This window comes from Streptomyces shenzhenensis, assembly GCF_003688995.1.
GTDB lineage: Bacteria > Actinomycetota > Actinomycetes > Streptomycetales > Streptomycetaceae > Streptomyces > Streptomyces shenzhenensis_A.
In genome coordinates, this window is record NZ_PENI01000006.1 from 57038 (window position 1) to 113764 (window position 56727).

Annotated in this window: 52 protein-coding genes and 2 pseudogenes (2 of these 54 only partly in view); 31 read left to right on the forward strand and 23 right to left on the reverse strand. The window is 71.0% G+C overall.

Annotated elements, in window-relative coordinates; translation table 11 throughout:
• Positions 1–325 carry the 5' portion of an NUDIX domain-containing protein gene (locus CTZ28_RS11915; RefSeq protein WP_121889303.1) on the reverse strand. Its footprint begins 197 nt before the window's first position, so only the first 325 of its 522 coding nucleotides appear in the window; it begins with the start codon at positions 323–325; its stop codon lies beyond the left edge, outside the window.
• Positions 322–1545: a helix-turn-helix domain-containing protein gene (locus CTZ28_RS11920; RefSeq protein WP_259471561.1), complete on the reverse strand. Its 1224-nt coding sequence runs from the start codon at positions 1543–1545 to the stop codon at positions 322–324. Before CTZ28_RS11920 ends, CTZ28_RS11915 begins: the two co-directional genes overlap by 4 nt.
• Before the next feature lie 278 nt (positions 1546–1823).
• Here CTZ28_RS11920 and CTZ28_RS11925 point away from each other — a divergent pair, with 278 nt between their 5' ends.
• The 5 genes from CTZ28_RS11925 to tgmC all read left to right on the forward strand — a co-directional run bounded on the left by CTZ28_RS11925 (position 1824) and on the right by tgmC (position 5119).
• The gene (locus CTZ28_RS11925) at positions 1824–2255 is read left to right on the forward strand and encodes an ATP-binding protein (protein ID WP_259471562.1); all 432 of its coding nucleotides are present in this window, start codon (positions 1824–1826) and stop codon (positions 2253–2255) included.
• A complete protein-coding gene (locus tag CTZ28_RS46945) occupies positions 2255–2419 on the forward strand; it encodes a hypothetical protein (RefSeq protein WP_183154361.1) in 165 nt (54 codons plus the stop codon). Before CTZ28_RS11925 ends, CTZ28_RS46945 begins: the two co-directional genes overlap by 1 nt.
• A gap of 290 nt (positions 2420–2709) precedes the next feature.
• Positions 2710–2979 carry a putative ATP-grasp-modified RiPP gene (gene tgmA, locus CTZ28_RS11930; protein WP_259471563.1) on the forward strand — a complete coding sequence of 90 codons (270 nt, stop codon included), beginning with the start codon at positions 2710–2712 and terminating at the stop codon, positions 2977–2979.
• A complete protein-coding gene (tgmB, locus tag CTZ28_RS11935; RefSeq protein ID WP_121889307.1) occupies positions 2979–3941 on the forward strand; it encodes an ATP-grasp ribosomal peptide maturase in 963 nt (320 codons plus the stop codon). Before tgmA ends, tgmB begins: the two co-directional genes overlap by 1 nt.
• A complete protein-coding gene (tgmC, locus tag CTZ28_RS11940) occupies positions 3938–5119 on the forward strand; it encodes an ATP-grasp peptide maturase system methyltransferase (protein ID WP_121889308.1) in 1182 nt (393 codons plus the stop codon). The genes tgmB and tgmC overlap by 4 nt, the downstream gene beginning before the upstream one ends.
• A gap of 117 nt (positions 5120–5236) precedes the next feature.
• Here the strand turns inward: tgmC and CTZ28_RS11945 are convergent, their stop codons facing one another.
• Both CTZ28_RS11945 and CTZ28_RS11950 read right to left on the reverse strand, forming a co-directional pair.
• The gene (locus CTZ28_RS11945) at positions 5237–6172 is read right to left on the reverse strand and encodes a hypothetical protein (protein WP_121889309.1); all 936 of its coding nucleotides are present in this window, start codon (positions 6170–6172) and stop codon (positions 5237–5239) included.
• On the reverse strand, positions 6169–6546 hold the full coding sequence (locus CTZ28_RS11950) for a PadR family transcriptional regulator (RefSeq protein ID WP_398655766.1): 378 nt from the start codon (positions 6544–6546) through the stop codon (positions 6169–6171). The genes CTZ28_RS11945 and CTZ28_RS11950 overlap by 4 nt, the downstream gene beginning before the upstream one ends.
• 224 nt (positions 6547–6770) lie before the next feature.
• On the opposite strand from CTZ28_RS11950, the gene CTZ28_RS11955 reads away from it, so the two are divergent.
• Positions 6771–7418: a TetR/AcrR family transcriptional regulator gene (locus CTZ28_RS11955; protein WP_121889311.1), complete on the forward strand. Its 648-nt coding sequence runs from the start codon at positions 6771–6773 to the stop codon at positions 7416–7418.
• A 50-nt stretch (positions 7419–7468) separates the two neighbouring features.
• Here the strand turns inward: CTZ28_RS11955 and CTZ28_RS11960 are convergent, their stop codons facing one another.
• Genes CTZ28_RS11960 through CTZ28_RS11975 form a run of 4 tightly spaced genes read right to left on the reverse strand, consistent with a single transcriptional unit; the run spans position 7469 to position 8917 of the window.
• Complete coding sequence (locus CTZ28_RS11960) at positions 7469–7660, reverse strand: DUF397 domain-containing protein (RefSeq protein WP_121889312.1); 192 nt, start codon at positions 7658–7660, stop codon at positions 7469–7471.
• Positions 7661–7693: 33 nt separating this feature from the next.
• Positions 7694–7885, reverse strand: a complete 192-nt coding sequence (locus tag CTZ28_RS11965) for a DUF397 domain-containing protein (protein WP_121889313.1) — start codon at positions 7883–7885, stop codon at positions 7694–7696.
• A gap of 32 nt (positions 7886–7917) precedes the next feature.
• A complete protein-coding gene (locus CTZ28_RS11970; RefSeq protein ID WP_310887604.1) occupies positions 7918–8082 on the reverse strand; it encodes a DUF397 domain-containing protein in 165 nt (54 codons plus the stop codon).
• Positions 8069–8917: a helix-turn-helix domain-containing protein gene (locus CTZ28_RS11975; RefSeq protein WP_121889315.1), complete on the reverse strand. Its 849-nt coding sequence runs from the start codon at positions 8915–8917 to the stop codon at positions 8069–8071. The genes CTZ28_RS11970 and CTZ28_RS11975 overlap by 14 nt, the downstream gene beginning before the upstream one ends.
• Before the next feature lie 282 nt (positions 8918–9199).
• On the opposite strand from CTZ28_RS11975, the gene CTZ28_RS46950 reads away from it, so the two are divergent.
• The 3 genes from CTZ28_RS46950 to CTZ28_RS11990 are packed head-to-tail and all read left to right on the forward strand — an operon-like array spanning position 9200 to position 11754.
• A complete protein-coding gene (locus CTZ28_RS46950; RefSeq protein WP_183154362.1) occupies positions 9200–9541 on the forward strand; it encodes a RidA family protein in 342 nt (113 codons plus the stop codon).
• A complete protein-coding gene (locus tag CTZ28_RS11985; protein ID WP_121889317.1) occupies positions 9534–10424 on the forward strand; it encodes an amidohydrolase family protein in 891 nt (296 codons plus the stop codon). Before CTZ28_RS46950 ends, CTZ28_RS11985 begins: the two co-directional genes overlap by 8 nt.
• Complete coding sequence (locus tag CTZ28_RS11990; protein ID WP_147481139.1) at positions 10414–11754, forward strand: MFS transporter; 1341 nt, start codon at positions 10414–10416, stop codon at positions 11752–11754. The genes CTZ28_RS11985 and CTZ28_RS11990 overlap by 11 nt, the downstream gene beginning before the upstream one ends.
• Here the strand turns inward: CTZ28_RS11990 and CTZ28_RS11995 are convergent.
• On the reverse strand, positions 11741–12658 hold the full coding sequence (locus tag CTZ28_RS11995; RefSeq protein ID WP_121889319.1) for a LysR family transcriptional regulator: 918 nt from the start codon (positions 12656–12658) through the stop codon (positions 11741–11743). The two genes, CTZ28_RS11990 and CTZ28_RS11995, sit on opposite strands and share 14 nt — an antisense overlap.
• Before the next feature lie 77 nt (positions 12659–12735).
• Between CTZ28_RS11995 and dapA the strand changes: the two genes are divergently transcribed.
• The 8 genes from dapA to CTZ28_RS12035 all read left to right on the forward strand — a co-directional run bounded on the left by dapA (position 12736) and on the right by CTZ28_RS12035 (position 20759).
• Positions 12736–13644 (forward strand): 4-hydroxy-tetrahydrodipicolinate synthase, encoded by a 909-nt coding sequence (gene dapA / locus CTZ28_RS12000; RefSeq protein WP_121889320.1) that lies wholly within the window; start codon positions 12736–12738, stop codon positions 13642–13644.
• Positions 13641–14357 carry an RraA family protein gene (locus CTZ28_RS12005; protein ID WP_121889321.1) on the forward strand — a complete coding sequence of 239 codons (717 nt, stop codon included), beginning with the start codon at positions 13641–13643 and terminating at the stop codon, positions 14355–14357. The genes dapA and CTZ28_RS12005 overlap by 4 nt, the downstream gene beginning before the upstream one ends.
• On the forward strand, positions 14354–15505 hold the full coding sequence (locus CTZ28_RS12010; RefSeq protein WP_121889322.1) for a CaiB/BaiF CoA transferase family protein: 1152 nt from the start codon (positions 14354–14356) through the stop codon (positions 15503–15505). Before CTZ28_RS12005 ends, CTZ28_RS12010 begins: the two co-directional genes overlap by 4 nt.
• The gene (locus CTZ28_RS12015) at positions 15502–16152 is read left to right on the forward strand and encodes a flavin reductase family protein (protein WP_121889323.1); all 651 of its coding nucleotides are present in this window, start codon (positions 15502–15504) and stop codon (positions 16150–16152) included. The genes CTZ28_RS12010 and CTZ28_RS12015 overlap by 4 nt, the downstream gene beginning before the upstream one ends.
• Positions 16152–17327 (forward strand): acyl-CoA dehydrogenase family protein, encoded by a 1176-nt coding sequence (locus tag CTZ28_RS12020; RefSeq protein ID WP_121889324.1) that lies wholly within the window; start codon positions 16152–16154, stop codon positions 17325–17327. The genes CTZ28_RS12015 and CTZ28_RS12020 overlap by 1 nt, the downstream gene beginning before the upstream one ends.
• A gap of 48 nt (positions 17328–17375) precedes the next feature.
• Complete coding sequence (locus tag CTZ28_RS12025) at positions 17376–17669, forward strand: aldehyde dehydrogenase family protein (RefSeq protein ID WP_121889325.1); 294 nt, start codon at positions 17376–17378, stop codon at positions 17667–17669.
• Complete coding sequence (locus CTZ28_RS12030; protein ID WP_220795324.1) at positions 17666–18565, forward strand: 3-hydroxybutyryl-CoA dehydrogenase; 900 nt, start codon at positions 17666–17668, stop codon at positions 18563–18565. Before CTZ28_RS12025 ends, CTZ28_RS12030 begins: the two co-directional genes overlap by 4 nt.
• Positions 18566–18791: 226 nt before the next feature.
• Positions 18792–20759: a YncE family protein gene (locus CTZ28_RS12035; RefSeq protein ID WP_121889326.1), complete on the forward strand. Its 1968-nt coding sequence runs from the start codon at positions 18792–18794 to the stop codon at positions 20757–20759.
• Between the two features lie 13 nt (positions 20760–20772).
• On the opposite strand, the gene CTZ28_RS12040 is transcribed toward CTZ28_RS12035, so the two are convergent.
• Both CTZ28_RS12040 and CTZ28_RS12045 read right to left on the reverse strand, forming a co-directional pair.
• Positions 20773–21831: a hypothetical protein gene (locus tag CTZ28_RS12040; protein WP_121889327.1), complete on the reverse strand. Its 1059-nt coding sequence runs from the start codon at positions 21829–21831 to the stop codon at positions 20773–20775.
• Positions 21832–21893: 62 nt separating this feature from the next.
• Positions 21894–23084, reverse strand: coding sequence for a PP2C family protein-serine/threonine phosphatase (locus CTZ28_RS12045; RefSeq protein ID WP_121889328.1), 1191 nt, complete (start codon positions 23082–23084; stop codon positions 21894–21896).
• A gap of 145 nt (positions 23085–23229) precedes the next feature.
• Here CTZ28_RS12045 and CTZ28_RS12050 point away from each other — a divergent pair, with 145 nt between their 5' ends.
• The 4 genes and pseudogenes from CTZ28_RS12050 to CTZ28_RS12065 all read left to right on the forward strand — a co-directional run bounded on the left by CTZ28_RS12050 (position 23230) and on the right by CTZ28_RS12065 (position 27761).
• On the forward strand, positions 23230–23670 hold the full coding sequence (locus CTZ28_RS12050; RefSeq protein ID WP_121889329.1) for a hypothetical protein: 441 nt from the start codon (positions 23230–23232) through the stop codon (positions 23668–23670).
• A 484-nt stretch (positions 23671–24154) separates the two neighbouring features.
• Positions 24155–25165, forward strand: coding sequence for a hypothetical protein (locus CTZ28_RS12055; RefSeq protein ID WP_259471565.1), 1011 nt, complete (start codon positions 24155–24157; stop codon positions 25163–25165).
• 96 nt (positions 25166–25261) lie between these two features.
• Positions 25262–25777 (forward strand): annotated as a pseudogene (locus CTZ28_RS12060) (endonuclease/exonuclease/phosphatase family protein); the annotation flags it as partial.
• A 40-nt stretch (positions 25778–25817) separates the two neighbouring features.
• Positions 25818–27761: an FUSC family protein gene (locus tag CTZ28_RS12065; RefSeq protein ID WP_121889330.1), complete on the forward strand. Its 1944-nt coding sequence runs from the start codon at positions 25818–25820 to the stop codon at positions 27759–27761.
• A 17-nt stretch (positions 27762–27778) separates the two neighbouring features.
• Here the strand turns inward: CTZ28_RS12065 and CTZ28_RS12070 are convergent, their stop codons facing one another.
• A complete protein-coding gene (locus CTZ28_RS12070; RefSeq protein WP_121889331.1) occupies positions 27779–29845 on the reverse strand; it encodes a PhoX family protein in 2067 nt (688 codons plus the stop codon).
• Between the two features lie 1571 nt (positions 29846–31416).
• Here CTZ28_RS12070 and CTZ28_RS48180 point away from each other — a divergent pair.
• Positions 31417–32937, forward strand: coding sequence for a VWA domain-containing protein (locus CTZ28_RS48180; protein ID WP_259471566.1), 1521 nt, complete (start codon positions 31417–31419; stop codon positions 32935–32937).
• A gap of 188 nt (positions 32938–33125) precedes the next feature.
• On the forward strand, positions 33126–34847 hold the full coding sequence (gene metG, locus CTZ28_RS12080) for a methionine--tRNA ligase (protein ID WP_121889333.1): 1722 nt from the start codon (positions 33126–33128) through the stop codon (positions 34845–34847).
• A gap of 76 nt (positions 34848–34923) precedes the next feature.
• Here metG and CTZ28_RS12085 read toward each other — a convergent pair whose 3' ends face one another.
• Together CTZ28_RS12085 and aspS are read right to left on the reverse strand one after the other, a co-directional pair.
• The gene (locus tag CTZ28_RS12085; RefSeq protein ID WP_121889334.1) at positions 34924–35865 is read right to left on the reverse strand and encodes an intradiol ring-cleavage dioxygenase; all 942 of its coding nucleotides are present in this window, start codon (positions 35863–35865) and stop codon (positions 34924–34926) included.
• A 127-nt stretch (positions 35866–35992) separates the two neighbouring features.
• Positions 35993–37756 (reverse strand): aspartate--tRNA ligase, encoded by a 1764-nt coding sequence (aspS, locus tag CTZ28_RS12090; protein ID WP_121889335.1) that lies wholly within the window; start codon positions 37754–37756, stop codon positions 35993–35995.
• Between the two features lie 158 nt (positions 37757–37914).
• Between aspS and CTZ28_RS12095 the strand changes: the two genes are divergently transcribed.
• Complete coding sequence (locus CTZ28_RS12095) at positions 37915–40062, forward strand: ATP-binding SpoIIE family protein phosphatase (protein ID WP_121889336.1); 2148 nt, start codon at positions 37915–37917, stop codon at positions 40060–40062.
• A 33-nt stretch (positions 40063–40095) separates the two neighbouring features.
• On the opposite strand, the gene CTZ28_RS12100 is transcribed toward CTZ28_RS12095, so the two are convergent.
• The 3 genes from CTZ28_RS12100 to CTZ28_RS12110 all read right to left on the reverse strand — a co-directional run bounded on the left by CTZ28_RS12100 (position 40096) and on the right by CTZ28_RS12110 (position 42821).
• Positions 40096–41142 (reverse strand): AI-2E family transporter, encoded by a 1047-nt coding sequence (locus CTZ28_RS12100; protein WP_121889337.1) that lies wholly within the window; start codon positions 41140–41142, stop codon positions 40096–40098.
• A gap of 112 nt (positions 41143–41254) precedes the next feature.
• The gene (locus CTZ28_RS12105; protein ID WP_121889338.1) at positions 41255–42232 is read right to left on the reverse strand and encodes a pirin family protein; all 978 of its coding nucleotides are present in this window, start codon (positions 42230–42232) and stop codon (positions 41255–41257) included.
• A gap of 121 nt (positions 42233–42353) precedes the next feature.
• Complete coding sequence (locus CTZ28_RS12110; protein WP_121889339.1) at positions 42354–42821, reverse strand: SseB family protein; 468 nt, start codon at positions 42819–42821, stop codon at positions 42354–42356.
• A gap of 117 nt (positions 42822–42938) precedes the next feature.
• Here CTZ28_RS12110 and CTZ28_RS48185 point away from each other — a divergent pair.
• From CTZ28_RS48185 to CTZ28_RS12130, 4 genes and pseudogenes are all read left to right on the forward strand, one after another.
• A pseudogene (locus CTZ28_RS48185) lies at positions 42939–43135 on the forward strand (NAD(+)/NADH kinase); the annotation flags it as partial.
• A 159-nt stretch (positions 43136–43294) separates the two neighbouring features.
• Positions 43295–45121 (forward strand): acyl-CoA dehydrogenase, encoded by a 1827-nt coding sequence (locus tag CTZ28_RS12120; protein WP_121889340.1) that lies wholly within the window; start codon positions 43295–43297, stop codon positions 45119–45121.
• A 97-nt stretch (positions 45122–45218) separates the two neighbouring features.
• Positions 45219–46517: a M18 family aminopeptidase gene (locus CTZ28_RS12125; RefSeq protein WP_121889341.1), complete on the forward strand. Its 1299-nt coding sequence runs from the start codon at positions 45219–45221 to the stop codon at positions 46515–46517.
• Between the two features lie 103 nt (positions 46518–46620).
• On the forward strand, positions 46621–47115 hold the full coding sequence (locus tag CTZ28_RS12130) for an LURP-one-related/scramblase family protein (RefSeq protein WP_121889342.1): 495 nt from the start codon (positions 46621–46623) through the stop codon (positions 47113–47115).
• Between the two features lie 134 nt (positions 47116–47249).
• On the opposite strand, the gene CTZ28_RS12135 is transcribed toward CTZ28_RS12130, so the two are convergent.
• Positions 47250–48086, reverse strand: coding sequence for a carbon-nitrogen family hydrolase (locus CTZ28_RS12135; protein WP_121889343.1), 837 nt, complete (start codon positions 48084–48086; stop codon positions 47250–47252).
• Between the two features lie 217 nt (positions 48087–48303).
• On the opposite strand from CTZ28_RS12135, the gene CTZ28_RS12140 reads away from it, so the two are divergent.
• Together CTZ28_RS12140 and CTZ28_RS12145 are read left to right on the forward strand one after the other, a co-directional pair.
• Positions 48304–49128 carry a maleylpyruvate isomerase family mycothiol-dependent enzyme gene (locus CTZ28_RS12140; protein ID WP_121889344.1) on the forward strand — a complete coding sequence of 275 codons (825 nt, stop codon included), beginning with the start codon at positions 48304–48306 and terminating at the stop codon, positions 49126–49128.
• A gap of 92 nt (positions 49129–49220) precedes the next feature.
• Positions 49221–50054 (forward strand): SAM-dependent methyltransferase, encoded by an 834-nt coding sequence (locus tag CTZ28_RS12145; RefSeq protein ID WP_121889345.1) that lies wholly within the window; start codon positions 49221–49223, stop codon positions 50052–50054.
• Between the two features lie 57 nt (positions 50055–50111).
• Here CTZ28_RS12145 and CTZ28_RS12150 read toward each other — a convergent pair whose 3' ends face one another.
• Positions 50112–51407: an MFS transporter gene (locus CTZ28_RS12150; RefSeq protein ID WP_121889346.1), complete on the reverse strand. Its 1296-nt coding sequence runs from the start codon at positions 51405–51407 to the stop codon at positions 50112–50114.
• Positions 51404–52075, reverse strand: a complete 672-nt coding sequence (locus CTZ28_RS12155; RefSeq protein WP_121889347.1) for a GntR family transcriptional regulator — start codon at positions 52073–52075, stop codon at positions 51404–51406. The genes CTZ28_RS12150 and CTZ28_RS12155 overlap by 4 nt, the downstream gene beginning before the upstream one ends.
• Positions 52076–52342: 267 nt before the next feature.
• Here CTZ28_RS12155 and CTZ28_RS12160 point away from each other — a divergent pair, with 267 nt between their 5' ends.
• Positions 52343–53218, forward strand: coding sequence for a D-alanyl-D-alanine carboxypeptidase family protein (locus tag CTZ28_RS12160; protein WP_398655782.1), 876 nt, complete (start codon positions 52343–52345; stop codon positions 53216–53218).
• A gap of 81 nt (positions 53219–53299) precedes the next feature.
• On the opposite strand, the gene CTZ28_RS12165 is transcribed toward CTZ28_RS12160, so the two are convergent.
• The 3 genes in view from CTZ28_RS12165 to pdhA are tightly spaced (at most 17 nt apart) and all read right to left on the reverse strand, a layout consistent with a single transcriptional unit that may run on beyond the window.
• Positions 53300–54724, reverse strand: a complete 1425-nt coding sequence (locus CTZ28_RS12165) for a dihydrolipoamide acetyltransferase family protein (protein WP_121889349.1) — start codon at positions 54722–54724, stop codon at positions 53300–53302.
• 10 nt (positions 54725–54734) lie between these two features.
• Entirely contained in the window at positions 54735–55715 is a 981-nt protein-coding gene (locus tag CTZ28_RS12170; protein WP_121889590.1) for an alpha-ketoacid dehydrogenase subunit beta, read from the reverse strand.
• A 17-nt stretch (positions 55716–55732) separates the two neighbouring features.
• A protein-coding gene (pdhA, locus tag CTZ28_RS12175) for a pyruvate dehydrogenase (acetyl-transferring) E1 component subunit alpha (RefSeq protein WP_121889350.1) crosses the window boundary here: on the reverse strand, positions 55733–56727 show its 3' portion. The gene runs 220 nt beyond the window's last position; only the last 995 of its 1215 coding nucleotides appear in the window; its start codon lies beyond the right edge, outside the window; the stop codon is at positions 55733–55735.

Below are 56727 nucleotides of genomic sequence, written 5' to 3' on the forward strand. Positions count from 1 at the left end.
CGAAAACGAACGCGATCTGGTCATCCCATGGACCGTGCGGCGCGACCCAGTCCACCACGAGCAGCCCGCGCACCGTGATCTTCAGCCCCAGCTCTTCGAGGAGCTCGCGGCCTACGGTCTCCTCGGGCGGCTCGTTCGCCTCCGCCATGCCTCCCGGCAAGTCCCAGTCCGGTTTGTAGGTGGGGTTCACGAGGAGTACGCGCCCGGCCGGATCACGCAGTAGGACGTCAGCCGCAACGCGCTTGCGGGCCTGCTTGGCGTTGCCTTCGGCAAGGTAGGCGTTCCAGGCGTCTGTGTCGCCGGGGTCAGGTGCGGTGGGCCTCATGCGGGGGTGCCTCCCGGTGATGGCGGGATCAGATCGGCCAGGAGGAGCATTCTGGCCCTGCGCGCATCGTCGAAGCGCACCAGGTACTCAGGCACCGGCCGATACGCCTTGTGCTGCTCCAGCAGGTGGCGCAACTCGTCGAGCTGCTGGACGACCCGGATGGACCCCAGGGTTGGGCTCGTGCTCAGCAGCGCGTGTGCGGCGTGCACGGCGGCGTCCAGCTCCCTGCGGCGCACTTGGATCTCCACAAGGCTGATCTGGCTCAGTGCCAGCGACCGCGCCCGCCCGGTCTCCCGCAGGGCGACGGCCTGTTCGGCATGTTGTAGGGCGTCGTCGAGCCGTTCCAGGTCGCGGAGGATCAGCGCGGACTCGCTCGCCAGGGCGGCGGCGTCGAACGGGCTCAGCCATGGATGCTCAGCGTCTGCGCCGCCTTCAAGGTCCCGCTGTGCCGCTTCGAGCGCCCGGGCGGCCGGGGCGTGCTGCTCGGCGGCGGCCAGGGCGCGGGCCTGCATCGTGTGCAGCCGCGCGGTCAGCGCCGGAATCCGCGGCCCTTGCGTGGCGAGTTCAAGCCCGGTGCGCGCCCACTCGACGGCCGCCACCGGATCACCGGTCTGAAGCGCGAGATGGCTGCTGCTCGCGGCGACATGGGCGGCCAGGGGGAGGTCACCGGAGGTGCGGGCCAGGGGCAGAGCGCGCGCCAAGTGCCGCCCGGCGAGGTCATCCTGTCCGGAGTCGTGGGCCATCCAGCCGGCCATCTCCGTCAAGGCCGCCGCCGCTGCGAACACCTGCGGACTGCTCGCCGTGTCGACGAGCCGGGGCGCCACCCGGTCCGATAGATGCCGCACCACGGCCCCGTACAGACGGCCGCCGCCGGTCTGCCGGTCCGCGTTGCGGAAGTGGTCCATGGCCGCGAGATCGTCACCGTCCGGTGGCGGATGGCCCGTTCGCTGGTGCTCCGTCACGACGGCGGCAGGTTCCCATGACCGGCGGGCCAGCCCCAGTAAGTGCCCCGGGATGTGGAAGGCGTCAGCAATCTGCTCGAACAGGGTCAGTTTCTCCACCCGGCTCTTGCCATTCATGTAGTCGTAGAGCCGCCCCTGTGTGATGTCGACTGCGGCGGCGAGCCGCCGTGTACTCACACCCCGGCTGTTGAGCATGCGGAACACGGTGCCCATGTCCCGGTCGGCCAGAGCGCGCAGCAGACGTTCATCCCCGAGCATGCCGGAAACGATCACTCGCGGGTCCGGTGGCTGATGGCTCATCTACAGCTCCCCCGAGTAGCGGTGACTTGATGCTATGTCCAATGTGTGCGGTGACTCCGTCTTGGAGTCACCTTCTGGAGTCCCCCCACCCGTCCCGGGCGTCGTTGACTGACTGCCAGCCACGAGGGATGCACCCGTGAACGTCTCCCCGTCGGCTGTCCCGCCCGCAGGTTTCTTTCCCGAGGCACGCGGGCGGGGCTTCCCCCTCCGCCCCGACCAAGGCATTGACAATGACCATGGCGACCGCAACGCGATCCAGACCGACAGGACCTCCCGGCTACAGCAAGGCCCTTCCCCGCGCGGAGGAGACCGTTCAGACGGCCCGCAGCCTGGCACGCGCTGCCGTAGCCACCTGGGGCATGGACCATCTCGCCACAGCGGCCGAGTTGGTGATGTCGGAACTCGTCACCAATGCCGTGCTCCATGCGTGGGGCCCCTCGCTCCGGGTCTTCGTGGAGCGCCCGGCCGACGACAGGGTGTGTCTCACTGTCGTCGACCGCGCACCCCAGCGGACACCCAAACTCCGTACTCCTGGCCCGGACGATGCCACCGGCCGCGGTCTGCTCCTGGTCGACGACGCCGCGGACCGGTGGGGCTATGACATGCTCGGACCGCGCTTGAGGCCCTGGGGCAAGCGCGTATGGGCAGAGCTCAAGGCAGCCCCCTGATGCGCCTCGATGGGTTGAACGAGGCGCTGAAGAACGCTGCCCGTCTGCCGGGCCGGGGCAGGCGCCGGTTCGGGTGGTGGCAGGTTCTCACCCAGGGGCTCTGCATCGCCGCCGTCACCGCCTTCGTGGCCGCTCTGCTCCTGTACGCGGACGGCGACCTTTGAGCCCCGGCGGCGGGGTGCTCCGCCGTAGACCCCGCCGCCGGAGGAGTTCCGTCCCGGGCCGGGCCGCTCCCCCTCCGGACCACCCGTCAGGGACGGACCACGACTCCCGCGCGCGGGTGGCCTCGGCAAGACGGCCGCGCACGGGACACCGGGCGCCTCGCCCCGAAAGGTGCCCACGGCCACCCGCCCCTTCTGCTCCCCAGGGCGGGCATGCCCCCTGCCGGGGCCGAGAAGTTGACGCCATGCTGGCCCCGGCAGGGTCCACGAGAAGGATCGACGAAGGAGAACCCGTGACATCGTGCACCGCTCCTGATCAGCTCACGGCCGTACGCCCGTGGGGCATCAGCCGGATGCGCCCGTACCCGAGCACCTACCAGCCCGGCTACACCACCGCCGCGGTTGACCCCGCCACCCAGACCACTGTCTTCCGCGACGAACACGGCGGCATCGTCGAGATGGGCAAGCACGGCACCAGCAAGGGAACCGAGACCAACCCGCAGTCCACCAACCAGGACAGCCGCAACGACACCGACCACGACCAGGACAGCGAGCAGGACTGATGACCGAGCCCGGACCGGTTGCAGTCGTCACCGAAGTCGACGACATCACCGCCGACATGGTGATCACCGAACTCAATGAGCGGGGCGTGCCCGTCGTACGGTTCGACCCCTCCGACGTTGGAGATCACCTGTTGTTCTCGGCCCGGTTCGGCGCCGACACCGCCTCACCGGCGGGACACCTCCGCACTCCTTCCAGGGCCACCAGCCTGGAAGGAGTGCGGGCTGTGTACTGGCGTCGCCCAACCTGGCCCCACTTCGATCACCTGGACGACGCCGACGCCCGGTATGCCGCAGCCCAGGTCCGTCACGGCCTCGGCGGCACCCTGTACGCACTGCCGAACTGCCGCTACGTAAACCATCCGCTTCGCAACCACACGGCCGAACACAAGCCGCTGCAACTCGCCGCCGCCGAACGGTTCGGGCTGACGGTGCCGCCCACGCTGATCTCCAACGACTTGGGCGACGTCCGCGCGTTCATCGCCGCCCACGATCAAGTGATCTACAAAGCGCTTCGGTGGACCCCCTACCGGCGGGCGGACGGCGTGGGACTGACGACATGGGCCGAGCCCGTCACCGCGGACGAGGTCGACGAGAGCGTGAGCGTCGTCCCGCACCTGTTCCAGGCCCGCGTGGACAAGGTCGCCGATCTGCGCGTCGTGGTGGCCGGCGACCAGGTGTTCCCGGTCCGTATTGACTCGGGCCTGTTGGACTGGCGCGCCGACTACGACGCGCTCACCTACCAAGTCGCCGCGCTACCCGACGGCATGGACAAGGCACTGATCGCCTATCTGGAACACTTCGGTCTCGCCTCCGGCAGCTTCGACCTGGCCATAGACCGTGACGGGCGCCTCCACTGGCTTGAGCTGAACCCGAACGGCCAATGGGGGTGGCTCGAAGACAAGACCGGATTGCCGATCACCGCCGCGTTCGCTGACCTCCTGGAGCAAGGAGCCGCACCGTGAACCTTCCCGACACCACACCAGAGCGGAAGGCCCTCGCCGACCGCCTCACCGAGCAGGAGCACCTGAGCAGCCCGGCATGGAGGGCAGCCGTCGAAGCCGTTCCCCGGGAACTCTTCCTCTCCTTTGGGGTGTTCCTCCCCGACGACGACACCGGCCTGTGGCGGCCGGTCACCCCCGACAGCGTCAGCCCGCACGAGTGGGTGGAGATCGCCTACAGAGACGAGTCCCTGGTCACCCAACTCGACGGCCACCTGACCCCCGACCAGGCCACCGAGCCCGTACCAGGCTTCCCCACCTCCTCATCCACCGTGCCCGCAACCGTCGTCGGGATGCTCGAAGCCCTCGACGTCGGGGACGGCCACAACACGGCAGAGATCGGCACCGGCACCGGCTACTCAACCGCCCTCATGTGTCACCGGCTCGGCGAGGACAATGTCACCACCGTTGAGGTAGATCCCGAGGTCGCCGCCACGGCGGATGCCGCCCTGGAGAAGGCTGGGTTCTCCACCTGGACCGTGACCGGTGACGGTCTCCTCGGCAACCCGCGCCGCGCGCCCTATGACAGGCTCATCGCCACCTGTGCGGTACGCCGCATCCCGTACACGTGGGTGAGGCAGACCAAGCCCGGCGGAATCATCCTGGCCACCATCGGCCCCGGCGCGTGGTCGTACGGAACTGGCCTGGCAAAACTCACGGTCAAGGAGGACGGCACGGCCGAGGGCCGCATCATCGACCGGTCATCGTTCATGCCGGCCCGCGCCGAAGCCTCCGTTCCCCTCTCCGGAGACCTCGCGGCCCGTGCCGCCTATGCCGACACCGAGCGGAACACGGCCCTGTCACCCGCGGTCCTGGAACAGTGGATGCCCGCGTTCCTCGCCCAGCTCGCCACCCCCGGCGCCCAGTTCGTACGCGCGCACAGCAGCGACGGCCGAGAGACGGTGTACCTGTTCGACACCGGCCGGGAATCCTTCGCAGCCCTCACGCAGGACGGCGGGGAGTGGACGGTACGCCAGGGCGGCCCCGTCGCAATCTGGGACACGATCGAAGGCGCCGTGACAGCCTGGCAGGAAGCCGGAGAGCCCGACATCAGCGCGGTTCGCCTGGAAGTCACCCCCAAGGCACATGCCTACTGGATCGGCGACAAGCCGGCCTTGCGCTGGGAACACCGGCTGGCCTGAGACCCCGGCCGCGATCCGCAGCCGGAGGCTCCTGAGACGACGGTTCCCCGCCCACCCGCGTGTGCCAGCACCGGCGCCGATACGCAGAGGGTCAGGCCCGCACCCCGTGACGGCCCGTCAGGGACGCGCGCGGCGAGTGGCGCGGCGTCGGGCCTGAAGCAGCCGCGTGCCGTGCAGGGGCAGGGCTAGTAGGCCGGCGGTGGAGGACGACAGGGCCCACCAGGGGAAGGCGCCTCGCTGGAGTTCCGTCAGCTGGGCGCTGAGTGCGAGCGCGAGGGGGAGGGCCGCCATGAGGGAGAGGGCCGACGCGACAGCGCGGCGGGAGCGGGCCACGGCGATCGCGGTGGGCAGAATCAGGATCTGGGGCACGATCGAGAGGTAGGAGTCGCGCGGATCGAACTGGACCAGGTACTCCTCCTGCGGCCCGCCGAAGGTCATGACGGCCGTGGCGGTCAGCGGAACCGCCAGGGCCAGTCCGACCAGGGCCACGGTCCAGCGGGCACCGTTGCCCACCGGGGGAAGGTCAGGAGGAGCGAGCAGGACGAGGAGGGCGGCCACCGCCAGGCCGACGAGCGTCTTCCACTCCTGCGCGAACCCTTCGGCGCCGTGCAGCCAGCGCACCAGCGGCAGGGACGCGAGGGCGCCGAGCAGCGCGAGGCCGGCGCCGATGCGCGCGGCGGACCAGCGGGCGATCAGGGTGAAGAACAGGACGGCGCACCAGGGCGCGTAGGCGGCAGGCGCGTACAGGAGCCGGTCCGCGTGGGGCCGTGAGGGAACGCACCAGGCGATGAGGAGCGACAGGCTCAAGGGCGCGGTGACGGCAACCAGGACGGGCACGGCGCGTGCCAGCAGGTGGCCGGCCGGGCGGGCCGAATCGAGGCGCGTCCGCAGGCGCAGCGCGTGGCCGATGACCGCGGACTTCTCAAGCGCTCCCGCCCACCGGCCCCGCTCCGCCTCGACATCGGCGATGACGGCGCTGACCTCCTGGGCGAACGCACGCCGGTAGGCCCCCGGATAGAGGCGGGTCGTCCAGTGCGTGGTCATGTCGCTCATCCGGTCGCTCCGTGCAGTCGGGGGAAGGTGACGGCGAGCCGACGGGTGGCCTCGTCGGCCGTGGACCGCAGCCGCTCGGCCTCCGCGGCGAGCACCTGGGACCCGGCCTCGGTCAGGGCGTAGGTGCGGCGCAGTCGTCCCTCGACGACCACCTCCTCCTCGACCCGGATGAGCTCCTCCTTGAGGAGGCGGTCCAGAGCGCCGTAGAGCGTGCCGGCGCGAAGGCGTACGCGGCCCTGCGAGATGGCGTCGACATCCTGCATGAGGCTGTAGCCGTGCTGCGGGCGGCCGGCAAGTGCCGTCAGGATCAGGAGAGTTGGCTCCCGAAGGGGTTGATGAGTCACACGCGCAGCATATACCGGCAGCCGATACATACGGGTAGCCGATACGTCAGAGAGGTCAGCCGGGGCTGAAGCGCGTGCGAACGCCCTGGGCACCGGCTGGACATCGGGCTCGTCGGTGGCGTAGGCGTGGCCGTTGACCCGCAGCGTGGCTGCCGGTAGCGGCCAACGATCGCTCCGCCGCAGCTCATGGCACTATTGTGAGCAATGATTCAGGTCCTGGAAACCCGCTTTCGCGGGGCCGCCGAGGAGGCGTCATGGCATCGGGAAACCACGGACTTCAACCACGTAAACAGCCACGACAGGCCCGCGCGGAGCTCACCCGGCAGCGCATCCTCACCGCCGCTGCTCACGTTTTCGCCGAGTACGGCTATGCGGCGGGGACCACCAACCGGATCGCCGAGCAGGCCAGGATCTCGATCGGCTCGCTGTACCAGTACTACCCGAACAAGGACGCGATCCTGATCGAGATGCTGACCCGCCACCTCGACGCCGGGACGGCCGCCGCCATGGCTGCCGCCGGCTATGACGAGGAGGGGGTTCCCGGTCCCCTCGAAGAGATCCTCCGCGGTCAAGTGCATACCGCGATCGCCAACCATCGCGACGATCCGCAGCTGCTGCGCGTCATGGCCGAGGCGCCCCGCTCCCCGGAACTGTTCGAAAAGATCGAGCAGATCCAGACGGAAAGAGTCGCCCACGCCCGCGAGTTGCTCGAACACCACCCGGAGGTCCGGGTCGACGACAAGCAGACGGCGGCCCAGTTGCTCGTCTCCACGATCGAGCACGTCGTCCACATGCTCATCGCCGCGCCCATGGCCGTGGATGCCGGTCGGCTGGAGAACGAACTCGTGGCGATGCTCACCCGTTACCTCACGGCGGCACAGCCGTTGCGCACGGGGCGTTGACCGACGCGGAAAGGGGCACGACCAGTTGGCCGTGCCCCTCCGTGGTTACGTCACTTGAGGTCGTGCAGGAAGGCACCCCATGCCTGCGGCGCGACGGCAACGCGTCCCGCCTCGGGGTACTTGGAGTCACGGACGGCGACGAGCGCGGTGAGGTTGGCGACCTCGACGCATTGACCGCCGTTGCTGCCGCTGTACGACGCCTTGTGCCACGTCACGGTACTCAGTTGCTGACCGTTCTCCATAGCGTTCCTCCATCGCGTGGGGTCGCTGAAGGTCTACTTGAGATGGTGCAGAAACGCGGTCCAGGTGCCCGCGGCGACGGCGAGCCGCCCGGCCTCGGGGTTCTTCGAGTCACGGACAGCGACGAACGCGGTGAGGTTGGCGACCTCAACGCATTCACCGCCGGTGTTTCCGGTGTACGACGACTTGCGCCACCGCACAGTCCTCGGCGGCTGACCGTTCTCCATAGCGTCCCTCCATCACATGGGGTCGCTCAAGGTCACTTGAGTTCGCGCAGAAACGCGGCCCAGGTCCCCGGAGCGACGGCGAACTGCCCCGCCCCCGGGTCCTTGGAGTCACGGACGGCGACCTCGTGGTCAAGGTCAGCGACCTCGACGCACTCACCGCCATCGGGGCCGCTGTAACTGGACTTACGCCACGTCACAGCCTTCGTCTGCCGACTGGTCTCCATAACGGTCCTCCATCACGCCAGCGATCAGGTCGGCCGAGTCCTCCGGAGAGAGGGCAGTGGCCTGCAAACGAGCGTAACCGACCGAACGCTCCCTGATTACTTGCGGATTGGCCGTCATGTGCCCCTGGTCGTAACCCTCGAAGTAGTGCAAATCGGGGTCACTGTCGAAACGCAGCAGTGTGAACGCGCCCCTCATGCCCGTATGTGCCCCGACCTCGAACGGCAGCACCTGGAGGTGCACCCACGGCTTGTCCCGGAGGGTCAACAGATGCGCGAGTTGTTCGCGCATCACCGCACGGCCACCGACCGCTTGAAGCAGCACGGACTCGTCCATGACCACCCATAGCACAGGCGACTGCTCACGCTTCAGGATGCGCTGCCGCTCCATCCTGGCCGCGACCCTCTCCTCAAGCCGGTCCTGATTGTCGATGCCCAACATGGCTGCCGCGTACCGCGGGGTCTGGAGCAGCCCGTATACCAACTGGCACTGATAGGTGGAGATGTAGCCGGCCTTCGCCTCCATCTCCGCGTACGGCTGGAACCAATGCGGGAGTTGGCTACGAAGGACCAGGCCCACCAGCCGCGAAAAGCAACCGTCGGTCATGAGGGCCGCGTCCACCCGTTCGGCGAACTCCCGCGTCGGTACCTTCAGCGTGGTCTCGATCTGGCCGATCAGTGAGCCCGTGCAGAAGACGATGCCGCCGAGTTCCTTCTGCGTCAGCCCCGCTTCCTCGCGTTTTCGGCGCAGCTCGTAGCCGAAGTAGTCCAACGGCGATGCACTCGGGTCGAGTTCACGGATCTGGGCCATGTAGCTGAGCGTAACCGAACGACTCCGCCGACGTGGGGGAAATCACAAAACCGACCTACACGGGAGCAGTCCGTGCCCGAGGAGGCCCAGCCAGAGGCTGCCGCCCTCCGATTGATGCATCTGATGCATCAATCGGCTCCGACATTCACTTGGTCCGCCCGGGGTGGCTACATACCGTCGAGGAACGCCAACTGCCCCTTGGACAAAGGAGTCCGTGTGAAAAGGCGCAGCGTTCATCTAGAGGGTTTCTCGCACGAGAACCCGGTCCCGGCAGCGTGCCGCGTGGGCGATCTGCTCGTCACCGGCGCGATCCACGGTGGCGGCCGAGGCTCCGCTCCAGCGGACTTTCCGCCCGGCATGGCGGAGCAGGCGCGCGTGATGTTCGACCGCGTGGCCGCCCTCCTGGAGGCGGAGGGCGGCTCGCTCGACGACGTCGCCAAGTTCTCGATCCGCATCGCCGAGCCCGCCCACCGCAAGGAACTCAACGAGCAGTGGTGCTCCCTGTTCCCTGATCCGTCGAGCCGGCCCGCCCGTCAGGTGACGGTCGGCACGACCCAGCCGCACATTCTGGTGCAGTGCGAGGTGCTCGCAGTGCTCACCGTCGACGGAGATCGTGATGCCTGACTACGCCCACTTCGATGCCGCCACGCGGGAACCCGCCCAGCCGACTCCCGCTCTCGCATGTGACAGCCAGACCCATATATTCGGTGCCCCCGATCGCTTCCCGACCAGGCCGGACGCCGCCTACGTGGTGCACGACGCCACGGTGGAGGCGATGCTCGACATGCACAAGATGCTCGGGATCGAGCGCGGAGTCATCGTCCAGTCCACGGTCTACGGCACCGACCACGACGCGCTGATCGAAGCACTGCACATCGCGGGCCCGGGCTACCGGGGCTGCGGCGTCGTCAACGACAGCGTCGACGACGACCACCTGGCCCGCATGCACGAGGCCGGAGTACGTGGCGCGCGCTTCAACTTCCACCCCAAGCTGAAGAACGCCCTGCCGACACCGGACGAGGTGCGCCGGACGGCCGAGCGGGTGGTGCCGCTGGGATGGCACCTCAAGCTGCACATGAACGGCATCGACCCCTGGGAGGTGACGCCGCTGCTCGAGGACCTGGAGGCGGACGTCGTCATCGACCACATGGGGCCGCTGCAGTACGGGCTCGGGCTCGACGACCCGCACTTCCGGCACATCACGGATCTGCTCCGGCGGGGCAACTGGTGGGTCATGCTGTCGAACGGGGACCGCCGTTCCGTGGCCGGCTATCCGTGGGACGACGCCACGGTCTACGCCCGCGAGTACATCGACCGGGCCCCGGACCGGGTGCTGTGGGCCACCGACTGGCCGCACCCGCTGCACGCAGGCCCGGTCCCCAACGACGGTGACCTGATGGATCTGCTGTCCCGCTACGCGCCCGACCCGGCGGTGCGCGAGCAGATCCTCGTCACCAACCCCCACCACCTCTTCTGTTTCGAGGACGGGGGCATACGTGGCGAGTGAACTCAAGTCCGGCCCAGCAGTGCAGGAGGACCGGCTGTCGTCGAGCGACTGGAAGGCGCTGGGCGTGGCCGTCGTCGGCTGGTCGGTCGACATGTACGACCTGCTGGTCATCCTGCACGTCGCGTCCTACGTCTCCGAGTCGTTCTTCCCCTCCGACAGCCCGTTGCTGAGCCTCACGGCCACCTACGCGGCCTTCGCGGTGAGCCTGGTCGTCCGGCCCGTCGGGGCGCTGGTCTTCGGCTCGCTCGCGGATCGGGCCGGCCGACGCCGGGCGATGACGATCTCGGTCCTCGGCGCGGGTGTCTTCACCGCCGCGATGGGCTTCCTGCCCGGCATCGGCGTGATCGGTGTCGTGGCACCGGTGCTGCTGCTGGTGCTGCGCGTCGTGCAGGGACTGTTCGTCGGTGGGATCACCGCCTCGACCCACACCCTGGCCACCGAGTCGTTGCCCGAACGGTGGCGTGGCATGGCCGCGGGCCTGATCAAAGGCGGTGGCGGAAGTCTCGCCGTAGTGGTGATCAACCTTCTGGTCATCGTCCTGATCGCGGTGCTGGGACAGGAGGAGTTCGCCGCCTGGGGATGGCGGGCCCTGTTCGTCTTCGCGCTGGTGGGTTCCCTGGGGAACTACCTGGTGCTCCGGCACGTGGAGGAGTCGCCGGCGTGGCTCGCGAGGCAGGCGGGGAGCGGCGCCTCCGGCGGCCGGGAGCCGACTGCCACCCCCGTCCGGGCCCTGTTCTCGGCCCGGTGGCGCAAGCTGGTGATGGTGACGGCGGCCATCGTCTTCACCGCCTCCGCCCCCTACTACCTGACGACCGGAATCCTGCCGACGGTGTACAAGCAGGTCCTCGGCCTGTCCCAGGACGCCGCGAGCACCTTCCTGATCATCAATGTGTCGCTGTCGGCTGCCATCGCCGCGGTCTGCGGCCATGCGAGCCAGCGCGTCGGCCGGCGCCGCGTCTTCCTGGCCTCCGGGGTCGCCTGCCTGGTCCTGATCCCCGGGCTGTACCTGGTGATGCAGGCACGGCCCGCGGAGTGGGTCCTGCTGGTGTGCGGCGCCGTGATGGTGATGGCGTCCGGGGCGATCAGCGCACCCTTGATCATCTTCGTGAACGAGCTGTTCCCCACGGAGATCCGGTCGACCGCGACCGCGTTCTCCTGGAGCGTCGGATACGGCCTGAGCGGGCTGCTGCCAACGGTGATCACCGGCGTCAGCGGCGGCCTGGACGCCGTCATCCCGGTGCTGGCGGTGAGCGCCGCGGTCATCACGCTCGGGTTCCTCGTTCTCGTGCTGCGCGCCGAGGAGACACGTGGTGCGCTCAGCGCGGCGTGACCGGCCCGAGCCAGCCCTGTCGCCGCGCTTCCCGCTGGAGGACGTCAGCGAGCAGACAGACCACCTCAGGAGCGTCCGCACGATGGACCAGACGCACCGGAAGCATCGCGAAGTCATCGGCCACCGGCACGAACGCGATATCCGGAAGCCGGCTGAGCTGCGCGGATGCCGCAAGGAGCGCGACGGACGCCGTCTGCCGCTGCACGGCCATCAGTCGGCTGCCGGGCACGGTGTTCCGCACGGCCTCGGGCACATAGCCCGCCTCGGCGAAGATGCCGTCGACCATGGCCTGGTATCCCGGCGCCAGCGAGGACGGGGTGGTCACGAACCGCTCACCGCGCAACTCCGCCAGGTGAACGCTGTCGCGGCCGGCCAGCGGATGCGTCTCGGGCATGGCGATGACGAGGCGTTCACACCGCAGCAGCAGCGAGACGAGTTCGTCGTCGACCGGGTCGTACCGGACCAGTCCGACATCGCACTGACGTCGTCGCAGGGACTCCAGGACGTCCGACTCCCATGCCTCCACGGCCTGGAACGTGAGATGGGGCAGCGCCTGCTCCATGTGGCCGACCAGGACCGGCAGCGTCTCGTAACCCACGCTGAGCGTGTAGGTGATGCGCACGGTGCCGCGTTCCCCCGCGGCGGTCTCCTGGGCACGTGCGACGGCCTCGTCGAAGAGCTGCAGCACCTTGGCGACGTCGGCGGTGAAATCCCGGCCGGCGGGCGACAGGCGCACATTGCGCGTGTCACGCACCAGCAGTTGGACCCCCATCCGCCGTTCCAGTCGCTTGATCCGCTGGCTGAGTGCCGGCTGCTCGATGTGCAGCCGCTCCGCCGCCCTGGCGAAGTGCAGTTCCTCGGCCAGCACGGCGAACGACCGCAGAACAGCCAGATCCACATCCACACACCGACCGTATCAACAGCGCTGTCGGCACCCCGTCCCCTTGGCGGGCCGACGCTGTCCGACCGAAGGAGGCCGACATGTCCGACGTCACGTCCCGGCTGCGAGGCTCGATCGTCCCGCTGGTCACCCCGTTCCACGACGACGGGTCGATCGACACACCCACCGTGCGCAGGCTGATCGAGCACCACGTCACGCAGGGCAGCCACGGGATCTCGGTGACCGGTACGACGGGTGAGCCGGGAGCGCTCACCCTCGACGAGCGCCTGCACCTGCTCGATGTCGCGGCCGAGACGCTCGACGGCAGACTGCCGTTCGTCCCGGGCACCGGGACCCACCAGCTGCCCGAGACCATCGCCATCACCCGGCGCGCCGCCGAGTTGGGCGCGGACGCCGCTCTCGTCATCGTGCCCTACTACGCCCGCCCGACGCAGCAGGGCCTGTACGCCTGGTACAGCGCGGTCGCGGAGGCCGTCGACATCCCGATCCTCATCTACAACATCCCGTCGCGGACAGGTGTCGAGATGGCCCCCGAGACGGTGGGCCGGCTGCACCGCGACGTCCCGAACATCATCGGCATGAAGGAGGCCAGCCCGGACTTCGCGCACGCCAACTTCGTACTGCGCGAGACGGGCCCGGACTTCCTGCTGTTCTCCGGCCTCGAAGCCCTATGTTTCCCGCTCCTCGCCATCGGCGGCGCGGGCTTCATCAGCGTCACCGCCAACCTGGTGCCGCGCGAGATCGCCCGCATGTACGAGGCGGTGGCCGAGGGCGACTGGGACGAGGCACGCGCCCTGCACTTCCGGCTTCTCGACCTCAACGACGTCGTCCTGACCGAGACCAACCCGACCGCCGTCAAGTGGCTCATGTCGCAGGCCGGTTCCATCGGACCGGCGCTGCGTGCCCCGCTGGCGCCGCTCTCGGCGGCCGGACAGGAGCGAGTGCGCAAGGCCGCCGCGTCCTGGGGCCTGCTGGGGGACGCGCGATGAGCGAGTGGAAGCCGGTCACGGACGCGGTCACGGAACTCCTCGGCTCGGTGAGCACGGCGACCGTCGCCAGCCAGCTGCTGGCCCGCGGGCTGCGCGACCAGTTCGTCGCCGGCGTCGGACCGGTCGCCCCCGGCCGCCGGATGGTCGGGGCGGCGTGGACGGCCCGCACGATCCCGTCACGCGAGGACCTCGACGGTCTGTGGCCCGGCTCGCGCCCGGTCCCGGGTCTGTCGCTGTTCGACGTGATCGAGTCGACCCCGGCCGGCGCGGTGCTGGTGATCGACGGCCGCGGCGAGAACCGGACCGCCACCGGCGGTGACATCCTCGTCGAGCGCCTGCGTGTGCGGGGGGCCCGCGGCCTGGTCACCGACGCCGGCATCCGGGACGGCGCGGCGGTGTCGGCCGTGGCGCTGCCGTGCTACTCCGCCGGCACGACGGCCAACGTCAGCCGGGCGTTCCTCCGCATCATCGAGCAGGACGTGCCCGTCGGCTGCGGTTCGGTGGCCGTCTTCCCGGGCGATGTCCTCGTGGGAGACGACGACGGCGTCATCGTCATCCCGCGTGCGATGGCCGACGAGGTGGCCCGGGACGCCGCAGAACAGGAGCAGTTGGAGGAGTTCATCGGCGAGAAGGTCCGCGCCGGGGCGCCCTTGCACGGGGTGTATCCGCCGTCGGCCGAGGTGCGCGCCGAGTATCGGGCGGCCCGGCGATGAGCGACGGTCCACTCGACGGGCTGCTGGTCGCCGACTTCAGCAGGGTCCTCGCGGCCCCCTACCTGACCATGCTGCTCGGAGACCTCGGTGCCGACATCGTCAAGGTCGAGCGGCCCGGCACCGGGGACGACACCCGAGCCTGGGGGCCGCCCCACCATCACGGGGCGGCCACCTACAACTTGTCGGTCAACCGCAACAAGCGCTCGGTGGTCCTCGACCTGGCAACCGAGGAGGGACGCTCCGCGGCACGGGAACTCGCCGGCCGGGCGGACGTACTGATCGAGAACTTCCGGCCCGGGACCATGGCACGCCTGGGCCTGGACGAGGCGGCCCTGCGGCCGGGCAATCCGGGCCTCGTCTACTGTTCGCTGTCGGGGTTCGGCTCCGGGCCCGGAGCCGCGATGCCCGGTTACGACCTGCTGGTCCAGGCGGCGGGCGGGCTGATGAGCGTGACGGGGCCCGGTCCTGGACAGCCGACGAAGGTCGGTGTGGCCCTGGTCGACGTCCTGTGCGGGCTGCACGCGGGCATCGGTGTGCTGGCCGCGCTGCGATACCGCGACAGCACCGGCCGCGGGCAGCTGGTGGAGGTCGACCTCCTGTCGACCCTGCTGTCCAGCATGGTCAACCAGGCCGGCGCCCACACCATGACCGGCGTGGTCCCGGGCATCCTGGGCAACCGGCATCCCTCCATCGCGCCCTACGAGGTCTTCGCGGCCGCGGACCGGCCGATCGTCCTGGCGGTCGGCACGGACCGCCAGTTCCGCAGTCTGGTCACGGTGCTGGGCTCGCCCGAGCTGGCGGACGACGACCGGTTCGTCACCAACACGGCACGGGTCGCCCACGTCGACGACCTGGCCGACCTCCTGGGCACCCGCTTGTCGGCCCGTTCCGCCGACGAGTGGTGCGAGCTGCTCACTCCGCACGGGGTGCCGTGCGGGCCGGTGAACGACCTCGCGGAGGCCTTCGGGCTCGCCGAGCGGCTGGGCCTCGCCCCGCGGGTGCACCTCGACGGCCAGGACCTGGTCGCCAACCCGATCCGCCTGGACAGGACTCCGCCGTCCTACCGCCTGCCACCGCCCGGGCTCGGCGAGCACACCGAGGAGGTCACCCGCTGGCTGGCCACCGGACGAGAGGAGTCGGACCGATGACCACCGTCCTGCCCGAGTCGATGACGCCGGAGCAGACCTACCGGCTGCTCACCGGTGTGGTCGTCCCACGGCCCATCGCCTGGGTCACCACCCGGTCGGCCGACGGCGTCATGAACCTCGCCCCGTTCAGCTGCTTCACCTTCGTGTCCAGCGCCCCGCCCATGATCGGCATCAACGTCGGGCGGAAGGACGGAGCACTCAAGGACACCGGCCGCAACATCCACGGGACCGGCGAGTTCGTGGTCCACCTCCCCGACGAGTCGATGATCGAGGACGTACATCTCAGCGCGGTCGAGCACCCGCCCGAGGTGGACGAGGCGGGGCTGCTCGGCCTGCCCACCGTCGCGTCCGAACGCGTCGGTGTGCCTCGGCTCGCCGACCCGCCGATCGCACTCGAATGCCGGCTGCACTCGGCCACCGCGTACGGACGGACCGGCAGCGAATTCATCGTCGGCACCGTACTCGCCTTCCACATCCGCGGCGGGCTGCTGACCGACGGGAAGGTCGACACGGCACAGCTCGCCCCGATCGCCCGCCTGGCCGGACCGGCCTACGCCGGCCTCGGCCGCATCACCCGGATGACGCCCGTCGGACAGACCCCCAAATCCACGCTCCCCCATCCCACGCGCACCACGAAGGCGGACTGATGACCACGCCCCTCACCGACCCGCTCGACCTGCTCGACCTGCGTTCCTCCCTGTCCGACACCGAACGCGACATCCAGTCCACCGTCGCCGGCTTCCTCGCCGACCGGGTACGGCCGTCCGTGCCGGAGTGGTTCGACTCCGGCACGTTCCCCCGCGAACTCGTCCCCGAACTCGGCAAGCTGGGCCTGCTCGGCATGCACCTGCAAGGCTACGGATGCGCCGGCACCAGCGCCGTCGAATACGGCCTGGCCTGCATGGAGCTGGAGGCCGTCGACAGCGGCCTGCGCAGCTTCGTCTCCGTACAGGGCTCCCTGTCGATGTTCTCCGTCTGGCGGTTCGGCTCCGAGGAGCAGAAGCAGGAGTGGCTGCCCCGGCTGGCCGCCGGACAGGCGATCGGCTGCTTCGGCCTCACCGAGCCCGACCACGGCAGCGACCCCGCGCACATGCGCACCCGTGCGGTACGCGACGGCGGCGACTGGATCCTCAACGGCACCAAGATGTGGATCACCAACGGGGGAATCGCCGACGTGGCGACGGTATGGGCGCAGACCGACAGCGGCATCCGCGGATTCCTGGTGCCGCGCGGCACTCCCGGATTCACGACCCGCGACATCAAGAACAAGCTCTCCCTGAGGGCCTCGGTCACCTCCGAGCTCATCCTCGACGACGTCCGTCTCCCGGACTCCGCGCGCCTTCCCCTGGCGGAGGGCCTGCGCGGTCCGCTGTCCTGTCTCAACGAAGCCCGCTACGGCATCCTCTTCGGTGCCGTCGGTGCGGCCAGGGACTCGCTGCAGGCCGCGCTCGAGTACGCCACCACCCGCATCCAGTTCGGCCGTCCCATCGGTGCGTTCCAGTTGACGCAGCAGAAGCTGACCGACCGGGCCCTGTCGGTGAACACCAGCGCCCTCCTGGCCCTGCACCTGGGCCGGCTCAAGGACGCCGGGACGCTGCGGCCGGAGCAGATCAGCGTCGGCAAACTGAACAACGTCCGCGAGGCGATCGCCACCGCCCGGGAGTGCCGGACGATCCTCGGCGGAAGCGGCATCACCACCGAGTACTCGCCGCTGCGTCACTCCGCCAACCTGGAGTCGGTCCTCACCTATGAGGGGACGTCCGAGATCCACCTGCTCACGGTCGGCAGGAAGCTGACCGGGCTTTCCGCGTTCACGGGCTGAGCCAGGAAGCCCGCCCAGCCCGTCCGCCGGCCCCGAAGGACCTCCACAGTGATCACGAGCTTCTCTCCCCAACGCCCGGACCAGCGGGTCGCCGCCGCCGCGGCGGCACCCGAGGACGTGGCCGACGCGGCACACCGCGCGCGCCGGGCCCAGGTGGACTGGGCCGCGGCTCCGGCCGCGGACCGGGCGGCCGTCCTGACCGCGATCGCCGATACGACAGCGGCGGAGCCGGCGGAACTCCGCTCAGCACTTCTTCACCTCGGTGCACACGGTGGCTGTCGGCTGCGCGTAGCCACGAGGTGCGGAGAGACACGGAGTCGGAAGGGAAGCAGGCGCAGGTGAGAGATGTCGAGACGAGCAGTCTCCGGATCGGTGTGGTCGGCAGCGGACAGATGGGGGCCGGGATCGCCGAGGTGTTCGCACGGTCCGGACTGGACACCCGGGTCGCCGAAGCGTCTCCGGAGGCGCTGGCCGCGGGCCGTGACCGGCTGGAGAATTCGCTGGCCCGCGCGACCGCGCGAGGGAAACTGACGAAGGCCGAGCACGATGCCGCCCTCGCGCAGCTGAGCTGGACCACCGAGTTGCACGACCTCGGCGACCGCGACCTGGTGATCGAGGCCGTCGTCGAGAACGAGCAGGTCAAGGCGGAGATATTCCGGACACTGGACGCGGTCGTGGGCCCGGACACGATCCTGGCCTCCAATACGTCCTCGATCCCCCTTGTAGATCTCGCGGTTGTCACCGGCCGACCCGAGAACGTCATCGGCCTGCACTTCTTCAATCCCGCCCCGGTACAGAAGCTGGTCGAGATCATCCCGGCGCTGACCACGTCACCGCGGACGATCGAGCGGACACAGACGCTCGTCTCCCACACCCTGGGCAAACACCCGATCCGAGCACAGGACAGGGCCGGGTTCGTGGTCAACGCCCTGCTCATTCCCTATCTGCTGGCGGCGATCCGCATGGTCGAGAACGGCACGGCGAGCCGCGACGACATCGACAACGGCATGGTGTTCGGCTGCGCGCACCCCATGGGCCCCCTCGCCCTGTGCGACTTGATCGGACTGGACACCGTCCAGGCCATCGCGGACTCCCTGTACGAGGAGTACAAGGAGGTGTCGTACGCCCCACCGCCCCTGCTACGGCGGATGGTCGCCGGGGGCAGACTCGGCCGCAAGAGCAATATCGGCTTCTACCTCCATGAGGCGCCAACAGGCCGACCGTCCGAGCACGCTTGAAGCACCGTGAGCGGCCGAGATCGAGAGCCGGCCGAGGAGCACAGGGGACCCGTGGCCGGGATCCGCCGGACCGAGCGCGGTGGCCAGGTGGACCCTGGATTGTCGGTGGCATGAGCTGGGCGTCGCGTCCTAGTCTTCACTCACGCGCCACATCAGGCTCACAGGGGGACCACAGGAGCCGGCACATGGCGTCCACATCTCTTCGTTCCGGGGGGTTCGAACCAGCGTGCGTATCCGCACTCTTCCCGCCGCCACCGCCCTGGCGGTCCTGTTCAGTTCCGCGGCACTCGCCGCCACCACTCCGGCGTACGCCGATTCCAGCAAGATCCTGCCGGTCAGGTCGGCCGGCGACATCGTGGTCGACTCCGCCCATCAGCGGGTCTTCGTCAGCGATCCGACCGGCGGAAAGATCGTCGTCACCGACTACCGCGGGACCGTCGTACAGCAGCTCACCGCCCTGCCGGGCGTCGCGGGCCTGGAGCTGTCGGCCGACTCGGCGACGCTGTACGCGGCGGTCGGCGGCGACGACGCGATCGTGGCCGTCGACACCGCGACCGGCACCGAGTCCGCCCGCTACGCCGTGGGCGACCAGCCGCAAAGCGTCGCCGTGGCCGGCGACCGGATCTGGTTCGGCTACGGCGCCTCGGGCTACGGCGACCTCGGCTCGGTGGACCTGAGGGGCGAGCAGCCCGTGATCACGCTGGGGCAGGCCACGCGCTCCTGGTACGGGGCGCCGCTCCTGGACGCGGCCCCGGACTCGGGCATGCTGCTGGCCGGCGAGACCGCCAGCAGCCCGTCCTCCCTGGTGTCGTACGACGTCACCACGGGCGCCCCCGTGCGGCTCGCCGCCACCACCGCGGGCTCGTTCATCCGGGACGTCGCGGTCACCCCGGACGGCCAGAACGTCATCACGGCCAGCGGATCCCCGTACCACCACCCGGTGTTCAAGACGGCCGACCTCACGGCGAACGGCAGCTACGCCAGCGACGCGTACCCGAACGCCGTGGCCATCGCCCCCGACGGCACCGTCGCGGCGGGCATCGACGGCTGGTACGACCCGGACGTCTACATCTACCGGCCCGGCGCCACCACGACGGTGCGCGAGTACGACTTCCCGAACACGGGCAGCACGTCCGGCTCCGACGTGCTCGCCGCCTCCGGCCTCGCCTGGACCACGGACGCCTCCCGCCTGTTCGCGGTGACGTCCAACAGCAACGACGTCTTCTCCCTGCGCGTGCTGACCAGCCCCACCAAGGCGGCCACAGCCGTCACGGTCGACGCCCCCGCCACCGCGCCCCGCGCCAAGAAGCTCACCGTCAAGGGCAAGGTCACGTCGAAGGTGCCGCTCCCGGCCGGATCCCCGCTCACGGTGACCCGCACCGACCTGGAGTCGAAGAGCGGCAAGCAGCTGCCCACGGCGACGGTGAAGAGCGACGGCACGTACTCCTTCACCGACACCCTGACGGTCGGCGGCAAGGTCACCTACAAGGTGGCGTACGCCGGTGACGCCGGGCACGCGGCGGGCTCGGGCAGCGACTCCGTCGACGTCTCCCGCGCCAAGCCCGCGCTCACCCTCACCAACAACGGCAAGGTGTACTCGTACGGGGCCGACGTGAAGTTCACGGCGCACCTGGGGACGACGTACAAGAACCGCAAGGTGGAGATCTGGGCCGACCCGTTCGGCGGTGACAAGCCGAACAAGCTGGTGAAGTCCGGCACGGTCAACTCCGGCGGGAACCTGTCCGTCACCCTGGACCTCAAGCGGGACACCAAGGTCACGGCGAAGTTCACGGGCGACGCCCGCTACCAGCCGCGGTCCGCGTCCAGCACGGTCGGCGCCCGGGTGAAGGTGTCCACGGCGGTCAGCGGCCAGTACAAGAAGAAGAGCACGTGGGGTCACACGTACCACTTCTTCCGCAAGTCCAAGGACCCGCTCTTCACCACCACGATGTCGGCCTACCCGGGCCGCAAGCAGCGTCTCGCGCTCCAGGTGTACTACGACGGCCACTGGTACGGCGCCGGCTCGGACTACTTCGCGCTCAGCTCCACGGGCGTGTCCAAGGTGTGGCTGGGCGGCACCCACGACACCGGCTGGCGGTTCAGGGTGCGTTCCTCCTACGTCAACGGCAGCTCCGGTGACACCGTGAACTCGGCCACGCACAGCGCCTGGAAGTACTTCACCTTCACCAGCTGACGGGCCGGACCGCTCAGCCCTGGATCTGCAACTCCCGCAGATGCTGCTGGACATGGTCCAGGGCGCCCTGCCGGCGGCCCGGGACCCGTTGGCGCAACTCCGCGAGGGCGGCGCCCAGTTCCCGGGCCGGGGCCGCGTCGCCGATGCGGCCCCACTGGTGGTGGGCCCGGTCCACCGCCGCCTCCACCGCGGGCGCGTCCGCGGGCTGCCCCGCGGCCAGCCGGGCCCCGGCCACGGTCAGCCAGGTGCGGCAGCTGCGCACCGCGTCCCCCGCGAACATCGCGAGGTCCGCACGGACCTCGGCCCAGTGCAGCGCGTCCTCGGAGCCCGGCCCGTACGCCCGCACCGCGGCCTGCTCCCACCGCGCGGCCAGCGCATCCGCCTCGGCGTGCCGGCCTGCCTGTACGGCGGCGGCGATCGCGGCATGGGGATCGCCGCTCGCCGGGGCGGGCGCGGCCAGCAGGACGTCGCCCGCCGCCTCCTCGCCGAGCCGGGCCAGCACCTGCTGGTGCAGCTGCTCCAGCGGCGGCCGGTGCCCGCTGCGCAGCACCGTCGCCACCGCCTTCATGTACGACGGCACGGCGACCGTGCGGCGGGCCGGGGGCGGTGCTATCCGGCCGTAGACGGGGTTGTTGCGGCCGGAGTCGAGCGGCGTGCTGCGCAGGTGCTGCCAGGTCTCGGCGTCCGCGTGCAGATCGACGACGAGGGTGGTCGCGCCGGACGGACGCAGCCGCAGCTCCTCGCGGAACCAGTGCCAGGGGAAGGCGGTGTAGCGGACGGTCGCCGCGGTGGTGCGGGCCAGCGCCAGATGCGGCAGGTGCTGGCGCCGGTCCAGCTGGAGCTGGCCGGTGACGAACACGGTCAGCGGGCCGGGGGCCGCCGCGGCGGCGCGCAGCCGGGTCAGCACGGCCTGCGGCTCCAGCGGATCGGCGAGTTCGACCACGTTGGCGGTGTCCGTGCCGGCGAGCACGTCGGGTGCGACGGCCGCGAGGACGGGGAGCACGGAGGCCGCGTCGACCAGGCGCCCCCGGCCCATCGGCGAGGCCGCGAGCAGCAGCACGGTTCCGGGCATCGTCCCTCCCCTGTCGATCACCTAGGGCAGCACGGTAACCGCTGTTGCCGCACAGCAGGGGCTCAGGACCGCAATCGTCCCCGTACGGGAAGCTGGGCGGGAGTCCAGCCCATCACCCGCCGTACCGCGAAAACCGTGGTGTCGTCGGCGAGATGACCGTCGGTGTGGCGGAGCGTGCCGTCCCGCACCACGGCCACCAGCCGCGCCGGCTCGGCCGTGCCCGGGTCCGCGGCCACCGCCCGGGTCACCTCCTGCGCCAGCGGATAGAACCTCCCGGTCCCGTCCCTGGCCTCCGTGACGCCGTCGGTGACCAGCAGCAGAGTCTCCCCGGCGCCCAGCGCCACGCGGTGCACCCGTGGCGGTCCGTCCGCGAACTCGCCCATGCCGAGCGGCAGACCGTCACCGGGCGGCAGCAGACGCACCCCGCCGGGGGTGACCGCCATCGGGGGCTCGTGGCCGAAGTTGACGACCTCCACGAAGCCCGACTCCCGGACGGGGAAACCGACCAGCAGGGCGGTGGCGAACCGGTCCCCGTCCTTCCGGCCCAGGGCGGCGGTGTGCCGGCGGTGGCGCAGCATCCGGGTCTCCAGACGGGCGGCCACGGCCGCGAGGTCCGGCTCGTGGTAGGCGGCCTCCCGGAAGGTGCCGAGCAGTGCGACGGCCGTGTCCACCGCGGCCAGGCCCTTGCCCTGCACATCGCCGACGAACACGCGGGTGCCGTGGGGGCCGGGCTGGATGTCGTAGAAGTCGCCGCCGACCCGGGCGTGGGTGTCCGCGGACAGGTAGACGGCCGCGTTCTCCAGGCCGGCCCAGCCCGGCGGCAGCTGACGCAGCACGGTACGGCGGGTGGTCTCGACGATGTCCCGCATGTGCAGCATGAGGCGCTCGGTACGCAGCCGGACCGCGCACGCGAGGGTGGCGAGGAAGCCGCCGAGGGCGACCAGTACGAAGTCGGGCAGGCCCGCCTGGTACTGGCTCGGCCAGGCGGCGTCCACGACGATGTACACCAGCAGCGAGAGCACCGCGAACCAGCCCGTGGTCCACACCCCGCAGATCGCGGCGGCCGTGCCGGGCACGAGCACGATCCAGGAGATGACGCGGAACTTCTCGGTGGTGTTGACGTCGATCACGACGATCAGCGCGAGCAGCAGGAGCGGCGGCAGCCACGCGACGCTGAGCCCGTGGATCCGCAGCAGCTGCCGCGGCGGGGCGTCGTCGTCGTAGCTGGTCACGGCGTGCGGCCCGCCTTTCATGGACCTCAGCGAAGCATGGGTGCGCACCGGCCGCATCCGGGGGTCGGGGCCGCACGACTTGCCGGGCCCTCGCCCCAGGTGTGCGCTGGAAGCCGGGGGCGGATTCGGGGGCGGTCTTTCGGGGGCGAGAGAGAGAAGGGCTCTCATGACTCAAGCGGCACCCACGTCCGAGGTCGTGCCCCGCACCCGCCGGACGCCCGACATCTTCGGCGAGCACACCCACGCGAGGGCCCGGCTGGCGTTCCCCGTCCTGCTCGGGCTCGTCTACGGCTACTGGGCCGCGGCCAACCGGCGCGGCGGCGGGCCCATCACCGGCTGGAACATCCTGTTCGGCTTCGTGACCGCGCTCGTGTTCGTCCTGGTGTACCTGGGCGTGCAGGCGCTGGCCCCGCGTCTGCGGCGGGAGCTGCACGCACTGCTGTGGACCGCCTTCGGCGGCATCGCGTTCGGCTTCCTCTACAACCAGTCCGGAGAATCCGTGCTCCGCACCACCGGCATGTCACTGGCCATCGCCGCGGTCTTCTTCGTCGTGCTCTTCTACCGCTACTACACCCACGAGGACGCAACGGGCCACCGAATCCGCTGACACCCGCTCCGCGGCGGTGAGCGGGGCTGCGACCCGGACCGGGGCCGAGATCGTCGCCGAGTACGCGTCAGTGCGCTGCACGGCTCCGCCCTCGGGCGGTTGACGGCGGCCGACACCGCCGACGGGGACCGGCATGGCCGTCGGCGTCGAGGCCGGAGCACCGCCGAGCGCCGGACGGCGCCGCTGCCGAAGCCGCAGCGGCGGATTCAGGTCCGCACCGAGCGCGGCACGGCACGGCACCGTGGCCGGAACCGCCGCCCGGGCCGCCGCCGGAGCCGGGTCGGGGCCGCCGCCGCGCGCCCCCGGGCCGGAACCACCGCCGGGCGCGGCACCGCTGCCCGAGGTGAGGGCTCCGCCGGGAGCGGGCCCGCCCGGAAGCCACGGCGGGCCGCGGTGCGGTGTGGTGGGGCCAGTACGGGCTGTGTTCCACCCGAATGCAGTCTTACCGGTCGCGTGCCGGGCCGGTAGGCCGTTGCCTGGAAGGGTGCCCCCTCGTCTCAGGCGCGCCCTGTCGGCGGCGCTGATCACGCTGTCCTGCCTCCTCGTGCCGCTCGGCGCACTGGCGGCCTGGGCGGCGTACGGGCTCGCCGACACCGGCCGGTACGTCACGACGATGGCGCCGCTCGCCAGCGACCCGGACGTACGCAACGCGGTCGCGGACACCGTCGGGGCGGGCATCATGCGCGAGGTCGACCAGAAGCTCGACGTCCGCCCGGTGCGGGGCGCCGTCGGGCCCTTCGTGCACGACGCGGTGCACTCCTTCACCCAGACCCGCGCCTTCCGGCTCGCCTGGGACGAGGGCAACCGCGCCACCCATGACGCCGTACTGCGCGCGCTGCGTGGCGAGGGCGGGGAGGACGGCCTGCTCGAACAGCCGGTCACCGTCGACCTCGCCCCCGTCACCGCCCAGGTCAAGCGCCAGCTCGCCGAGGACCACATGCCGCTCGCCGACCGGATCCCGGTCGAGCACACCGCGTTCGCCGTACTGCCCGCACAGGAACTGGCACCTCTCCGGAAGGGATTCCACGTGCTCGAAGTCGCCGGGTTCTGGCTCCCCGTGGCGGCCGTCGTCTTCGCCGTCGCCGGAATCGCCCTCGCTGTCCACCGCCGCCGCGCGATCACCGCGACCGCGCTCGGCACGGCCCTGGGCGGCGCCCTGCTCGGCGTCGCCCTCGCCGTGGGCCGCCGGCTCACCCTCGCCGACCTGCCCACCGACGTCCCCCAGCCGGCCGCCGGCGCCGTCTACGACGCCCTCACGGCCACCCTGCGCATGGTCTCCTGGCTGCTGCTGGGCCTCGGCCTCGCGGTGGCCCTGATCACCTGGCTGACCCGGAACGTACGCGTTCCGCACCCTCGGGCGCGTGACCTGCCGGCCCGCCGGAACGCCCCCCGGCGGGAGCGCCCCGCCGCATTCGAGGACGAGACCGTCCAGGCCGAAGCGGGCGTGGGAGCGGGCTGGCCCCCGGGAGGCCCCACAGCCACCCCGGGAGCGTGACGGCGGCGGACGCTCCCGTATCGGATGCGTCGCGCTGCCGCTCGCCGCGGTCAGCGCCGTCGTCGACTGCCGGGCCGCCGACACCGGGCTGCGGGGCTGACCTCGAACGTGGAGTTCGGCCGCGGCACCGGCTCCCTGGTCCCCGGGATCCGGCACTGGAAACCCGACGTGGCGTTCGTGGCGGAGCGCGAACGCGGCTGCCGGGCCGCCCTGGAACGGGACCTCGGCGCCGCCTACCCCGCCCGGCAGGCGGTCGCGGCGGACGGCTCGGCGGGCTCGGTCATCCTCGGCCGGCACCCGCTGCGCGGCACCGCCGGCGTCCCCGGCACGCTGGGCATGCCCGGCGCCGTCGCCGACGTCCGCGGACACGCCGTACGCCTCCAGCTCGCCCACCCCCTGCCACCGCCGCCCCGCCAGGTCGGCGTCCGGCGCCGCGAGCCGGGCCGGCTGCGTCAGTCCACCGCCGCCGACCCGGCCGCCCCGACCGTCCTGGCCGGTGACTTCAACGCCTCCCAGGACCACGCCGCCTTCCGCCGCCTCCTCGACACCGGGCTGCAGGACGCCGCCCGGCCCGCCGGGCACGACCGCGCCCCGAGCCGGCCCGCCAGGACCGCCCGGGGTGACCCGGACATGACGTGGACATAATGGGGCCATGTCCCGCGAGTTCCCCATCAGCCTCACCCCTCCCGACTGGCTGGTCCGGAACCTCCGGCCGCAGCAGGCGCCCGTCAACCGCCCCGCCATGGTCCGCGCCGCCGTCGCCATGGCCCTGCCGCTGGCCCTGGGCCTCGCCATGGACCGGCCCGCCTACGGCGCGCTCGCCGCCATGGGCGCCCTGTCCGGCGTCATCGGCGACACCGCCGACGCCTACCATCTGCGGATCCTCAACATCGCCGTCCCGCAGCTCTTCGGCGCCGTCGGCGTCACCCTCGGCTCGGCCGTGCAGGGCCACGGCTGGCTCGCGGTCGGCGTCCTCACCCTCGTCGCGCTGGTCTCCGGGATGATCTCGACGATCGGCGCGGTGGCCTCCGTGTCGGGACTGCTGCTGCTCCTGAACGCCGTCGTGGGCGCGGGACTTCCGCTGCCCCCGCCCTGGTGGCTGGCCCCGGCCCTGATGACCGGCGGCGGACTGCTCGTCCTGCTGCTCGCCCTGCTCTCCTGGCCGCTGCGCGCCAAAGTGCCCGAGCGGACGGCCGTCGCGGACGCGTACCGGTCGGTCGCCGCACTGCTCGCCGCGTCCGGCACCGACCGCACCGAGGAGTACGACGACGCCCGCCGCGCGGTCACCCAGTCCCTGAACCAGTCGTACGACCTGATCCTCGCCCGGCGCGCCCGGCACCACGGCCGCAGCCCCGAACTGACCAGGCTGCTCGCCCAGTTGAACGCGATCACCCCGGTCGTCGAGGCGGCACCCGCCGCCCATCTGGCCGGCGGGCCACTGCCCCCGGAGATCCCCGCGGCCGTCCGCCGCCTCGCCGACGCCGTGGCGAACGGCGGGCCCGCACCGGCGGGCCCGGCCCTGCCGAAACCGGCCACCGAGACCGCGCGGGCCGTCGACCACGCCCTGCGGCACGCCGCCGCCGTCGTGACCGCACCCGACGTGGACCCCCGCGGCATCGACGACCGCCTCGGCGGCCCCGCCGCCCTGCGCATCCGCACCGCGCGAGCCGCCCGCAGCGTCACCCTGTCCGCCAACTCCTGGCGCTACGGCCTCCGGCTGGCCCTGTGCATCGGCCTCGCCCAGGTCCTGGTCTCGATCCTGCCGGTGCCCCGCTCCTACTGGGTCGCCCTCACCATCACCTTCGTCCTCAAGCCCGACTTCGGCTCGGTGTTCTCCCGCGCGCTGCTGCGGGCGCTGGGCACGGTGGCGGGCCTGCTGATCGCGGCGGCGGTCCTCGCGGAGGTGCCCTGGGGCTGGTGGGACGTGGCGGTGATGGTGGCGCTCGCGCCGCTGATCCCCGCGTTCACGCCCCGCGGCTACGGCTACCAGACCGCGGCGATCACCCCGGTGATCCTGCTGCTCTCGGACATCCTGAACCACCAGGGGACGGCGCTGCTGCTGCCGCGGCTGCTGGACTCACTCCTTGGCTGCGCCATCGCCCTGGTCGCCGGCTATCTGCTGTGGCCGGAGAGCTGGCACACCCGGGTCGGCGACCGGCTCGCCGACGCGGTGGCGGACACGGCCCGCTACGTCGACTCGGCCTTCCGGCCCGACACCGACCCGGCGGCCCGTGCCCGGATGCGCCGCCGCCTCTACCGCGACCTGTCGGTCATCCGCACCGAGTTCCAGCGCGCCCTGACCGAACCCCCGCCCACCGGCCGCCGCGCCGCCGCGTGGTGGCCGCTGGTGGTCGCCGTGGAACGCATCGTCGACGCCACGACGGCGGCACGGGTGCGGGTGCGGCACGGCGCCCCGCCCCCGTCCGCCGCCGAGATCGACCAGGTGGTCCGGCAGCTGAGGGAGCTGTCGGAGGGCGTGCGCCGGGCGGAGACGCTGATCGCGGTCCCTGCGGACCTCACCGGGCCGGCGGACGGCGTCCTGGAGCCCTTGCGCCAGGAAGTCGCCGCGGCCCGGGCGATCGCGTCCCCGCACTGACGCCGCCCCGCGGTGCGTCAGACGCCGATGTCGCAGCCGTCCGCACGCCACACGGCGACCACGGCCGGCCGCACGATCTTCCCGGGTCCGTCCGGCCAGGCGCTCGCCGGCTGCTCCACCGACGCCCCGTCCACCTCGCCCGGGTGCTGCACGGCGACCAGGACACGGCGTTCCTGCACGATCGGGCCGCAGGTCTCGGCGCCGTTCGGCATGGTCAGGAACTGCTTCAGCTCACCGCGCCGGTCGCCCTTGGTGGCGACGCCGAACAGGCCGTCGTGCGTGCCGAGCGCGTTGCCGTCGGTGGAGATCCACAGGTTGCCGTGCACGTCGAAGGCGACGTTGTCCGGGCAGGAGATCGGGCTCACGCGGTCCTTCGGGAAGCCCGCGAAGTAGGTGGCCGGGTCGGCGGGGTCACCGGCGACCAGGAACACCGACCAGCCGAAGGAGGTGGCGTCGGCGTGGTTGCGCCGCTCGGTGAGTTCGAGGATGTGCCCGTGCTTGTTGTTGGTGCGCGGGTTGGCCTCGTCGGCGACGGGCGAACCCGTCTTGCCGCGGTTGGTGTTGTTGGTGAGCGCGACGTACACCTTGCCGCTCTGCGGCGACGGCTCGATGTCCTCGGGGCGGTCCATCTTCGTGGCGCCCACCTTGTCACCGGCGAGCCGCGTGAAGACGAAGACCTCCTCCGCGGTCATGCCCTCGACGTGCGAGACGGCACCGCGCGCGGTGGCGGTGGCGAGCGGGATCCAGGTGCCGCTGCCGTCGAACTCGCCGTCGGCGGGGAGCGTGCCGCTGCCGTCGATCTCGCTCGCCGGGGAGTCACCGGTGAGCTTGGCGACGTACAGGGTGCCCTCGTCGAGCAGCGTCAGGTTGTGCTCGCGCGCGGCGCGGCTGTTGCCGTGCCGCATCCGCTTGCTGCCGACGAACTTGTAGAAGTAGTCGAACCGCTCGTCGTCACCGGTGTAGACGACGGGACGCCCGTCCGACGTCATCCGCACGGTGGCCGCCTCGTGCTTGAACCGGCCGAGGGCGGTGCGCTTGCGGGGCGTGGACGTCGGGTCGTACGGGTCGAACTCGACGACGTACCCGAACCGGTGGGACTCGTTGGGCTCCTGGGCGACGTCGAACCGCTTGTCGAACCGCTCCCACTTGCGCTCGGACGCGCCGGTGCCGATGCCGTACCGCTTGTCGGTGTCCCGGCCGGCGTTGGCGAAGTACTGGTTGAAGTTCTCCTCGCCGTGCAGCGTGGTGCCCCACGGGGTGGTGCCGCCGGAGCAGTTGTTGAGGGTGCCGAGCACCTTGCGGCCGGTCCGGTCCGCGGAGGTCTTCAGCAGGCTCGAACCGGCGGCGGGCCCGGTGAGCAGGAACTCGCTGGTGGCGGTGATACGCCGGTTGAGGTGGTGCCGGCTGACGACGGTCAGCTTGCCGCTCCTGCGGTCCTCCTCCACGACGACGGCCCCGAGCCCGTGCGCGGCCCAGGCCACCTCGACCTGCTCGCGGGTGGGGTTGGCGGCGTCGTACCCGCGGAACATCAGGACCTCGTCCGTGTACTCGTGGTTGGCCACGAGCAGCTGGCGGTTGCGCTCACCGGGAATCGGCAGCAGGGCGAGGAAGTCGTTGTTGTAGCCGAACTGCCCGGCCTGCGCGGCGGCAGTCTGGTGCTCCGGGTCGAAGGCGGGGGCACCGCGCAGGATGGGGTCGCCCCAGCGGATGACGACGTTCTGCTGGTAGCCGCCGGGCACGGTGACCTGGTCGGCGGTGTTCGGGGCGACCGCGTCGAACCGCAGGCCGCGCGCGGCCTTGGCGGGTTTGACGGGCTTGCCCGGCTTGCCGTGTTTCGCCTCGACGGCGGCGGCCTGCGGGGCACCGGCCACGACGGCGGAGCCCGCGGCGGCGGCCACCGTGACCACGGCGGCGGCGCGCAGCGCGCCACGGCGGCTCAGGGCGTCGGCGATGACGTCGCCGACGTACTCGTTGGAGCTGGTGTTGGGCACCTCGTGGAAGCAGGCGTCACCACACCGGAAGCGACAGGTCATGGCGGAACGTCCGCCCGAATGCGAGCTGATGATCGGCAGCAGATTGCGCACTTTGCTCTCCCCTTGCGAACCCTTGGTGTGGGCGTGACGGTATGGGCAGGCTTGTGCTGACGGGCGGCCTCCAGATGAACGAGGCGTGAACTGCGGTGACCTTCAAGGACGTTACGGGTCGGGCCGCCGAGGCATGCGTCCCTGGGGCCGCGGACCCCTCGCCCCTGCCCAAGATCACCATCCAGGGCCGCTAACCTTACGTGTCCGTCCTGGCCAGAGATTGACGGCATCAACTCACGCGAAGGGTTGCGCACATGGGCATTCTCACTCTCCTGCGGAACGCATTCGGCCGATCACGCAAGGGGCCCACGGCCGCGGCAGAGGGTGCGGAGCAGCCCCCTTCGCAGCCGGAGCCTGCGGCGCGAGAGGCAGACCCGAAACAACAGGCCTCCTCAGAACACGACCTGGTCACAGCAGCCTTCGACAAGGTCACAGCCCCAACCGACACGCCTACGTCGCCTGACGGGTCTGCGGTGGTTGACGGGGTTGGGTCGGCTGACGCCGCTGAGGTGGCTGACGCAGCCGGGTCGGCGGACCGAGCTGGGGCAGCTGACGCCGCTGCGGTGGCGGACGCTGCCGAGGCGGCGAACGCGGCCGGATCGACAGACGAAGCTGCATCGGCCGACACGACCGAGGCGCCCGACAAGGCCGGATCGGCTGACGCCGTCGGAGTGCCCACGCAAGCCGCATCGGCGGACCGGGCTGGGTCGGCCGACGGGATTGAGTCGGCTGACGCCGCTGAGGTGGCTGACGCGACCAAGGCGACGGACGCGACCGGGGCGCTCGCGGAAACCGGGTCGGCTGACGCAGCCGGGTCGGCGGACCGAGGTGGGGCGGCTGACGAGGCCGGGGTGCCCGACAAGACCGGATCGGCTGACGCAACTGGATCGGCGGACGCCGTCGGAGTGCCCACGCAACCCGGATCGGCGGACCGGGCTGGGTCGGCCGACGGGATTGGGTCGGCTGACGTCGCTGAGGTGGCTGACGCGACTGGGGCGCTCGCGGAAACCACGTCGGCTGACACCGCCGGATCACCGGACGCAACCGGATCGGCGGACCCGGCTGGGTCGGCCGACGCAGTTGCGGTGGCGGACGCTGCCGAGGCGGCGAATGCAGCCGGATCGACAGACGAAGCTGCATCGGCCGACACAACCAAGGTGCCCGACAAGACCGGATCGACGGACCGAGCTGGGGCAGCTGACGCCGCTGAGGCGGCGAACGCGGCCGGATCGACGGACGGGGCCGCATCGGCCGACGCGACCAAGGCGCCCGACAAGACCGTGTCGGCCGACGCGGCCGGGGTGCTCGACGAGGCCGGATCGGCTGACGCGACTGGATCGGCGAACGCCGTCGGAGCGCCCACGCAAGCCGGATCGGTTGACGTCGCCGGATCGGCGGACCGGGCTGGGTCGGCCGACGGGATTGGGTCGGCTGACGCCGCTGACGTGGCTGACACGACCAAGACGACGGACGCGACTGGGGCGCTCACGGAAACCGAGTCGGCTGACACGGCCGGATCACCGGACGCAGCTGGATCGGCGGACCCGGCTGGGTCGGCCGACGCAGTTGCGGTGGCGGACGCTGCCGAGGCGACGAACGCGGCCGGATCGACGGACGGGGCCGCATCGACCGACGCGACCGAGGCGCCCGACGAGACCGTGTCGACCGAGGCAGCCGGATCACCGGACGCAACTGGATCAGCTGACGAGGTCGGGGTGCCCGACAAGACCGGATCGGCTGACGCAGCCGGATCGACGGACCGAACTGGGGCAGCTGACGCCGCTGAGGTGGCGGACGCGGCCGGATCAACGGACGAAGCTGCATCGGCCGACACGACCAAGGCGCCCGACGAGACCGTGTCGGCCGACGCGGCCGGGGTGCCCGACGAGGCCGGATCGGCTGACGCTACTGGGTCGGCGGACGCCGTCGGAGTGCCCGCGGAGACCGGATCGGTTGACGTCGCCGGATCGGCGGACGTGGAGAAGGGGGACGGCGCGACCGCGACGGAACCCGCGGAGGCGGAGCACGCTCCGTCGTCGGAGGTTGCTTCGGACGCCGAGGCGGCCAACGAGCCCGAGGCCGCCCCGGAGGCCGAGGAGCCGACGCCGGCGCCTGCCGTTGACATTGAGGAAGAGCAGGTGCCTGTCGGCGAGCGCGCAACGGAACCGACGGCGACGGCCGACCCCGAGCCCCGGACGAAGACCGTCACGCAGCCGACGCCGGTCGCTGAGGCCGAGCCCGCGGCGGCGGAGGCCGAGGAGCCGAAGGCGGACGCCGAGCCGGAGGCAGTCGCCGCCCCCGTCACCGAGGTCGCCCCCGGATCGGAACCGGTGGCCGCCGACGGTGGAGGCGCCCCGGCGGGGCCACCCGCAGGTGACGACGAGAGCCGCACGGGTGGTGCGGGTGGGAACACATCCGGCGACGGCGAAGCCGAGACGGTCACCGCCGAGACAAGCCTCGCCGAGACCGGCCTGGCCACCGCCCACAAGTCCGCCGCAGACGCCCTCGCCAAAGCCAACCTCACCGGCACCCGCGCCAAGCTCTACCTCGTACTCGACCGCTCCGCCTCCATGCGCCCGTACTACAAGGACGGCTCCGCCCAGGCCCTCGCCGAGCAGACCCTCGCCCTCGCCGCCCACCTCGACCCGGAGGCCACGGTCCACGTCGTCTTCTTCTCCACGGAAGTGGACGGCACCACCGACCTCACCCTCACCGCGCACGAGAACAAGATCGACGAGGTCCACGCCGGCCTCGGCCGCATGGGCCGTACCAGCTACCACGCCGCCGTGGAAGCCGTACTCGCCCACCGCGAGCAGTCCACGACCGCCACCACCCCGGCACTCGTCGTGTTCCAGACGGACGGCGCCCCCGACGCCAAGACCCCCGCCACCCAGGCCCTCACGGACGCGGCGAAGAACCACCCCGCCGTCTACTTCTCCTTCGTCGCCTTCGGTGAGCACGACAACAAGGCCTTCGACTACCTCCGCAAGCTGAAGACCGGCAACGCGTCCTTCTTCCACGCGGGCCCCACCCCCCGCGAGCTGACGGACGCGGAGCTGTACGAAGGCGTACTGGCCGACTGGCGCCCGTAACCCCACCCGTAACCCCCGCCCGGCCACCCCGCCCCGGCCCCCGTCCCGCGCCGCCCGCTTCCCACCCCGTAAAACGGGAGGCGGGCGGCGCACCCGTGTCGGCTACGATTTCAAGGTTCGTAAACGACGAAGACGACCCGCAAAACGGCCGACCGTCACCCCACGTAGCGACTTGGGAGCAGCCCGCGATGGCTCGACACCTCATCACCAGCGCCCTTCCGTACATCAACGGGATCAAGCACCTGGGCAACATGGTGGGGTCCATGCTCCCGGCGGACGTGTACGCCCGGTACCTGCGCCGGCGCGGCCACGACGTGCTGTACATCTGCGCGACCGACGAGCACGGCACCCCCGCGGAGCTGGCCGCCAAGGAGCAGGGCATCCCGGTCGCCGAGTTCTGCGCCCAGGCGCACGACGCCCAGAAGGCGGTCTACGACGGCTTCGGGCTGGCCTTCGACTATTTCGGCCGCAGCTCCAGCCCGCAGAACGTCGAGATCACCCAGCACTTCGCCCGCAGGCTCAACGAGAACGGCTTCATCGAAGAGCGCGCGATCCGCCAGGTGTACAGCCCCGCCGACGGCCGCTTCCTGCCGGACCGCTACGTCGAGGGCACCTGCCCGCACTGCGGCTACGACAAGGCCCGCGGCGACCAGTGCGAGAACTGCACCCGGGTGCTCGACCCGACCGACCTGATCAACCCGCGCTCGGCGATCTCGGGCTCCACGGACCTGGAGGTCCGCGAGACCAAGCACCTCTTCCTGCTCCAGTCGAAGCTGGAGAGCGAGGTCCGCGAGTGGGTCGCCCGCCATGACAAGGACTGGCCGCAGCTGGCGTCCTCCATCGCCCACAAGTGGCTGACCGAGGGCCTGCACGACCGCGCGATCACCCGCGACCTGGACTGGGGCGTCCCGGTCCCGGCCGACACCTGGCCGGAGCTGGCCGCGGAGGGCAAGGTCTTCTACGTCTGGTTCGACGCCCCGATCGAGTACATCGGCGCGACGAAGGAGTGGTCGGACCAGAACCCGGAGAGCCGGGACTGGAAGTCGTGGTGGTACGACGTCGACACCGACGTCCGCTACACGGAGTTCATGGCGAAGGACAACGTCCCCTTCCACACGGTGATGTTCCCGGCCACCGAACTCGGCGTCCGCGAGCCGTGGAAGAAGGTCGACTACGTCAAGGCGTTCAACTGGCTGACGTACTACGGCGGAAAGTTCTCCACCTCGCAGAAGCGGGGCGTCTTCACGGACCAGGCCCTGGAGATCCTCCCGGCCGACTACTGGCGCTACTTCCTGATCGCCAACGCCCCCGAGTCGGACGACGCGTCCTTCACCTGGGAGCATTTCACCGCCACGGTGAACAAGGACCTGGCCGACACCCTCGGCAACTTCGTCAACCGGGTGCTGTCCTTCTCGAAGAAGCGCTTCGGCGAGCAGGTCCCGGCGGGCGGCGCGCCCGGCGAGGCGGAGACGAAGCTCGGCGCGGAGATCGCCCGGCTGCTGGCCGAGTACGAGGAGCACCTGGAGGCGCTCCAGTTCCGCAAGGCCGCGGCGGCGCTGCGCGCCCTGTGGTCGGCGGGCAACTCCTACCTGGAGGAGAAGGCCCCCTGGCTGGAGATCAAGACCGACAAGGACGGCGCGGCCCTCACACTCCGCACGGCGATGAACCTGATCCACCTGTACGCGGTGGTCTCGGAGCCGCTCATCCCGTCGGCGTCGGCGGCCATGCGCGCGGCCTTCGCCCTGGCGGACGACACGGCGCCCTGGGTCTCCGAGGACGAGGCCCGCGCCCTCGCCTCGGTCCCCGCCGGCACCCCCTTCACGGTCCCGCCGGTGCTGTTCGCCAAGCTCACGGACGACGACCTGGAGACCTACAAGGAGCGCTTCGGCGGCGGCGACACCGCCGCGTAGTGCGTCACGGCAGGGGCCCCGGAACCGGTGGACGGTTCCGGGGCCCCTGTCGTGACGCGTGGGGCGCCCGCCGGCGTCAGCCTTCGTGGGTCTCGTCCGGGGTGACGCCCAGCGTCAGCGCGGCCCGGACCCCCTTGCTGATCCTGTTCTTGTTGTACTTGAGGGTGAGCAGGCCGCCCTCGGCACCGTTCTGCGGGTAGATCGTGTCCTCCGTGAGGGTGGTGCGCGTGACGGCGTTGGCCGAGTAGGGCGCCACGTCCTCCGTGCGGAGCACGGCCTCCTCCGCGAAGAACAGCTGGCCCGTGTGGCAGGTGTGGCCGCCCTCGTACCCGGCGTCCGTCCACGCGCCGTCCACGTGCACCTTGACGTGGATGTGGACGCAGCGCCCCTGGTACCAGCCGGGGAAGACGGACGTGAAGGTGACGGTGCCGTGCTTGTCGGTCTTCCAGGTGCCGCGCAGATACCGCTCGTCGTCGGTGGGTTCGACATGGCCGCCTCCGCCGCCGCCCGGCCCGCCGGACGGCGGCTCGCCCGTCGGAGTGCCGGACGGTACGTCCGTGGGAGTGCCGGAGGGGGCGTCCGTGGGGGCGCCGGAAGGGGCTCCGCCACCGCCGCCGTTGCCGACCGACTCGTAACCGGAGTAGACGCCGAGCGCGGTGCAGTGCCAGACGTCGACGGCCGCGTTCCTGACCGGCTTGCAGGTGTCCGCGTCGATCACCTTGAGCGTGAGGGTCAGGGGGATGCCCTCCTGGTCCTCGGTGATGTCCTGCCTGATCTTGTCCGCGTCGATGTAGTACGGGCCCTCGACGGTCTCCGAGGTGAGCTTGTAGCACGCGCCCGCGCTGCTGCTCGCCGTCGCCGTGGCGTCCGCGGCACCGGTGTCACCGGCGAAGGCCCCGGTCGCGACCGTACCGCCGACACCGACGGCGACCACGGCGCCCGCGCCCACGGCGACCACCTTGCGACGCGTCAGATCCTGCTTGTGTTTCGGCTCGTGAGCCGTTCCCTGTTCCGTCATGGCCACGGAAATTAGGGAAGGAGTCTGTCAGGACCGTGGGAATGGACTGTGCTTTCCCGGACCGGTTGCCGCAGACGGCACAAGGGCCGGAAACCGCCGTCGGTCTCCGGCCCTTGTGCTGGTGCGACTACTTCGGCTGCGGCTTGCGCACCGACAGGTGCAGCTCCTTCAGCCGGGCCTCCTCCAGCTCCGTGGGCGCGCCCATCATCAGGTCCTGGGCGTTGCCGTTGAGCGGGAAGGAGATCGTCTCGCGGATGTTCGGCTCGTCCGCGAGGAGCATGACGATGCGGTCGACGCCGGGGGCGATGCCGCCGTGCGGCGGGGCGCCGAAGCGGAAGGCGCGGAGCATGCCCGCGAACTTCTCCTCCACCGTCTCGCGGTCGTAGCCCGCGATCTCGAAGGCCTTGAGCATGATGTCCGGCTCATGGTTCCGGATGGCACCGGAGGACAACTCGACGCCGTTGCAGACGATGTCGTACTGCCAGCCGAGGATGTCCAGCGGGTCCTGGGTCTCCAGGGCCTCCAGACCGCCCTGCGGCATGGAGAACGGGTTGTGCGAGAAGTCGATCGAGCCGGTCTCCTCGTCCTTCTCGTACATCGGGAAGTCGACGATCCAGCAGAAGCGGAAGACGTTCTCCTCGAACTGCCCGGCGCGCTTGGCGGCCTCGACCCGCACGGCGCCCATGATCTTCGAGACCTCGTCGAACTCGCCCGCGCCGAAGAACACGGCGTGGCCGGCCGCCAGCGACAGGCGCTTGGTCAGCTCGGCGACGTTCTCCTCGGTGAGGAACTTCGCGATCGGGCCGGACAGCGACCCGTCCTCGGCGACCCGCACCCAGGCCAGGCCCTTGGCGCCCTGCGCGACGGCGAAATCGCCGAGCTGGTCGAAGAACTTCCGGGGCTGCGCGGACACGTCCGGCACCGCCAGCGCACGCACGTGCTTGCCCGCGAAGGCCTTGAACTCCGAGCCCTCGAAGACATCGGTGATGTCGGCCAGCTCCAGCTTGGCGCGCAGGTCCGGCTTGTCGGAGCCGTACTTCAGCATCGCCTCGCGGAACGGGATGCGCGGGAAGGGAGAGGTGACATGACGGCCACCGCCGAACTCCTCGAACAGCTCCGTCATCAGCTTCTCGATCGGCTGGAAGATGTCCTCCTGCTCGACGAAGCTCATCTCGACGTCGAGCTGGTAGAACTCGCCCGGCGAACGGTCCGCGCGGGCGTCCTCGTCACGGAAGCAGGGCGCGATCTGGAAGTAGCGGTCGAAGCCGGAGATCATCAGCAGCTGCTTGAACTGCTGGGGCGCCTGCGGCAGGGCGTAGAACCTGCCCGCGTGCAGCCGGGACGGCACGACGAAGTCGCGGGCGCCCTCGGGGGAGGTGGCGGACAGGATCGGGGTCGCCATCTCGTTGAAGCCCATCGCCACCATCTTGTGGCGGATCGCGGAGATGACCGACGTACGCAGCATGATGTTGCGGTGCATGCGCTCGCGGCGCAGGTCGAGGAAGCGGTACTCCAGGCGCCGCTCCTCGTTGACCCCGTCCTCCGTGTTGATCGTGAAGGGCAGGGGGGCCGCCGCGCCCAGCACCTCGACCGCGCCGACCTCGATCTCGACCTCGCCGGTCGGCAGGTCCGGGTTCACGTTCTCGGCGCCGCGCGAGACGACCTTGCCGTCGGCCCGGACGACCGTCTCCTTGGAGAGCTTGTCGAGCGCCTCGTACGACTCGGTGCCCGGGCGGGCGACGAGCTGGGTGATGCCATAGTGGTCGCGCAGATCGATGAAGAGAATGCCGCCCAGGTCGCGCCGATTGTGCAGCCAGCCACTCAACCGGACGTCGGTGCCGACGTCAGAGGCGCGGAGCTCGCCGCAGGTGTGGGACCTGTACCGATGCATCGTCGTTCATCCAGCCTTCGCGGATCGAGGGGCTTGTTTCACGTGAAACTCCCCCCAAGCCTACCGGGCCGCCCAAGATCGACTCCCCATCGTTCCGGAGTCGATGAACAGTCGGTGACCAGTGGAAATTTTCGATCACCTCTTCTTAAAGTGGGGCAATGCGTACCGGTGATCCCATGCCCGCGGTGGAAAACGTGCTCACCACGCTCGCGACCGGACTGTGGCACTGGGACACCGCCACCGGACTGGTCACCGTGGACGCGGAGGCGGCGCGGCTGCTGGGCCTGCCCGCCGAGCGGGCCACCCTCACCCAGGCCCAGACCCGGGCCCGGCTGCATCCGGTCGACTGGAACGAGGTCACCGGGGTGGTGCGGCTCGCCCTCGCCGAGGACACCCTCGCCGAGGTACGGATCCGGATCATGGACGAGCGGGGCCGTGTCGTACGCACCGTGCGCAGCCGGTCCAAGCCGTCGTTCGACCGCGAGCGGCGGACCTTCGATCTGATCGGTTCCCTCCAGGAGGTCACCGAGCCGACGCCGGGCACCCCGGCGGGGCGGCGCGCGGTCCACGGCGACTGGCGGCGCTCCCGGGAGGCCTTCCTGCTGGACGCGGGCCGGGCGCTCGCCGAGGCCCGGTCCACGGCTGAGGTGCTGCGGGTGGCCGCCGGGCTGTCGATGCCGGGGTTCTCACCGGACGGGCTCGCGGTGTTCGCCGGGACGGGCGACCGTCTGACGGTCATCGGCCACCACGGGCAGCAGTCGGGCGACGAGGCGCCCTTCCTCAATATGCCGCTGACCACCGACTACCCGGCCGCGGAGGTGGTGCGCACCGGCCGTGCCGTCTATCTGTCCTCGCCCGAGCAGTACCGCAGCCGCTACCCGGTCACCTGGCCGCTCGCCGAGCCGTTCGGCCGCCAGTCCTGGGCGTTCCTGCCGCTGACCTCCGCCGGCCGCACGATGGGCGCCTGGCTGGCGGCCTTCACCTACCCGGTCGACTTCACCCCCGACGAACGGTCCGTGCTGACGACGGTGGCCCGCATGCTCGCCCAGGCGCTGTCCAGGGCCGAGGCCACCGAGTCGGAACGGGAGCTGACCGACGGCCTGCAACGCTCCATGCTGCCCAACCTGGGCCCCGAGGTCCCCGGCATGACGGTGGCCGCCCGCTACATCCCCACCGGCGGCGGACTCCAGGTCGGCGGCGACTGGTACGACATCATCCCGCTGCCCGGCAGCGGCACCCAGCCGGGCGGCGGCAGATACGCGCTGGTCATCGGGGACGTACAGGGTCATGACGTGGGGGCCGCCGGGCTCATGGGGCAGCTGCGGATCGCACTGCGCGCCTACGCCTCCGAAGGCCACCGCCCGGACGCGGTCCTCTCCCGTGCCTCCCGCTTTCTGCACGGCATCACCACCGGCACCGACGACACCGCCGACCTGCGCTTCGCGACCTGTCTGTATGTGGAGGCGGACCCGGTGTCCGGGGTCCTGGAGATCGCCCGCGCCGGGCATCCGGAACCGGCGATACGCATGGCGGACAGGACGGTGATGATGCGGCCGACCGCGGGCGGGCTGCCGTTAGGCATCGACCCGGACGCCGACTATCCGACCACCCGCCTGGTGCTGGAGCCGGGCGAGACCATGGTGATCTGCACCGACGGTCTGATCGAGACCGGCGGCCATGACATGGACAGCGGCTGGCAGCGCATCCGCACCATCCTGGAAAAACACGACGGCGATCTGGAGTCGCTCGCCGACGCCCTGGTGCAGGGTGTCCACGGGCCCTCCTCGCACCACACCACCGGCCCGCTGGCCGACCGGCGCGAGGACGACATCGCGCTGCTGCTCGTACGCCGGGCACCCGAAGACGGCACGGCCGGCACGGCCGGCACGGACGGCAGCGGCGCCGGACGCCCGGCGGTCCGCCGTTCGCTGCTGGCCGTGGCGCAGACCGAGCCGGAGCGGATCGCCGAGGCCCGCCGGCACCTGCGCGGACTGCTGCACGACTGGGCCTCGGCCGACCAGGTCGACTCCGCGGTGCTGCTGGCCTCCGAGATGGTCACCAATGTGCTCGTGCACACCGACGCGGACGCGCTGCTGGTCGCCGAGGTCGGCGGCGGGCCGGGCCGGCGCCGGCTGCGGGTGGAGGTCACCGACGCCGGTGACGACCTCCCGCACAAGCGCTGCCCGGGCGAGCTGGCCTCCTCCGGGCGCGGCCTGGTCCTGATCGAACTGCTCGCCGACGCATGGGGGGTGACCCCACGAGGCGAGGGCAAGACCATCTGGTTCGAACTGCACGAACAGGGGTGACGGCGGGACACGGGGTCCTCGGGCGCACGGACGTCACGGTGGCGACGGTGACGTGGCCGCGTAGCGGGTCCTGAGCTCGTGGGCGACGCCGAAGGCGGCGGCGGTGAGCGGCACCGCGAGCAGCATCCCGACGATCCCCGCGACGGACGCCCCCGCGGTGATCGCCACCATCACCACCGCGGGATGCATCTGCACGGTCCGGCTCTGGATCGCCGGCTGGAGCACATGCCCCTCCAGCACCTGCACGGCGAGCACCACGCCGAGCGCCCACAGCGCGATCACGACACCCCGGTCGGCGAGTGCGACCAGCACGGCCACCGCGCCGGAGAGGAACGCGCCGAGGTAGGGGATATAGGCGCCGACGAAGACGAGCGCGCCCAGCCCCGGCGCGCCCGGCACCCGCAGGATCAGCAGCCCGACGGTGATGCAGGCGGCGTCGATGAGCGCGATGACGGTGGTCCCGCGCATGAACCCCTCGATGGCGCCGAAGGCCCGCCGCGCCATGGCCTCCAGGGTGTCCCCGGTGCCCCGCGGGGCGATCGACCTGATGGTCTCGGCGGCACGGTGCGAGTCGCGCAGGAAGAAGAAGACGAGCAGCAGCGCCAGGACGGCCATGGCGATGCTCTCCCCGACCACGCTGACCCCGCTGATGACGTTGGAGGCGGCCGTCCCGCCGAACTTGCCGAGCAGCTTCCTGGAGTTGGCGGCGAGATCGTCGAGGGAGGTCCCGGCCGCCCCGAAGTGCCGGGCGAGGGACTTGCCGGCGTCCCGCAGCGAGGCGACGATCTGGTCGCCGGTGTCGATGAGCGCGGCCACCACGATGTAGACGGCGCCGCCGACCACGGCGACGACCGCGACACAGGTGAGCCCGGCCGCCAGCGACCGGTGCACCCCGGCGGCCACGAGCCGCCGGTACAGCGGCCGCAGCAGGGCGGTGCCCAGCAGCGCGAGCAGCACGGGCGTGACGGCCGTACGGAACTCCACGCACAGCCGGATCCCGACGTAGACGACTCCGGAGGCAAGCAGGATCACCGTGCACCAGGCGGCGAGACGGCGGACGGGTTCCGGAAGCAGGTGCACCGGTCCAGCGGATCACGCGGGGGACGGCCTGTCCTGCCGTGGTGGCCCGGGCGGGTGACGGTGCGTCACCCGCCGACCCCGTCGGCCGGAACGCGTCCCGGCCGGCGCTCCGTCAGGCCTGCGGGCCGCTCTCGGTCATCCCGTGGACGGCCGGAACGGTGCCCAGCCGGCCCTTCTGGAAGTCCTCGAAGGCCTGCATCAGCTCTTCCTTGGTGTTCATGACGAACGGGCCGTAGTGGGCCATCGGCTCCCGGATCGGCTGCCCGCCGAGCAGCACGACCTCCAGGTCCGGCGTGTGGGAGTCCTGCTTCTCGTCCGCGCGGACGGTCAGCGAACCGCCGGCGCCGAAGACCGCGGTCTGGCCCAGATGGATCGGTCGGCGCTCGGCGCCGACCGAGCCCTTGCCCGCCATCACGTACGCCAGCCCGTTGAAGTCCTCGCGCCACGGCAGGGTGAGCTCCGCGCCCGGCGCCAGCGTCGCGTGGACCATGGTGATCGGCGTGTGCGTGATGCCGGGACCGGCGTGGCCGTCCAGCTCGCCGGCGATGACACGCAGCAGCGCGCCGCCGTCGGGACTGGCGAGCAGCTGGACGCTGCCGGCACGGATGTCCTGGTAGCGCGGGGCCATCATCTTGTCCTTGGCGGGGAGGTTCACCCACAGCTGGAGGCCGTGGAACAGACCGCCGGACACGACGAGCGCCTCGGGCGGCGCCTCGATGTGCAGGAGGCCCGAGCCCGCGGTCATCCACTGGGTGTCGCCGTTGGTGATGGTGCCGCCACCGCCGTTGGAGTCCTGGTGGTCGAAGATCCCGTCGATGATGTAGGTGACGGTCTCGAAGCCGCGGTGCGGATGCCAGGGCGTGCCCTTGGGCTCACCGGGCGCGTACTCCACCTCACCCATCTGGTCCATCATGATGAACGGGTCGAGGTGGCGGTAGTTGATCCCGGCGAAGGCCCGGCGCACCGGGAAGCCCTCGCCCTCGAAACCGCTCGGCGCGGTCGTGACGGCGAGCACGGGACGGGCCACCGCGTCGGCGGGCGCGGTCACACGGGGCAGCGTCAACGGGTTCTCGACGGTCACTGCAGGCATGTCGGTACCTCCTTGTGCGCTCAGTTTAGTTGAGCGTTGAACTTTCTGTCACCCCCAACAGAGGAAGCCCGGAGGGAATTCCCTCCGGGCTCACACGGGTGCGGCACTGATCAGCCGGCCGTCAGCCGTACATGCGGCGCATCGCGAAATCGACCATCTGCTCGACCGCTTTGGCGTCGAAGACCATCCGATGCTCGCCCTCCATGTCCAGGACGAAGCCGTAGCCGGTCGGCAGCAGGTCGATCACCTCGGAGCCGGTGATCACGAAGTACTTGGACTCCTTGCCCGCGTACCGGCGCAGCTCCTTGAGCGAGGTGAACATCGGGATCACCGGCTGCTGGGTGTTGTGCAGGGCGAGGAAGCCGGGGTTGTCGCCGCGCGGGCAGTAGACCTTGGACGTGGCGAACACCTGCTGGAAGTCCTCGGCGGCCAGCTGGCCGGTGGTGAACGCGCGCACCGCGTCCGCGAGCGAGGGCGGGGACGGCTCCGGGTAGAGCGGCGGCTGCTGCCCGTACCCGCCGGGCTGCTGCGGCGGGGCGTACTGCTGCTGCGCGCCGCCCCCGTCCATGGGCTGGCCGTATCCGTACATGGGCGCAAGCGTACCGAGACCGCCGGGGGCACAGGAGGGCCATCGAGGGTTTCTCGTCGCCATGCGCCGGCGCACCGGCGCACACCCCGTCACCCCTCACGCACACCCCCGCCGGGCCGGCACAGCGCGCAGGACGAGATCGAGGCCGCGGGCGACCCCGGCCCCATCGTCACGCTGGGCGGCGACGGCACGTTTCTGCGCGGGGCCCGGCTGGCGGCGGAGCAGACGCACTGGTCCTCGGGGTGGATCTCGGCCGGGTCGGCTTCCTCACCGGGGCCCCCACCCCGGCCGTGCGCTCCGCGCTGGACGCCGTATCAACACGCCCACGTCCGGGCGAATAGACCCATCTCACAGTTGGACCAATAGGGCTTGCGTGTTATTACCGACGGGTAGCATCATCGTAGCTACTTGTTGGTATGTGAACCAGATGCGAGGAGTCAGTGCCTCGCCGAGTCCGATACGGAGCTGTCACCATGGGGCACTACAAATCGAACCTCCGCGACATCGAGTTCAACCTGTTCGAAGTACTCGGGCGCGACAAGCTGTACGGAACCGGCCCGTTCACCGAGATGGACACGGACACCGCCAAGAGCGTCCTCGAGGAGCTGACCCGGCTCGCCGAGAACGAGCTGGCCGAGTCCTTCGCGGACGCCGACCGCAACCCGCCCGTCTTCGACCCCGAGACCAACACCGCGCCCGTCCCGGCCTCCTTCAAGAAGAGCTACCGGGCCTTCATGGACTCCGAGTACTGGCGCCTCGGCCTGCCCGAGGAGGTCGGCGGCACCACGGCTCCCCCGTCGCTGATCTGGGCGTACGCCGAACTGGTCCTCGGCGCCAACCCGGCGATCTGGATGTACTCCTCCGGCCCGGCGTTCGCCCGCATCCTCTTCGAGGAGGGCACCGAGCAGCAGCAGCGGATCGCCCGGATCGCGATCGAGAAGACCTGGGGCTCCACCATGGTCCTCACGGAGCCCGACGCGGGCTCCGACGTCGGCGCCGGCCGCACCAAGGCGGTCCGGCAGGAGGACGGCTCCTGGCACATCGAGGGCGTGAAGCGCTTCATCACCTCCGGTGAGCACGACATGGAGGAGAACATCCTCCACTACGTCCTGGCTCGCCCCGAGGGCGCGGGCCCCGGTACCAAGGGCCTGTCCCTCTTCCTCGTCCCGAAGTACCTCTTCGACGTCGAGACCGGCGAGCTGGGCGAGCGCAACGGCGTCTACGCCACGAACGTCGAGCACAAGATGGGCCTCAAGGCCTCCAACACCTGTGAGATGACCTTCGGCGACCGGCACCCGGCCAAGGGCTGGCTGATCGGCGACAGGCACGACGGCATCCGCCAGATGTTCCGCATCATCGAGTTCGCCCGGATGATGGTCGGCACGAAGGCGATCTCCACGCTCTCCACCGGCTACCTCAACGCGCTGGAGTACGCCAAGGAGCGCGTCCAGGGCCCCGACCTGGCGAACTTCATGGACAAGTCCGCGCCCAAGGTCACCATCACCCACCACCCCGACGTGCGCCGCTCGCTGATGACACAGAAGGCGTACGCGGAGGGCATGCGCGCCCTCGTGCTGCACACCGCCGCCGTCCAGGACGCGATCGCCGTCAAGGAGGCGAACGGCGAGGACGCCGCCACCGAGCACGCCCTGAACGACCTGCTCCTGCCGATCGTCAAGGGCTACGGCTCCGAGAAGGGCTACGAGCAGCTCGCCCAGTCGCTGCAGACCTTCGGCGGCTCCGGCTTCCTGCAGGAGTACCCGATCGAGCAGTACATCCGCGACGCCAAGATCGACACCCTGTACGAGGGCACCACCGCGATCCAGGGCCAGGACTTCTTCTTCCGGAAGATCGTCCGCAACCAGGGTGCCGCGCTGAACTCGCTCGCCGAGGACATCAAGGAGTTCCTGGCCCTCGGCACCGGCGGCGAGGGGCTGGCCGGCGCCCGCGAGCACCTGGCCAAGGCGGCCGTGGAGCTGGAGGCGCTCGTCGGCCTGATGCTCACCGACCTCGCCGCCACCGAGCAGGACGTCAAGAACATCTACAAGGTCGGCCTGAACACCACCCGCCTGCTGCTCGCCTCCGGCGATGTGATCGTCGGCTATCTGCTGCTGCGCGGCGCCGCGGTCGCCGCCGAGAAGCTGGAGACCGCCGCCGCCAAGGACACGGCGTTCTACCAGGGCAAGATCGCGGCGGCGAAGTTCTTCGCGGCCAACGTCCTGCCCGGCGTCACCCTGGCCCGCAAGGTCTCCGAGAACGTCGACCTCGACCTGATGGAACTGGCCGAGGACGCCTTCTGACCTGCCTGACCTGCGGCGGCACCCACCGCCGTCACCCGCGTGGGCCCGCCCTCCCGCCCAGGGAGAGCGGGCCCACGCACGTCGTTAAGGTGAACCCATGAGCGATCCCTTCCGTTTCGACCGCGGCCACACCGACGACCTGATGTCCTTCCTCATCGCGAGCCCGTCGCCCTACCACGCCGTGGCCAACGCCGCCGAGCGGCTGGAGAAGGTCGGCTTCCGGCAGGTCGCGGAGACGGACGCCTGGGACGGGACGGCCGGCGGCAAGTACGTGCTGCGCGGCGGGGCGATCGTGGCCTGGTACGTCCCGGAGGGTGCCGCGCCGCACACGCCGTACCGGATCGTCGGCGCCCACACCGACTCGCCCAACCTGCGGGTCAAGCCGCTGCCAGACAGCGGCGCGCACGGCTGGCGCCAGATCGCCGTGGAGATCTACGGCGGGCCGCTGCTCAACTCCTGGCTCGACCGCGACCTCGGCATCGCGGGCCGGCTGTCGCTGCGGGACGGCTCGACCCGCCTCGTCAACGTCGACCGGCCGCTGCTGCGGGTGCCGCAGCTCGCCATCCACCTCGACCGCACGGTGACCGCCGAAGGGCTCAAGCTCGACAAGCAGCGCCACCTCCAGCCGGTGTGGGGCCTGAGCGACGACGTGCGCGACGGCGACCTGATCTCGTTCCTGGAGCAGGAGAGCGGGCTGCCCGCCGGTGCGGTCACCGGCTGGGACCTGATGACGCACTCCGTGGAACCGCCCGCCTACCTGGGCCGGGACCGCGAACTGGTCGCGGGTCCGCGCATGGACAACCTGCTGTCCGTGCACGCGGGCACCGCCGCGCTGACCGCCGCCGCCACCTCCGGGCGCGAGCCGGCCCACATCCCGGTCCTGGCCGCCTTCGACCACGAGGAGAACGGCTCGCAGTCGGACACCGGCGCGGACGGGCCGCTGCTCGGCTCCGTACTGGAACGCTCCGTGTTCGCGCGCGGCGGCGGCTACGAGGACCGGGCCCGGTCCTTCGCGGGCACCGTCTGCCTCTCCTCCGACACCGGACACGCCGTCCACCCCAACTACGCGGAGCGCCACGACCCGACGCACCACCCGCGCGTCAACGGCGGTCCCATCCTCAAGGTCAACGTCAACAACCGGTACGCCACGGACGGTTCGGGCCGCTCCGTGTTCGCCGCCGCCTGCGAGAGGGCCGGCGTCCCCTTCCAGTCCTTCGTCTCCAACAACTCGATGCCCTGCGGCACCACGATCGGCCCCATCACCGCCGCCCGGCACGGCATCAGGACGGTGGACATCGGCGTGGCCATCCTGTCGATGCACAGCGCCCGCGAACTGTGCGGCGCCGACGACCCCCACCTCCTGGCCGACGCCCTGCTGGCATTCCTGGAGAACTGACACGCCGGCGCCCGGCGGGATCCCCTCCGGCAGCCCGGCCCCGCGCCCACCCCGTCGGCCTACCGGCGGCGTTTCGGAGCCGCTGCCGGGGAAGCCGTAAGGCATGAGATTCCTTGTACGCGATCGACTGCTCGGCATCGGTGACGACTACTGGATCGAGGACGAGCACGGCTCCAAGGTGTTCCTCGTCGACGGCAAGGCGATGCGCCTGAGAGACACCTTCGAGCTGAAGGACACGCACGGGCGCGTGCTCGTCGACATCCGGCAGAAGCTGCTCGCGCTCAGGGACACGATGGTCATGGAGCGGGACGGCGAGCCGCTGGCGACCGTCCGGCGCAAACGGCTCTCCCTGCTGCGCAACCACTACCGGGTGTCCCTGGTGGACGGCACCGAACTGGACGTCAGCGGCAAGATCCTGGACCGGGAGTTCGCCGTCGAGTACGACGGGGAGCTGCTCGCGGTGATCTCCCGGCGGTGGCTGCATCTGCGGGAGACGTACGGCGTCGACGTGGTGCGGGAGGACTCGGACGCGGCGCTGCTGATCGCGGTGACGGTGTGCGTGATCCACCTGGCGGAGAAGGAACGCGAGGACGGCTGAGCGCTCCGCTGGAAATGCCGCGATGTGCCGTCGGTCGTCCGCGGCACCATCGTGGCTGGTCGCGCCCGCGCGGCGGAGCCGCATGTTGATACAGCCCCGCGCCCCTTCAGGGCGCTGCCGAACCACAGCGGACTTCACCGGACCTGCTCAGGGCTGCGCGGCGTTCGGTGGCTCAGCGGTGGCTCGGGGGGGGCGAGGCCCAGGACGCGGTCCTTCAGGGCCGGGAACTGTTCGCGCGTCGTGGCCACCTTCGCCGGGTCGAAGTCCACGGTGAGGACCTCCTCCCCGGGCCCCGCCTCGGCCAGCACCTCGCCCCAGGGATCCACCACGATCGAGTGACCCGCCTGGGGAACCCGCGCATGCGTCCCGGCCGTTCCACACGCGAGCACGAACGCCTGGTTCTCGACCGCCCGCGCCTGGGCCAGCAGCGTCCAGTGCGCGCGGCGGCGCTCGGGCCAGCCCGCCGGGATCACCAGGGTCTCGGCACCGGCGTCGACGAGGGCGCGGAAGAGTTCGGGGAAGCGCAGGTCGTAGCAGGTGGCCACGCCGAGGACGGTCTGCGGCAGCCGGACGGTCACCGGTTCCCGCCCGGCGCCCATCAGCACGGCCTCGCCCTTGTCGAAGCCGAAGCGGTGGATCTTGCGATAGGCGGCGGCCAGGTCGCCGGAGGGGGAGAAGACGAGAGAGGTGTTGTAGAGGGGGCCGTCGGGGTCCCGTTCCGGGAGGGAGCCCGCGTGCAGCCAGACACCCGCGTCGCTCGCGGCCTTCGCCATCGCCTCGTACGTCGGCCCGTCGAGCGGTTCGGCCGCGGTCCCGAACTCCTCGTACGCGAAGGCGCCGGTCGTCCACAGCTCGGGGAGCACGACGAGATCGGCGCCTGCCTGATCACGTACCATCCCGGCCACCCGCCGTCTGCGGGATTCGACCGATTCGCCCTCGTCTACGGCGATCTGGATCAGCGAAGCGCGCACACTACCACCGCCCTGGCATTCGAGCCGTCCACACGGGCCTACGATCGTCACACGAAAGCACTGCCGGGGTGCCTCACAGCAGCGTAACTTGGGGGTCCCCCCCGTTCGAGCGAAGCCGATAGCTTGGGGGAGTTCCGAGACACCCGCCGACAGCCACCTCCCACTGGCAACCCCGCCACCAACCGCCCGTGTACCGACCGCCGAGGGGTCCCGTTCCGTGAGTCTGCATCCCACCCTCCAGCCCTACGCCGACGCCTGGACCCACTCCATCGAAGCGATATCCGAGCTGGTGCAGCCGCTTGTGGAGGGCGAGTGGAACCGGCGGACCCCGTGCCCGGGCTGGTCCGTCCGTGACCTCGTGTCGCATGTGATCGGTCTGGACTGCGAGATGCTCGGGGATCCGCGGCCCATTCACACGCTGCCCCGCGATCTGTTCCACGTCACCAATGAGCACCAGCGCTACATGGAGATGCAGGTCGATGTGCGCCGGCACCACACGGCGCCGGAGATGACCGCCGAGCTGGAGTACACGATCATCCGCCGCAACCGCCAGCTGCGCAACGAGTCCCGTGAGCCGGGCGCCAAGGTGCGCGGACCGCTCGGCGCCGAGATCACGCTCGAAGCGGCCATGCGGAACCGGGCGTTCGACGTGTGGGTGCACGAGCAGGATCTGCGCGCCGCCCTGGGCCGCCCCGGCAACCTCGACTCGCCGGGGGCACAGGTCGCCCGGGACGTACTGCTCGCCGCCCTGCCGAAGGTCGTGGCCAAGGACGCGGGTGCGCCGCGCAGTTCGGCGATCGTCTTCGACGTGCACGGGCCGATCGAGTTCCTGCGCACCATCCGTGTCGACATCCAGGGCCGCGGCACCCTGGAGACCGCCCCCGCCCTCGGCCCCGCGGCCACCCTCACTCTGGACTGGGAGACCTTTGTCCGTCTGGCCTGCGGCCGGGTCGCCCCGGAGGCGGTCGCGGACCGGGTGAAGACGGAGGGCGACCCCGAGCTGACGACGGCGATCCTGCGCCACTTCGCGGTGACGCAGTGACCGGCAGACCATAGGCGGCGGGCGGCGGCACCGGCCGCTGCCGCCCCGTTAATCGGTGTCCGGCGCCGCCCCGGCGAACTACCGTGCGCGGCATGACCGACACCCAGCGCGCCGACGGTGCCACCCGGCCTGCCCCCGGTGACACCTCGCGCGCCGACAGCGCCCCCCGTACCGACGACCGTCCGCCCCGGCTGACCAGGCTCACCTTTCACGGCCCGCTCTCCGAGGCGCGCGCGGCCGGGATGGTGGCGCGGCTCGCCGGGGCGGGACCCGCCACGGTGCTCGACATCGGCTGCGGCTGGGGCGAGTTGATGCTCCGAATCCTGGCCGCCGTACCGGGCGCCCGCGGCACCGGGATCGACCTCCGCGGCGAGGATCTGGCCCGCGGGCGGCGCAACGCCGAGGCGCGAGGGCTCGCGGACCGGGTGGAGTTCCGCGAGGAGTCGGCCGTGGGGACCCGGCACGGGCCCGCCGACCTGGTGCTGTGCCTGGGCGCCGGCCAGGCGCTGAGCGAGGCCGAAGCGCCCGCGCACACCGCCGAGGCCCTGCGTGAGCTGCGCCGGCTGGTCACGGACGACGGCCGGGTGCTGCTCGGCGAGGGCTTCTGGGAGCGGCCCCCGACGGCCGCGGAGCTGTCCGGCATGTGGCCCGACGCCACCGCCGACGAGTACCACAGCCTGGCGCGGCTCCTCGATCTCGCGGTGGCGGCCGGGTTCCGACCAGAGTGGACCGAGACCGCGAACGCCGACGAGTGGCAGGCGTTCGAGTCCGGGTACCAGGCGGACACCGAGGTGTGGCTGGCCGGGCACCCGGACCATCCGCTGGCGGCGGAGACCCGGGACCTGCTCGACCGGCACCGGGCCCGGTGGATGAGCTACCGCGGTGTCCTCGGCATCGCCTATCTCACCCTGGTACCGGTGCGCTGACCCGCTGGCACCGGATCCGCCGACGCATCCCGCGCGGGCCCGTACCGGTCGGCCGGCTCAGGCGGGGACGTGCACCGTCTCCACCCGGCTGGCGACCAGCCGTTCCCGCTCCCGGCGCGCCGCCCGCCTGCGCAGCCGCAGTATCTGGCTCACGCCCAGCGCCTGGAGGACGAACATGACCGAGAAGGCGACGGTGTAGTCGTCATCGGTGGCGTCCAGCAGGACACCGATGACGAACAGGGTGGTCATCGAGGCGATGAAGCCGCCCATGTTGGTGATGCCGGACGCGGTGCCCTGCCGCTCCAGCGGGTTGGCGGGGCGGGCGAAGTCGAAGCCGATCATCGAGGCGGGGCCGCACCCGCCCAGCACCGTGCACAGCACCAGCAGCAGCCACATCGGCGCCCGCTCGGCCGGGTAGGCGAGGGTCGCCGCCCAGGCGAGGGCGGTCGCGCCGACCGTGCCGAGGACCAGCGGCAGCCGGGCCCCGTGGTGCCGGGCGATGATCTGGCCGTAGACCAGGCCGACCACCATGTTGGACAGGACGACGAGGGTCAGCAGTTCGCCCGCCGTGGCGCGGCTGAGCCCCTGGGCCTCGACCAGGAAGGGCAGGCCCCACAGCAGCAGGAACACCATCGCCGGGAACTGGGTGGTGAAGTGCACCCACAGGCCCAGCCGCGTGCCCGGCTCCCGCCAGGACGCGGCGATCTGCCGGCGCACATAGGCGGAGCCCCGGTGCGGGAACGGCGCCGGCTCATGGCCCTCCGGGTGGTCCTTCAGGAAGAGCAGCAGCAGAACGAGGACCACCACGCCGGACAGGGCGCTGCCGGCGAACGCCGGGGTCCAGCCGATGCCGTGCAGCAGCCGGGCGAGGACCAGCGTGGAGACCAGGTTGCCCGCCATCCCGACCAGGCCGGCGAGCTGCGCGACCAGCGGGCCGCGGCGCGCCGGGAACCAGCGGGTGCCCAGCCGCAGCACGCTGATGAACGTCATCGCGTCGCCGCAGCCGAGCAGCGCGCGCGAGGCGAGCGCCATGCCGTACGTCGGTGAGAAGGCGAAGCCGAGTTGGCCGACCGTGAACAGCACGGCGCCCATGGCCAGGACCTTCTTGGTGCCGAGCCGGTCGACCAGCAGGCCGACGGGTATCTGCATGCCCGCGTAGACGAGGAGCTGGAGGATGGAGAACGTCGACAGGGCGGAGGCGTTCACCCGGAAGCGGTCGGCCGCGTCGAGGCCGGCGACGCCCAGGGACGTACGGAAGATCACAGCGACGAAGTAGACCGAGACGCCTATGGACCAGACCGCGATCGCGCGACGGCCGCCGGGCGGGTCGCCGGGGAGGGTGGCGTTGTTCACCGCACCTCACCCCGTGCGAGGTGGGAGAACCAGCTCACATGCCGGTGCACGATCCCGACGGCCGCCTCCGCGTCGCCCGAGCGCAGCGCGTCGAGGATCTCCCCGTGCTCGGCGAGGGTCTTGGCGACCCGGTCCGGGTGGGAGTGCAGGACCGCGACGCCCATCCGCAGCTGGCGGTCGCGGAGCTGGTCGTAGAGGCGGGAGAGGATCTCGTTGCCGCCGCTGCGCACGATCTCGGCGTGGAAGCAGCGGTCGGTGACCGCCGCGGCGGCCAGGTCGCCGGCCGCGGCCTGCTCCTTCTGCCGCGCGAGGAGTTCGGCCAGCCGCTCGACGAGACCGGGTGGCGCCGGTACGGCCTTGCGCGCCGCGTGCTCCTCCACCAGCAGCCGGGTCTCCACGACGTCGGCGATCTCCTGCGCGGAGACGGGCAGCACCAGGGCGCCCTTCTTCGGGTAGAGCTTGATCAGGCCTTCCACTTCGAGCCGCAGCAGCGCCTCGCGCACCGGGGTGCGGGAGACGCCGACGGCGTCGGCCAGTTCGCCCTCGGTGAGGAGGGCGCCGCCCTGGTAGCGGCGGTCCAGGACACCCTGCTTGACGTGGGCATAGACGCGGTCGGCGGCGGGGGGCTGCTTCACGGGAGCGGTCGGTGCGGGCGGCGCTGAAGGCATGCGCACATCATAGATACATCACGTACGCATGACATGAGCCGTCCACGATGCGGACCACCGGCGGCGGACCGGACGGCCCCGGCATGTCCCTACAGGGAAAACCCGGAAACCCCCCGAAAATCCCGACGAGGGAGCACAACCTTCTGCGCTCCCCACATGTCACACCCGTGCGGCCCCACCTTCGTGCCACCTCAACCCGGCCGCACATCAGGCGCATTCCACACAATCGGGGTATCCAACTTGATAAACGGCACCAAGGGTTTCCGTATGCGCAGAGCCGCCGCCGTCGTCATCACGTCCGGCGCCATGCTCGCGACGGGAGCCCTCACCGCGGCACCCGCCCAGGCCGTGACCGCGCCGTCGATCACGGCCAAGGGTGGCTATGTCATGAACAACGCGAACGCCAAGACGCTGTACACCAAGGCGGCGGACACCAAGCGTTCGACCGGCTCCACCACGAAGATCATGACCGCCAAGGTCGTGCTCGCTCAGTCGAACCTCAATCTGGACGCCAAGGTCACGATCCAGAAGGCGTACAGCGACTACATCGTGTCGAAGAACGCCTCCTCGGCCCGCCTGATCGTCGGCGACAAGGTCACCGTGCGCCAGCTGCTGTACGGCCTCATGCTGCCGTCCGGCTGCGACGCCGCCTACGCGCTCGCCGACAAGTTCGGTTCGGGCTCGACGCGGGCCGCGCGCGTGAAGTCGTTCATCGGCAAGATGAACTCGACCGCCAAGAGTCTCGGCCTGACGAACACGCACTTCGATTCGTTCGACGGCATCGGCAACGGCTCCAACTACTCGACACCGCGCGACCTGACGAAGCTCACCAGCAGCGCGCTGAAGAGCTCCACGTTCCGCTCGGTCGTCAAGACCAAGAAGTACACGGCGAAGACGATCACCAAGACCGGCAGCACCCGCACGATGCAGCCGTGGACCAACACGAACACGCTGCTCAGCAGCTACAGCGGCGCGATCGGCGTGAAGACCGGCTCGGGTCCCGAGGCCAAGTACTGCCTGGTCTTCGCGGCCACCCGGAACGGCAAGACGGTCGTCGGCACCGTCCTCGCCTCCACGGACGCCACCCAGCGGGGCAAGGACGCCGCCAAGCTCCTCAACTACGGCTTCGCGAAGCTGGGCTGACGCCGCGCTCTGTGACGACAGGGGCCCGCCGCACCCAGCGGCGGGCCCCTGTCGTACGGAACCGGTCGGGCGCTCCTCGCGTCACGCCCAGGTGATCAGGCGCTTCGGCTGTTCCAGGACGGCCGCCACATCGGCGAGCACCTTGGAGCCCAGCTCGCCGTCCACCAGCCGGTGGTCGAAGCTGAGCGCCAGGGTGGTGACCTGCCGCGGCTTCACCTTGCCCTTGTGGACCCACGGCTGGAGCTTGATCGTGCCGACCGCGAGAATCGCGGACTCCCCGGGGTTGAGGATCGGCGTGCCGGTGTCGACGCCGAAGACGCCGACGTTGGTGATCGTCACCGTGCCGCCCTGCATCGCCGCGGGACTGGTCCGGCCCTCGCGCGCGGTCGCCACCAAGTCGCTCAGCTCCTGCGACAGTTGCGGAAGCGTCTTGAGGTGTGCGTCCTTGATGTTCGGGACGATCAGACCGCGCGGGGTCGCCGCCGCGATGCCCAGGTTCACATAGTGCTTGAGCACGATCTCCTGGGCCGCCTCGTCCCACGAGGCGTTGATGTCCGGGTGGCGTCTGATGGCGACCAGCAGGGCCTTGGCGATCAGCAGCAGCGGGGTGACCCGCAGCCCCTGCATCTCCTTGTCCTGCTTCAGTTCCTCCACCAGCTTCATCGTGCGCGTCACGTCGACCGTCACGAACTCCGTGACATGCGGTGCCGTGAACGCCGAGCCGATCATGGCCTGCGCGGTCGCCTTGCGCACACCCCTGACCGGGACGCGGGTCTCACGCGCGCCGTCGTAGGTGACCACCGGGGCCGGAGCCGGAACCGGGGCGGCGGCGGGGGCCGCGAGCGGGGCCGGGGCCGCGGCCTCGGGTCCGGGCACCGTGGCGGCCACCGCTGCGTGCACGTCCTCGCGGGTGATGACCCCGTCGGGGCCCGACGGGGTCACCGTCGCCAGGTCGACGCCGAGGTCCTTCGCCAGCTTGCGCACCGGGGGCTTGGCCAGCGGGCGCGGCGCCACCACGGGCACGCCGCCACCGCTGCCGTTCAGCTCGGCCTGGATCGCCTGGGCGGCCTGGGCGGCGGCGGCCTCGGCACTCTTGCGCGGGCGGCGCCTGGTCGCGGACGTCGCGACGCCGTACCCGACGAGCACCGGCTGGCGGGCCGGTGCCTTCGGCTCCGCCTCGGGCGCCCGGGGCGCCTCGGGCCGCTCGGCCTCCTGCGGCGCGACGGGAGCGGGCACCGAGGCACCGCCGGCCACGTCCACCGCGATGATCGCGGTCCCCACGTCGACCGTGGTGCCCTCGGGGAAGCGCAGCTCACGGACCACGCCGTCGTAGGGGATGGGGAGTTCGACGGCCGCCTTGGCCGTCTCGACCTCGCACACCACCTGGCCGTCGGTCACCGTGTCGCCCGGCTGGACGTGCCACTTGAGGATCTCGGCCTCGGTGAGCCCCTCGCCCACGTCGGGCATCTTGAACTCGCGTACGGACGCGTCCGTCATCGTCGTCACGACCTTCTCCTCAGTACGCCAGGGCACGGTCGACGGCGTCGAGCACCCGGTCCAGGTCCGGAAGGTACGACTCCTCCAGGCGCGCCGGCGGATACGGGGCGTGGTAGCCGCCCACCCGCAGGACCGGGGCCTCCAGGTGATAGAAGCAGCGTTCCGTGATCCGGGCGGCGATCTCCGCGCCCGAGCCGAAGAACACCGGCGCCTCATGGACCACGACCAGGCGGCGGGTCTTCTCGACCGACGTCTGGATCGAGTCGAAGTCCAGCGGGGACACCGAGCGCAGGTCGAGGACCTCCAGGGACCTGCCCTCCTCGGCGGCCGCGGCGGCGGCCTCCTGACAGAGCTTCACCATCGGACCGTAGGCGACGAGGGTCAGGTCGGTGCCCTCGCGCACCACGCGCGCCTTGTGCAGCGGGTCCGGGATCGCCTCGGTGTTGACCTCGGCCTTGTCCCAGTAGCGCCGCTTGGGCTCGAAGTAGATCACCGGGTCGTCGCTCTGGATGGCCTGCTGCATCATCCAGTAGGCGTCCGAGGCGTCGGACGGAGAGACGACCTTCAGGCCCGGCACGTGTGCGAACAGGGCCTCGGGGGATTCGGAGTGGTGCTCGACCGCGCCGATACCGCCGCCGTAGGGGATCCGGATGACGACGGGGAGCTTGACCTTGCCCAGCGAGCGCGCGTGCATCTTCGCGAGCTGCGTGACGATCTGGTCGTACGCCGGGAAGACGAAGCCGTCGAACTGGATCTCCAGCACCGGGCGGTAGCCGCGCAGGGCCAGGCCGATCGCGGTGCCGACGATGCCCGACTCGGCGAGCGGGGTGTCGATGACGCGGCTCTCGCCGAAGTCCTTCTGCAGGCCGTCGGTGACCCGGAAGACGCCGCCGAGCTTGCCGACGTCCTCGCCCATGACGACGACCTTGGGGTCCGCCTCCAGGGCGCGGCGCAGCGATTCGTTGATCGCCTTGGCCAGCGGCATGTTCTTGGTGGCCATGGTCTCCGCTGCCATGATCAGACCCCCTCTGCGTCCGCGAACGACGCCTGGTAGGCGGCGAACTGGGCGCGCTCCTCGTCGACGAGCGCATGCCCGTCCGCGTACACGTTCTCGAAGATGGCGAAGGTGTCCGGGTCCGGCATGGCGCGGACCACTTCGCGCACTCGTTTGCCCAACGCTTCGCTCTCCGCCTCAAGTTCCGCGAAGAATCCCTCGTCCGCGTGGTTTGAGGCCTCCAGATAGCGGCGGAGGCGCAGGATCGGGTCCTTCGCCTCCCAGGCGGCGCGCTCGTCGTCGTGCCGGTAGCGGGTGGGGTCGTCGGAGGTGGTGTGGGCGCCCATCCGGTAGGTGTACGCCTCGACCAGCGTCGGGCCCTCGCCGTTGCGGGCGCGCTCCAGCGCCCAGCGGGTGACGGCGAGACAGGCCAGCACGTCGTTGCCGTCCACCCGGACGCCCGGGAAGCCGTAGCCCTGCGCGCGCTGGTAGAGCGGGACGCGGGTCTGCTTCTCGGTCGGCTCGGAGATCGCCCACTGGTTGTTCTGGCAGAAGAACACCACCGGGGCGTTGTAGACCGCGGCGAAGGTGAACGACTCGGCCACGTCGCCCTGGCTCGATGCGCCGTCGCCGAAGTAGGCGATCACCGCGCTGTCCGCGCCGTCCATGGCCACGCCCATCGCGTAGCCGGTGGCGTGCAGGGTCTGGGAGCCGATGACGATCGTGTAGAGGTGGAAGTTGTTGCCGTTGGGGTCCCAGCCGCCGTGGTTCACACCGCGGAACATGCCGAGCAGCTTGGTCGGGTCGACGCCGCGGCACCAGGCGACGCCGTGCTCGCGGTAGGTCGGGAAGACGTAGTCGTCCGGCCGGGTGGCCCGGCCGGAGCCGATCTGGGCGGCCTCCTGGCCCAGCAGCGACGCCCACAGACCCAGTTCGCCCTGGCGCTGCAGGGCGGTGGCCTCGGCGTCGAAGCGGCGGGTGAGCACCATGTCGCGGTACAGACCGCGCAGCTCTTCGG

Bases quoted from the DNA above. Each gene is read 5' to 3' on its own strand.
- CTZ28_RS11975 (WP_121889315.1), bottom strand. From the start codon at position 8,917: ATGGCCCAGATCCGTGAACTCGACCCGAGTGCATCGCCGTTGGACTAC.
- CTZ28_RS11955 (WP_121889311.1), top strand. From the start codon at position 6,771: ATGGCATCGGGAAACCACGGACTTCAACCACGTAAACAGCCACGACAG.
- metG (WP_121889333.1), top strand. From the start codon at position 33,126: ATGGCTCGACACCTCATCACCAGCGCCCTTCCGTACATCAACGGGATC.
- CTZ28_RS11925 (WP_259471562.1), top strand. From the start codon at position 1,824: ATGGCGACCGCAACGCGATCCAGACCGACAGGACCTCCCGGCTACAGC.
- CTZ28_RS12170 (WP_121889590.1), bottom strand. From the start codon at position 55,715: ATGGCCACCAAGAACATGCCGCTGGCCAAGGCGATCAACGAATCGCTG.
- CTZ28_RS12130 (WP_121889342.1), top strand. From the start codon at position 46,621: ATGAGATTCCTTGTACGCGATCGACTGCTCGGCATCGGTGACGACTAC.
- CTZ28_RS12105 (WP_121889338.1), bottom strand. From the start codon at position 42,232: ATGCCTGCAGTGACCGTCGAGAACCCGTTGACGCTGCCCCGTGTGACC.
- CTZ28_RS11985 (WP_121889317.1), top strand. From the start codon at position 9,534: ATGCCTGACTACGCCCACTTCGATGCCGCCACGCGGGAACCCGCCCAG.
- CTZ28_RS12095 (WP_121889336.1), top strand. From the start codon at position 37,915: ATGCGTACCGGTGATCCCATGCCCGCGGTGGAAAACGTGCTCACCACG.
- CTZ28_RS12110 (WP_121889339.1), bottom strand. From the start codon at position 42,821: ATGTACGGATACGGCCAGCCCATGGACGGGGGCGGCGCGCAGCAGCAG.
- aspS (WP_121889335.1), bottom strand. From the start codon at position 37,756: ATGCATCGGTACAGGTCCCACACCTGCGGCGAGCTCCGCGCCTCTGAC.
- CTZ28_RS11965 (WP_121889313.1), bottom strand. From the start codon at position 7,885: ATGGAGAACGGTCAGCCGCCGAGGACTGTGCGGTGGCGCAAGTCGTCG.
- CTZ28_RS12065 (WP_121889330.1), top strand. From the start codon at position 25,818: ATGTCCCGCGAGTTCCCCATCAGCCTCACCCCTCCCGACTGGCTGGTC.
- CTZ28_RS11920 (WP_259471561.1), bottom strand. From the start codon at position 1,545: ATGCTCGGGGATGAACGTCTGCTGCGCGCTCTGGCCGACCGGGACATG.
- CTZ28_RS12050 (WP_121889329.1), top strand. From the start codon at position 23,230: ATGACTCAAGCGGCACCCACGTCCGAGGTCGTGCCCCGCACCCGCCGG.
- CTZ28_RS12015 (WP_121889323.1), top strand. From the start codon at position 15,502: ATGACCACCGTCCTGCCCGAGTCGATGACGCCGGAGCAGACCTACCGG.
- CTZ28_RS12125 (WP_121889341.1), top strand. From the start codon at position 45,219: ATGAGCGATCCCTTCCGTTTCGACCGCGGCCACACCGACGACCTGATG.
- dapA (WP_121889320.1), top strand. From the start codon at position 12,736: ATGTCCGACGTCACGTCCCGGCTGCGAGGCTCGATCGTCCCGCTGGTC.
- CTZ28_RS11950 (WP_398655766.1), bottom strand. From the start codon at position 6,546: ATGTATCGGCTGCCGGTATATGCTGCGCGTGTGACTCATCAACCCCTT.
- CTZ28_RS11960 (WP_121889312.1), bottom strand. From the start codon at position 7,660: ATGGAGAACGGTCAGCAACTGAGTACCGTGACGTGGCACAAGGCGTCG.
- CTZ28_RS12010 (WP_121889322.1), top strand. From the start codon at position 14,354: ATGAGCGACGGTCCACTCGACGGGCTGCTGGTCGCCGACTTCAGCAGG.
- CTZ28_RS12160 (WP_398655782.1), top strand. From the start codon at position 52,343: ATGCGCAGAGCCGCCGCCGTCGTCATCACGTCCGGCGCCATGCTCGCG.
- CTZ28_RS12005 (WP_121889321.1), top strand. From the start codon at position 13,641: ATGAGCGAGTGGAAGCCGGTCACGGACGCGGTCACGGAACTCCTCGGC.
- CTZ28_RS12020 (WP_121889324.1), top strand. From the start codon at position 16,152: ATGACCACGCCCCTCACCGACCCGCTCGACCTGCTCGACCTGCGTTCC.
- CTZ28_RS11945 (WP_121889309.1), bottom strand. From the start codon at position 6,172: ATGAGCGACATGACCACGCACTGGACGACCCGCCTCTATCCGGGGGCC.
- CTZ28_RS12040 (WP_121889327.1), bottom strand. From the start codon at position 21,831: ATGCCCGGAACCGTGCTGCTGCTCGCGGCCTCGCCGATGGGCCGGGGG.
- tgmB (WP_121889307.1), top strand. From the start codon at position 2,979: ATGACCGAGCCCGGACCGGTTGCAGTCGTCACCGAAGTCGACGACATC.
- CTZ28_RS12045 (WP_121889328.1), bottom strand. From the start codon at position 23,084: ATGAAAGGCGGGCCGCACGCCGTGACCAGCTACGACGACGACGCCCCG.
- CTZ28_RS46945 (WP_183154361.1), top strand. From the start codon at position 2,255: ATGCGCCTCGATGGGTTGAACGAGGCGCTGAAGAACGCTGCCCGTCTG.
- CTZ28_RS12145 (WP_121889345.1), top strand. From the start codon at position 49,221: ATGACCGACACCCAGCGCGCCGACGGTGCCACCCGGCCTGCCCCCGGT.
- CTZ28_RS12085 (WP_121889334.1), bottom strand. From the start codon at position 35,865: ATGACGGAACAGGGAACGGCTCACGAGCCGAAACACAAGCAGGATCTG.
- CTZ28_RS12155 (WP_121889347.1), bottom strand. From the start codon at position 52,075: ATGCCTTCAGCGCCGCCCGCACCGACCGCTCCCGTGAAGCAGCCCCCC.
- CTZ28_RS12120 (WP_121889340.1), top strand. From the start codon at position 43,295: ATGGGGCACTACAAATCGAACCTCCGCGACATCGAGTTCAACCTGTTC.